Raw genomic sequence first — 57,671 nt, 5'->3', positions numbered from 1 at the left:
CTTTTTATAAAAATTTAACCTTTGCTTTTGCCCAAAAGGATACGAACTCCATCGTAAAACTTTCCGCAGAATTAGGGCATTATGTGGCTGATGCGCATGTTCCCTTGCATACAACATCGAATTATGATGGCCAACAAACCAACCAGGTAGGTATACATAGCTTTTGGGAATCGAAAATTCCTGAGTTACTGCAAGATGAATTAGATGATTGGATTGGGCCTGCTACTTATATCAAAGAGCCCTTAAAGGCTTGTTGGGATTGGATTCTAGAATCCCACCAAATGCTTCCACAGTTATTCGAGGAAGAAAAGCAATTATCCGCATCGACACCCGATTCAAAGAAATACGTACATAAACAACGGGGCATGTTGCTAGAGAAAACGTATACGTCTAAATACATAGCAGACTACCACAAACGCCTTGATAATCAGGTAGAAAAACGATACCGAGCCTCCATCAAACATGTGGCAGATTTATGGTATTCCGCTTGGTTAGAGGCTGGTGAGCCTGAATTCCAATAAATTTATGCAATTTTACAGCATGAATGCAGCGAAATTTGTCCAATTAAAGCACGGGAAAGATGCCCCGGTCAAACGTTTTCACCCTTGGGTTTTCTCAGGAGCGATCATTAAACAAAGCCCCAATCTACAAGATGGCGATTGGGTGAATGTATATAGCAGTCGGGAAGAATTCCTAGGCACCGGCCATTTCCACCATGGAAGTATCGCTGTCAAAATCATTTCATTCGAAAACATCGAATCCAAATCAGCCTTTTGGGAAAAACGCATACAAAATGCTTGGGATTTACGTAGCCTACTTCCCTTAAAAGACACGAATGCTTTTCGCTTGATACATGGCGAAGGTGACGGATGTCCAGGATTGATTATGGATCTCTACAAAGATGTTATCGTATTTCAAGCGCATACGATTGGAATGCACCGCGACAGAGATGAGATCGTCGAGGCCATCAAAAATGTACTTGGCAAAAAAGTCAAAGCCATCTACGATAAAAGTAAGGAGACCCTGCCAACAGACTATGCCCAAGGTGTAACGAATTCATTTGTGTTTGGCGAGGTCAAAGTTCCTTATACCGTCAAAGAGAACGGGATTTCCTTCTCAATTAACTGGATTACCGGACAGAAAACGGGATTCTTTATCGACCAGCGCGAAAACAGAGCCCTATTGGCCCAATACGCTCCTGGCAAATCCGTCTTAAATACCTTCTGTTATTCCGGTGGCTTCTCACTTTACGCACTTAAAGTGGGTGCAGCATCTGTGATTTCATTGGATGCATCCGCCAAAGCGATCGATTTGGTAAACGCCAATATCGAATTAAATAAAATGCAGGATTTAAACCATCAAGCGCTTGTTGGGGAGACACTTCCCTATTTAAAAGCCAATGAGGATGAATTTGACATCATCGTGTTAGATCCTCCCGCATTCGCCAAATCGATGAACGCCAAACATAAAGCCTTACAGGGCTATCAAAAGATTAACGAATTGGCTCTGAAAAAGATTAAGAAAAACGGCTTGTTGTTCACCTATTCCTGTTCGCAGGTGATTACGCGTGACTTATTCTACAACATGCTCGTCGCAGCAGGTATCGCAGTGGGTCGAGAGATACAAGTCATTCATCAAATGACACAATCGCCAGATCATCCGATCAACTTATTTCATCCGGAAAGTAATTACCTCAAAGGTTTTGTACTAAAAGTCTTATAACAAAAAAGGCGCTGAATCGATCAGCGCCTTTTTATTTAGTCAACGAATCGGAAAACTCGAGACCAGCGAATTTTATTCCATGAAAAGAGCGACTTATTGGGGTCAATTGACATCCAAACAAAGACTGCTTTCCCTACGATATGATCCGCTGGAACGAATCCCCAAAAGCGCGAATCCGCTGAATTGTGACGATTATCACCCATCATGAAGTAATAATCTTGTTTGAAAGTATAGCTCGTTAATACCTTGCCATCTTTCAATAACTTATCTCCCACATAGGTAAATCCCGTATTGCCCTCATAATTGACAATAGCTTCCTGATAAAGTTTGCTATTTTTACGATCTAACATAACCGTCCAACCTTTTGCTGGAATCTTTATTGGACCATAAAAATCACGATTCCATTTAAAATCAACGGTATCATGCGGAAACATATCGATGAAGGTAAGGCCTTTCGGGTCCTTAAATGCATCTAAATCGAATGATTTTGACCATGGCAGGGACTTTATCTCGTTAATATGTTTTAGCGATGTGTTCAACTTGTAACCTGCCAACTGATTTGTCGAATCAGCTAAGGGCAACCAATCTGCTGAATCATAGCTCGCATCCGGTGAATTACGAATTCCATACTCCTCAAAAAACTTCTCATCCAAATTTTCCTTCGTTTTCATGAAGACTGGATGCTGCATACGCTCTGGATTTTCCATGACCTTGTTATTGACAATGACCTGTTGGTCTCTAACCTCCAACACATCGCCGGGCAAGGCCACACAACGCTTGACATAAAAGGTACGTAAATCGACCGGAGCATCCCCATCCTCCGTAAAGTTAGGCACATTAAATACGACCGCATCCCCTTGTTTAACCGATGAAAAACCCGGTAAACGATAAATAGGCAATTGTAGCCACGATAAATACGAAGGTAAATTAGTAAACCAAATTTTTTGATGCGTCAATGGTAATTGCAAAGGTGTCTTGGGTGTTCTAACCCCGTAATGCATTTTACTCACGAATAAGAAATCACCAACCATCAAGGAACTTTCCATCGAAGGTGTCGGAATCGTATAGGCTTCAAATAGGAAAAACCGAATTAGTGTGGCAGCCACGACCGCGAATACGACGGAATCAAGCCATTCTCTAAATGCTGATTTCTGTTTTGGCTTAGGGCTTTCTGTTTGTTTCATGAATTCTTATGTAAGTATTTATCAATTAATTCTTGTGAAGGCTTATAGATATATGGATGCGGGAAACCATTCTCAATAAACGCAGGATCCTGCATGTTCGTATAACGGAAATGACAAGACCAACGAATCTCATTGTTCGTTATCTTTCCCGACTCATGCACTAATAAGGTCGAAAAAATGGCTACATCCCCCAGTTTCATCGCTTTTTGAACACGGGGATAAGATGATCGATCAAAATCAACTTCCGCAAATCCGTTTTCGATGCGATCGGTCAAAGGACCAAGTTTATGTGAACCCGGATAAAATACAACCGGTCCATGTTCAATTTCCAAATCCATCAAGGGTAACCATACGACAACGGAGTCATCGGATGCCAACATCGATGTCCAATCTTGATGCAAAGGCGTTTTATAAAAATGTTCCGACTTGGCAAGTGAAGGGTGATTGAAAAACAAAACCGGTCGAGTACACATCAGTGGATGCTCAAGACCTAAATCCTTTAACAACTCAATCAATTTCGGATTGACGGCCAATTGGTATAACTCAATCAATCCACTTTGAATCATTTTGCCACAGGAAATGAATTCCTCCAAATGATTCTCAAAAAGTGACTGCATTTGAGTCAAATAGTCCCCTTCTATATGAAAACGTTTGAATTGTATATCAAAGATAGACTTAGCGGCCTCTTGGATTTGACGAATCAAATCCGGATCAAAAAGACCAGGCAGGATAATTAAGCCTTCTTCTTTCAGTTGATTTTTTAATGCTAAACGGTCCATAAATTTTAATTTAATAGATCATCCATACCTAAAACACCTTTTTTATCCTTCACCCATTCAGCAGCAATGACTGCTCCAAGTGCGAAGCCCTCCCGACTAAACGCCTCGTGCGTAATTTCTATCTGATCAACCTTGGAAATATACTTGACCGTATGAGTTCCCGGAATAATTGACTCACGCTGAGACCAAATAGCCACCTCATTCGCAGCCGGAATTTCATTATTTACCCATTTCGTTTTCGAAGGATATGCATCGATAATTCCCTCGGCAATAGTAATCGCTGTACCGGACGGGGAATCCTTCTTTTCCAAATGATGAATCTCATTTGTATAAATATCATATTCAGGATGCCCAGCCATGAGTGCGGCCAATGTCTTATTCAATTTAAAAAATAAATTTACGCCAATGGAGTAGTTGGAGGCGTAGAAGAATGTCGACTGATGTTTTTGCGTGGCTGCTTCTACCTCAGCTTTTTTCTCCAACCAACCCGTCGTTCCGCATACCACAGGGATTTGCTTTTCGATGCAAGTCATTATGTTAGCGTATGCCGAAGCTGGATTCGAGAACTCAATCGCCACATCGACGTCTTGATTAGATAGTTTGGCTAAATCCGATTGATTATCCACATCGATACGCGCAACGATTTGATGCCCACGACCCGTCGCAAGACGCTCAATTTCCTTACCCATTTTTCCATACCCAATCAATACAATTTTCATCTCACTCATTTTTTAAAATTAAACGATAAAGTTAAACCGGACACCAAACCTTGTGACAAAGGGTCGAAATCCATGATTGGTTTCACTCGCATACTTAAATCATCTGAGACATCGAATGTCTTCAAATGGGCGCTCACATTGGCATCCACAATATTCAATGCCCAAGCCAAAACCATCCCAATGTACGTAAAATCGCGATTCCGTCGAAACCCGTCATTAATTCGTTTTAATTGATTTACATCTAAATCCCGAGTAACGCCATCCTCATAAGGCACCGCAACGGTTGTTGGCGGTTTATAGGTGGGATCATCCGGATGCGGAGATACCACATAATAGTACGCGCGATATTTCTTGTAACGAACCTGATTGTAATTGGCAATCATGCCCAACGTAACAAAAGCTCCCGCCACCAGTGGTAACTTCCAATATTGTCGGTTATACACCTGACCCCAACCGGGAATCATCAAAGATTTCAAAGTCGCTTGACGAGGGATAATTTTATACGTTTTTTTTACTGGGAGAGCTGAATCCTGCTTTACCTGAACCAATGAGTCAAGACTATTTGACATCAGATTTCCTGAGGTCAGCAATAAAAACAGCAAAAAAGTAATTAGACGCATAAATTAGGACTGAATGGCAGCTAATACCTTCAATAATTCTTCTTTGGATTTAAAGACAATTTTCATCTCCCCTTTTCCTGCTTCATTCATCTTTAAGGAAACTGGCGCCTTGAAAAATTGAGTCAATTGACCTTGCCATTGACGTAAATCATTTGCGTCTACCGAGCTTTTTCCACCCTCAGGTTGATCTGTGGCTGGCGTAGCAGATTGACGCACGGCATCCTCTAATCGTCTCACCGACCATTCTTCAGAAATCGTCTTTAAGAACAATTGCTGCTGAATTTCCGCATTTTCCACCGAAATCAAACAACGCGCATGCCCCATCGAAATTTTATTATCACGTATTGCAACCTGAATATGCGGTGGCAATTTTAATAAACGCATGTAATTCGTTACCGTCGAACGATTCTTACCCACACGAGCCCCTAAATCCTCTTGACGTAAGTCGCATTCTTCCATTAAACGCTTGTAAGAAAGGGCAATCTCGATGGCATTCAAGTTTTCACGTTGAATGTTTTCAATCAAGGCCATCTCAATCATCTGTTGGTCATCAGCCGTCCGTACATACGCCGGAATTCTTACCAATCCGGCAATCTTGGAGGCCTGTAAACGACGTTCACCCGAGATCAACTGAAACTTCCGAGGAGCAACCTTACGAACGGTAATTGGCTGGATAATTCCTTGAACACGAATCGATTCCGCTAAATCTTGTAATGCCTCCTGCTCGAAATACTCGCGTGGCTGGTATGGATTCGTCTCAATAAACTCCAAAGGAATCTCTTCCATCAGGTTTACCCCATCCAAGCCACCGAGTGAATCGGCACCTTGACGGGCAGAACTTTGAAGGTTCTCGGAATCCTCCAATAAAGCTCCCAAACCTCTTCCTAATCCAATACGCTTCTTATTTGCCTCCTGCTTGCTGCTCATCTAAATTTGATCAAATGGTTTGTAATAGGCCGTTTTTCTGGATAATCTCCTTGGCTAAATTCAAATAACTAATCGCTCCTTTACTATCTGCATCATGCAAAATCGCAGGAATTCCATAACTCGGGGACTCCGACAAACGAATATTTCGTGGAATGATGGTCTCAAAAACCATATTCTTAAAATGTGAATTTACTTCGTTAACAACCTGATTTGATAAGCGTAATCGCAAATCATACATGGTCAATAAAATCCCCTCAATGACTAACCCAGGATTCAATCTCGATTGAATAATCTTAATCGTATTCAACAACTTACCCAATCCTTCCAGGGCATAATACTCACATTGTACCGGAATAATCACGGAATCAGCAGCCGTAAGGCTATTAATGGTAATTAGACCTAACGATGGCGAGCAGTCCATAATGATAAAATCATATTGGTCTTTAATGCCCGACAAGGCCTCTTTCATCTTTCCTTCGCGATTCGTCAAATTGATCATTTCGATTTCCGCTCCCACTAAATCAATGTGCGATGGAATAATATCCAAAAAGGGCACTTCAGTTGCCAAAATACTTTCTGAAACTGTAGCAATGCCTACCATGCATTCATAAATACTCCGACTCACTTCTTTGGGATTAAACCCAAGACCCGAAGTCGAATTCGCCTGGGGATCAGCATCAATCAAAAGCGTCTTAAATTCCAATGCAGCCAAACTCGCAGCTAGATTAATAGCTGTCGTCGTCTTACCTACACCGCCCTTTTGATTTGCAATCGCGATAATCTTACCCATGAATGAATTGAATTAAATATTTGTTAACGACTTGAACCAACAATATTACGAAAAAGGTTTCACATCTTTTTTCAAATCTGAACATCAAACCATGAAATTTTATCAATCATATCATGCTTGATTTAAACAAAGATATTTTATCTTGCCGACCGATTATCAACAACCTATTATGTCACAAAACTCTACCGCTCACCCAAAAGGATTGTATGTACTTTATTCCACCGAGATGTGGGAGCGCTTCAATTTTTATGGTATGCGAGCCATTCTTTCGCTCTTTTTAGTAAATGCTTTGGCATTTAAACAAAACGAGGCGTCCATTCTTTATGGAGGATTTCTAGGCCTAAGCTATTTGATGCCCATGATCGGTGGATATGTATCTGATCGATACCTAGGAAATCGTAATTGCATCATATTGGGTGGATTGATCATGTCGATTGGTCAATTGTTCCTATTTGGTTCCGCAAGTACCTTTCAAACGAATTTCTCCATGGCCAGCCTGTTTATGTGGATTGGCTTGTTATTCCTTATTGTTGGAAATGGTTTTTTCAAACCTAACATCTCTTCGATGGTTGGCTCACTCTATCCTAAAGGAGATAGCAGACTTGATTCTGCCTTCACCATCTTTTACATGGGTATCAATACGGGCGCATTCCTCGGCATGTTGATTTGCCCGATGGTTGGCGACATTAAAGTAGACGGCGTCAGAAATGTTGAAGCCTTCAAATGGGGCTTCTTAGCGGCTGGTTCAGCTATGCTACTTGGAACCATTTTATTCCATTTCCTAAAAAACAAATACATCGTTGACCCCAATGGTCAAGCGGTAGGCCTAAAACCTGTTTTCAACAATCAAACAAAAACGGACGAAGAATCAGAGAAAGCAGAATTCTCGACAAAATCAATTCTAACGACCGTCGGCCTGTTCATCGCTCTTGTATTAGGCATTCATTTTTACATCGTCACTGAGGAAGCAAATCCAATCAAAGACTGGATCTATCCGATTATTTATGCCTCTGGAATTAGCTTGGCATTCTTGATTTTAACGGATAAAACGCTCACCAAAATTGAGCGTGACCGCATTTGGGTGATGTATATTATTGCTTTTTTTGTCATGTTTTTCTGGTCCGCCTTCGAACAAGCTGGATCGTCGTTAACCTTTATCGCCGACCAACAAACGGATTTGAATTTCTTTGGAATCGAATTACCCCCAAGCTCAGTCCAAAATGCGAATTCCATTTTTATCATTTTACTGGCGCTACCTTTTAGTTACCTATGGGTACGTTTGCAAAAAAGAGGTATTGAGCCGAATTCCCCCACAAAACAAGCGATTGGCTTACTTTTGTTGGCCATCGGTTATTTAATCATCGCCAACCAAGTAAAGGATTTGGGAACAGGTAAACTGGGTGTAGTATGGTTTTTTGTGATGTATTTATTTCACACGATGGGAGAAATTTGTTTATCACCGATCGGTCTATCGCTCGTATCCAAATTAGCACCCAAAAGATTCTCGTCATTATTAATGGGTGTTTGGTTTATTGCCAATGCGGCCGGTTATGCCTTAGCCGGGACCTTGGGAGCCTTATTACCTCCTACGAAAATTGAAGCTGGAGTAGCCCTACCCAGCTTTCTTGGATTTGAAATTCACAATTTATATGAGTTCTTCATGGTGTTTGTTATTTTGGCTGGATTAGCGTCCATCCTAATGTACATATTAGCTGTAGGACCCCTTAAACGAATGATGCACGGCATCAAATAATTAGACTATGCACGGACCTGATCATCATTTGCACGAAAAACATTTAAAAAGCTCCGACTTCATCACAGACATGGTCATTGGGATGTCGGACGGCTTAACCGTTCCATTTGCTTTAGCCGCTGGACTTTCCGGAGCCGTAGATGCAGCTTCGATTGTGACAACGGCCGGTATTGCGGAAATCGTGGCAGGTTCCATTGCGATGGGCTTGGGAGGCTATTTGGCTGGCCAAACGGAGCAAGAACACTATGAAGCGGAATTAAAGCGAGAATATGAGGAGGTGGAGCGTGTTCCCGATCGTGAAAAAGAAGAAATCAGAGAAGTATTCGAAGACTATGGTTTAAGCCCAGAAGCACAAGAAATCGTGGTTGAGGCCATAGCCAAAGACAAGGACAAATGGGTTGATTTCATGATGCGCTTCGAGTTGGGTCTGGAAAAACCCAACCCCAACCGGGCTAGAAATTCGGCTTTAACAATTGGAATATCATACATCGTTGGTGGATTCATTCCGCTCCTGCCCTATTTTTATGTGTCGCATCCCGTTGATGGCTTAAAATACTCGGCTGGAGTAACCATTTTGGCATTGCTCATCTTTGGTTATTTCAAAAGCAAGGTCACAGGTCAAAATCCAATCATCGGATCATTGAAAGTAACTTCCATTGGAGCGGCGGCCGCGACAGCTGCTTTTCTGGTGGCAAAGCTTTTTCAATAACCTAAAGCCGTATCGTCTCCCCGTGAGTCTGCCCCTCCCTGATATTTACCATTCGGGAGGATAAGGATTCCTTCCACGAGACCGATGCTACTGGTCGCATTCAATTCATAGCCTTTCGCTTTCAATCGGCCGAGCTGTACCTCATCAAATCGTTTTGCTTCATAGCGCGTCAAATCAGGCAACCATTGGTGATGAAAACGAGGATATTCCACAGCTTGTTGCATATTCATTCCAAAAACTAAGGAGTTTAACATCACTTGAAATACACTGGTGATGATGGTCGAACCACCTGGTGTACCTACGACCAATCGCAATTTATCACCTTCCGTAACAATTGTTGGGGTCATACTCGATAACATTCGTTTCCGTGGTTGAATTTCGTTGGCTTTCGTTCCAACTAAACCAAAGATATTGGGAACTCCAGGCTTAGCGCTAAAATCATCCATTTCGTCATTCAATAGAAATCCTGCCCCACCGACAAAAACCTTACTGCCATAAGAATTATTTAAGGTGGTCGTGATGGCAACAGCATTACCTTCCTTATCTACAATAGAATAATGCGTTGTTTCGGGACTTTCATAGCCCGGAAATTCTCCTGCTGAAATATCCGAACTCTTTGATGCCTTTTCAAATTGCATATTTTGCATACGTTGAGCTAGGTAATTGCTGTCCAACAATTCTTTGAGGGGTGCTTTAACAAAATCAGGATCACCAAGCCATTTGGCTCGATCTGCGTAAACCCGACGCTCCGCTTCGATCATTACTTGGATCGTGGAATCTGATTGAGCCCCCCAACGAGCAAATGGATAGGGCTTGATCATCGAAAATAATTGCCCGATTGCTACTCCTCCGCTGGATGGGGGCGGCATTCCAATAATAGAATATTGTTTGTATTGACTGATAAGTGGTTTCCGCCAAATAGCTTTATAGGATTTTAAATCACGATGTGAGATTATGCCTCCTTGACGCTCCATTTCTTTAACAAATAAATCAGCCGTTTCTCCTTGGTAAAAACCCTTCGATTTAAATTTTAAAATTCGTTCCAAGGTATTCGCTAAGTCGCTTTGGATAAATAATTCCCCTTCCGCCCACTGCGTGCTATCAGCCTTAACCATATAGGCCCTTCCTGGATTGTATTTCATGAAATCCGCCCGATTTCGATTTAATCCGCGAGCTTCCTTACCAGTTAAAACCACGCCGTTACGAGCAAGATCAATCGCGGGCTGAACCAATTCCTCCCAGGCTAATTTACCGAGACGTTTGTGCATGGCCTCCATCCCCGCGACAGCACCGGGAACACCTACGGAATGTATCCCCACAAAACTTTTCCCTGGAATAACTTGCCCTGAGGAATCGAGGTACATATCACGCGAAGCAGCAAGTGGCGCCATTTCACGGTAATCTAATGTATAGGCTTTCCCTTTTGCAGTTCGGTAAACCAAAAATCCACCACCACCAATATTCCCTGCTGCGGGATGACAAACGGCCAAGGCAAAATTGACAGCAACAGCAGCATCAATCGCATTACCACCTTTTCTCAAGATATCAAGCCCAATTTGACTTGCAGCAGGGTGGGTTGTCACAACCATGCCATTCGAGGCTTCAATGAGTGGTTTTTGTGTCGCTTGTCCAAATAAAATACTTGGTAAAAGAAAACCTATTAAGATACATATACGATACATAGTAAAATTGGATTTTGGATGAACCTGCTTTTCTGAAAAGCTAAAGCGAATTAAAGTAATTATTTCATCAAAACCTCAATTCATTAACATTGTGATAATAAAAATTTAAAATTACCTTTGTCTTACGTATTTAGTATTTAGAAACCAAAACGCAATTTAAAGTGGATATTTTCGAGAAAGTTGTCAAAAATATGGGACCCATTGGAGCCCATGCGCATTATTCCCACCATTATTTCTCATTTCCTAAGTTGACCGGCGAATTAGGTCCCCGCATGACATTCATGGGGAAGGAAATGTTAAACTGGTCCTTGAACAACTACCTTGGCTTGGCTAACCACCCGGAAGTACGCAAAGCTGATGCAGATGCAACTTCTAAATATGGTTTAGCCTATCCGATGGGGGCTCGAATGATGTCGGGAAATACCGATGAGCACGAAGAATTCGAAAGACAATTAGCTGAGTTCGTGGGCAAAGAGGATGCATTCCTTTTAAACTATGGTTACCAAGGTGTCATGTCAATTATTGAATGTATGGTCGACCACCGCGATATCATCGTATATGATGCTGAGTCACATGCATGTTTAATTGATGGTATCCGATTGCACAAAGCAAAAATGGGCGACTATTATAAGTTCAATCACAATGACATGGATTCATTGCGTAAGAACTTAGAACGTGCCACAAAAAAGACACAAGAAACTGGAGGAGGAATTTTAGTGATTACGGAGGGAGTATTTGGTATGTCGGGGAAAGTAGGTTCATTGGATAAGATCGTTGAAATGAAGAAAGACTTCAATTTCAGACTCTTAGTAGATGATGCCCATGGATTCGGAACGATGGGAGCCAATGGACGTGGTGTCGGCGAACATTTAAATTGTACGGAAGGAATTGATTTGTATTTCTCAACATTCGCAAAATCGATGGCAGCTATTGGAGCATTTGTTGCTGCGCCAAAAGACATCATCATGTATTTGAAATATAACATGCGTTCGCAGACCTATGCGAAGGCCTTACCGATGCCATTTGTGATTGGCGGGATGAAGCGCTTAGAATTGATTAAGAAACACCCAGAACTACGCGAGAAGCTTTGGGAGAATGTTCGTGCACTCCAAAAGGGACTTCAAGAGAAGGGATTTGATATCGGAGAAACGACCTCACCGGTTACTCCAGTATTCTTACATGGGGAATACGATATTAGTGCGGTAACTAAGCTTGTTCGTGACTTACGCGAAAACATGGGAATCTTCTGTAGTATCGTTGTTTACCCGGTTGTACCTAAGGGTCAAATCATGTTACGAATCATTCCCACATCGTCGCATACCTTGGAAGATATTGAGTATACGACAACCTGTTTTGCGGAAGTTCAAAAACGCTTAAAAGCGGGCTATTACAAGGCTTAACCATTAGTTAACGGTTAAATTTGATTTAATTTTAACTTTTTAAACTTTTTTTTGGCTTTTTTATGCAAATTAATTTGCGGGCTATTCAAATTTTACTAAATTTCGTCTTATAAGCGCTTCAAACAGCGAATAAAGACAATCTAATTTTTTTACAACCTAAAAATTCAAATTATTATGAGCAGATTTGCACAAGTAAAAGACCTAATTTTATCATTAGAAGGTGATTTCGAAAAATTCTACGAGAAGGGTAACCAAGCAGCTGGTACTCGCGTTAGAGGAGGTCTTCAACAATTGAAAACTTTGGCTCAAGAAATCCGTACTGAAGTTCAAAACAAGAAGAACGCAGCAAAATAATTGCCCGATTTCTAAGCAATAAAAAAAGCCCGATTTGATCGGGCTTTTTTTATGTTCATTCGTTTTAAAACAAATCGTTGTGCATCACACTCGCCGTTCCGTCTACCATTAATTTGCCTCGTTCCATTTCAAATACCTGTGTTTTAATTTCAGCGGTATGCTTAATCTCATTAACACTTTCCACTTCAAACTTCGCTTGGTAGGTTTGACCCACATATAATGGACGCTTAAATTCAGAAACCTGTTTCAAGTAAACACTTCCGGAACCAGGGAATTCCATACCCATCACGCGCGAAAAAACGCTGGCAATTAAAGCACCATGAATAATCGGCTTTTTAAAGGGAGTTGATGCAGCAAAAGCTTCATCCCAATGTAAGGGGTTAAAATCCCCCGATATTTTACAAAAATCATTTACTTGTTCCTGCGTAAATGAAAATTCAATTTCGTAGCTATCCCCTACTTTCATCATATTTATAGAAATTATTTGCTAAAATGAAGGTAAATTGCGCAAAAATACCCCAATGGTCTATTTCATTTACAATCCCAACGCTGGAAACAAAAGTAATAGATATCGACAAGAGTTGATAAATAGAATCCAAAAGATTCCTAATTCCACGCTTGTACTAACCGAGCGACCCAACCATGCTCAAGAAATCATTCAAAACTTAATTCTAACGAAACCGGATAAAGTAATTGCTATTGGCGGTGATGGTACGGTTAATGAAATCGGTCATGCATTGTTAGGCACAAATATACCTATGGGCATCATTCCACTAGGTTCTGGAAACGGCTTAGCGCGTCATTTAGGAATTCCCATGTCCCTTGAGAAAGCAATACAAAAAGCACTTGAAGGAAATGAAATTGAAATCGATGCGGTGAGCTGGAACGATCGTCCCTTCTTTTGTACGGCAGGCATTGGTTTTGATGCTGAGGTAGCCGCCCATTTCCATAAAGGAAAAAGACGCGGCCTTTTCAATTACATTAAAGCAAGTATCAAGGCACTTCGTATTTATAAAGAAACCGAACTCGCCTTCGAAAGTCAAGGGAAAGAAACCTATTTTTCATTGACCGTCGCGAACGCGAATCAATTTGGAAATAATGCATTTATCTCGCCAACATCCAATCTTCAAGATGCTCTTTTTGAAATAGTTAAGATAAAAAAGGGGAATTTATATCAAATCACCCAACTTGGAATTAGTCTATTTTTGAAAAAGATAAATAAGCACACACTCGTTGAGATTCAGCAAGCCAATTCGATTGAAATTCAAGCTCTTAAAGGCACTTATTATCATATCGATGGCGAAAGTCTTCAAATGGACTCCGAAAAAATTATTATTAAAATATTGTCGGCAAAACTTAAAGTCGTCTGCTAGTAAAACTTTCATATGTTAGTACATATAATAAACTGAAAATCAATTAATTACATTAAATTTTACTGTTTTCTGCCAATAATTAATTATTTTAAATACGAAATTTATTCAAAAAAAATTCGATTTTTTTTATTTCATTTTTTCAAGTGAATTGTGCTTTCAAAGGCTCTATTGTTGAACAATTTTTAGGTCCAAATTTTTTACTTACTTTTTTAACGAAAATAAAAAATATTGAATTTGGAACGCCCCTGAATTTTACTATTTTTGTCTCCCCGCTAAACAAAAACATTTGGTTTTTGTCAGTACCCAACCATTGAAATTTAAATTTATAAAAACGAGTAGCCATTCTCATTTAAGGAATAGCTACAAAAGGAATTGTTGACCCCAAAAAAATATTTAGAGTACAAATTACATGCATAACGAGGTTAAAGAATTGTGGAACAAATGTTTAGATATTATCCGGGGGGATATATCTGAACAGCAGTTTTCTACCTGGTTTAGCCCAATTGTTCCTCTTCGTTTTGTCAATAACACCCTAACAATTCAAGTACCGTCCCAATTCTTTTATGAATGGTTAGAAGAAAACTACGTAAGTACGCTTCGTAAAGCCATCGATCAGACCATTGGAAAACGCGGTATGCTTGAATATTCGATTGTGGTGGATAAGGGTGATCGCAAAAATCCTCCTTTGACATTTAACCTACCTACTGTTAATCAGCAATCGGCGAACAATCAGTCTAATAAACAAAACGTTCCTCAGAATACTGTTCAAAGCAATCCTTTTCAATTCAAGGATTTGGATTCATTGGAGTTGGATTCCTATTTGATTCCTAAATATACCTTCGACAAATTCATCGAAGGAGATTGCAATCGATTGGGGCGGGCAGCGGGAATGGCCGTAGCCAACAAACCTGGCTTGACATCCTTTAATCCATTAATGATTTATGGGGGTGTGGGACTCGGAAAGACCCACCTTATTCAAGCAATCGGTAATGAAATCAAGAATCAGTTTCCTGATAAGTTTGTCCTATATGTATCAACGGAGAAATTTACGAACCAATTTGTAAACGCAATTCGTAATAATTCGATTGAAACATTTACCAATTTCTATTTGCAGGTAGATGTTCTAATCATTGATGACGTTCAATTCTTGTCGGGCAAAGAAAAAACACAGGAGACATTCTTTAATATTTTCAACCATTTACATCAATCGGGCAAGCAAATCATTCTATCGTCCGATCGCGCACCACGTGATTTAGCTGGCATGGAAGATCGCTTGTTGAGCCGATTTAAATGGGGCTTGACGGCCGACTTGCAGCAACCTGATTTTGAGACACGTATAGCCATCATTCAGAAGAAATTGCAAGACGATGGTATTCAAATCAATTTTGACGTACTCGAATACCTTGCTCATTCGATTCAAACCAATGTTCGTGAATTAGAGGGTGTGATTATTTCTCTGATGGCACAAGCCTCATTAACGCGCAAAGAGATTGATTTGGAATTAGCTAAATCAACCTTAAAAAGCATTGTTAATGACCAAGAGAAAGAATTAAGTGTTGATAATATCTTAGACGCTATCACGTCACACTTCGATGTCGATCTGGAATTATTGACTGGAAAATGCCGCAAGAAAGAGACTGTATTCCCGCGTCAGGTGGCTATGTATATGTTGAAGGAATTAACGAATCTACCACTGAAATCCATTGGCTACCATTTTGGCGGTCGGGATCACAGTACCGTAATTCATGCCGTACAATCGATTTCCGAAGCGATGGAATCAGACAAGTCGGTCGAAAAAACAGTCCGCAAACTTTTCAACCGATTTAATATCGAACTAAACTAAAAAAGAGGCCTAAGCCTCTTTTTTAGTTATAAATAAATCTACAATTATTCAGCAGCTATCGCTTCCTTGTCCAATAAAGCTGAATCATCGCCCTTTACCTTTTCCTTGATCTTCGCTTCAATCTCCTCCATGAGCTCAGGATTATCCTTAATCAAATCCTTCACCGCATCACGGCCTTGACCCAAACGATTTCCATTGTAAGAGAACCATGAGCCCGACTTGTCAATTACACCTAAGTCGACTCCTAAATCCAAGACCTCACCAGCCTTCGAAATACCCTCTCCATACATGATATCAAACTCGACAACTTTGAAAGGTGGCGCTAATTTATTTTTTACCACTTTCACACGTGTTCGGTTACCTGTGATCGAATCCGCGGATTCCTTAATTTGACCGGCCCGACGGATATCTAAACGAACCGAGGCATAAAATTTCAACGCATTACCACCAGTTGTTGTCTCCGGACTTCCAAACATCACACCAATTTTATCACGCAACTGGTTGATAAAAATACAGCAACATCCTGTTTTATTAATTGTACCGGTCAACTTACGAAGTGCTTGAGACATCAAACGAGCCTGCAATCCCATTTTAGAATCACCCATCTCCCCTTCAATCTCAGCCTTTGGCACCAAAGCAGCCACGGAGTCAATAACAATAATGTCAATTGCACCTGAGCTAATTAAATGCTCTGCAATTTCCAATGCCTGCTCGCCATTATCTGGCTGTGAAATCAACAAATTCTCCGTATCGATACCCAATTTCTCTGCATAAGAACGATCAAAGGCATGCTCCGCATCCACGAACGCCGCAATACCCCCAGCCTTTTGTGCTTCAGCGATGCAGTGCATCGTCAAAGTCGTTTTACCAGAAGATTCCGGTCCATAAATCTCAACCACACGTCCACGAGGAACACCACCGATTCCCAAAGCCAAATCCAATCCCAGTGAACCCGTCGATATAACCGGCACATCCATCACTTTACTATCCGATAAACGCATAACGGTACCTTTCCCATATGCCTTATCTAATTTTTCCAAAGTTGTCTGAAGAGCCTTTAATTTCTCAGCTGCTAAGCCCGAAGCTCCCTCCGATTGTTTTGCCATGTTATATTTATTGATAAATTTGAATAATCGTATTTCGTTGAAATTTACCCATTGATAAATCCTAACAAAAATAGCTAATTGACATTAAACTTTAATCAAATTAGTTGATAATCTATTGGAACTTTTGACAGTGAAATTTCTTTTTATTTTTAAATAACTGCCAATAAATTAGCCCTTTGAAAACAATTAAAGTATTCTGCAAAAAACTTCCTCTCATTTTCCTATTTTTTTTGTCAGTAAACTTGACATCAAACGCACAGGAGCATGCCGTATTTCAAGGTGGAGAACAACTAAATTATCGTATTCATCTGGGGTTTATTGAAGCAGCCACGGCAACTGTAAAAAGTAATCAAACGATTCAGTCGATTAATAATCATCCTTGTCGGAAAGTTGAAATAATCGGTAAAACCGTTTCTTGGTTAAAATTCTTTTCACCGGTGGAGGACTATTGGTCGGCCTACCTCGACGTAAACACACTGATGCCCATTAAGACCGAAATGCGAAAACGAGAAGGGCGTTATCGTAAGGAAGAACAGGTGATTTTCAACCAAGAAACGAACCTCGCTAAAATTCATTCCCCGCAAAATACGCCTATTGACCGAAATCTTTCCATTACTCCAAGCACCTTAGATTTAATAGGCGGTTATTTCTATTTGCGCGACAAACCACTGAACAATATGTCCATCGGTCAAAAACTAAGTGCGAAAGTACTTGTCGATGGTACAATCTATGAAATATGGTTTGTTGTAAAAGGATTTGAAACCGTAAAAAGTGATTTCGGGAACGTAAAATGTATCCGAACATCACTTGTTTTACCTAAAAATAATCTTTTCAAAGATGAGGATGCGATCCGTCTGTGGATCTCACAGGACAAATACCAAATTCCATTTAAAATGGAGGTGAACCTAAAAATAGGATTTCTCTCCATCGATTTGACTGACTACAAAATCCAGGGAAGAAATATTTACTGACGATCCAAGGCCTTTTTATAGGCGGCAAGCACGCGAACCCGAGCCTGTTCATGGTTAACGATGGGCTGGGGATAACTTAATTCCTGAAACTCAGGAACCCATTTACGAATATACTTAAGCTCCTTATCAAATTTTTGCGTCTGCAAGGTGGGGTTGAACACCCGGAAATAGGGCGCGGCATCGCAACCACTACCTGCGGCCCATTGCCAACCGCCATTATTGGCCGCAAAATCAAAGTCCAACAACTTTTCGGCAAAATAGGCTTCGCCCCAGCGCCAATCAATCAATAAATGCTTCACTAAAAAACTTGCGACAATCATCCGAACCCGGTTGTGCATGAAACCTGTTGCATTGAGTTCACGCATACCTGCATCCACAATGGGATACCCTGTTTGACCTTGACACCAAGCCTCAAATTCAGTTGGATCGTTACGCCACTCCATACGATCATACTCTTTACGAAAGGCAGAACCTGAGGAAACATGCGGAAAATGATGTAAAATATTGAAATAAAAATCTCGCCAAATCAATTCATTTAACCAGGTTTCAGACACTCCTAAGGCTTTTTGAACTAAACTGCGAATCGAAATGGTGCCGAAGCGAAGGTGGACCGACAGCCTCGATGTCGCATCCAAACTTGGAAAATCTCTTTGTGCTTGATAACCTTGAATGAGTTGTTGGGTCACCTCCTGCCCCGGAAAAGGAAGGCCAGAAGGTTGAAAACCCAAAGATGAAAGACTGGGCAATTCAAAAATTCCACGATAATAATTTGTTTCCTTTTCTGATGGATAATTCACGATGGGATTACCCACCAAACGCTCCTTCCACTTACGGGAATAAGGTGTAAAAACCGTATAAGGTGTCCCCTGCCCACTCAAGACCTCATCTTTTTCAAAAACAACTTGATCCTTGAAAGTCGTAAATTCGATGGACTGGCTTGCGGCCCATTCCCCAATCGCGCTATCCCGCTTTTGCGCATAACCCTCGTAATCGTGATTGGTGTAAATGGCCTGTATATCGAATTCGTTGGCTAAATCCTGGTATGCCACAAGCGGAGTTGCATGTTTGACTAAGAGGCATGAACCCAAAGTCTTAAGCGAACTTTGAATTTTTTCGAGTGCATGCAAAATAAATTCCACCCGGGCGTCCGACTTATTCGACAACTTATCTAAAATATGAGGATCAAATATAAAAATGGGCAAAACAGGCCATGGACCTTTCAATGCTTGATATAAACCATGATTGTCTTCGATTCTTAAATCGCGACGAAACCAGAAAATAGAAACTTTATTCTTCACTAGAGTAATTTTAAGGATTCAACCTTGAAACAAACTTAATTGTTTTAAGAATAGGACTTGACAAGCCCCCCTTGAAAAGTGTATATTTGTATCTTGCTTAATTTATCATAAACCCATCCGAATGAAATTATCTGAATTCAGATTTGATTTACCCCAAAGCCTTGTCGCTTTAAACCCAACCGAAAACCGCGAAGATGCGCGTATGATGGTTGTGAATCGCAAAGAAAAGACCATTGAACATAAAAAATTTACGGACATCGTAGATTATTTCGGCGAAGGCGATGTTTTGGTAACCAACAATACCAAGGTTTTCCCGGCGCGTCTCTATGGAAATAAGGAAAAAACAGGGGCTCAAATTGAAGTTTTCTTATTACGTGAATTGAATCGCGAGCACCGCCTTTGGGATGTGTTGGTTGATCCAGCTCGTAAAATTCGTGTTGGGAATAAATTATATTTTGGAGATTCTGACTTAGTAGCCGAGGTTATCGACAACACGACATCGCGTGGAAGAACGATTCGTTTCTTATACGATGGTGATCATGATGCCCTAATGCAGGCAATTCATGAATTAGGTGAAACTCCCCTACCTGACGAAATTCGTTTTAAGCGTGCCGCGACAGAAGAAGATCGGGAGCGTTTTCAAACAATTTATGCTGAGCATGTGGGTGCTGTGGCGGCGCCAACAGCGGGTTTACACTTCTCTAAAATCGTCATGAGACGCATGGAGTTGAGTGGAGTTCAGTTTACGCCAATTACTTTGCACGTAGGTCTAGGTACTTTCCGTCAAGTTGACGTAGAGGATCTAACAAAACATAAGACTGACTCAGAGCACTTCATGATCAACGAATCTACTTGCGAGTTTGTCAATCAAGCCATCGATAATAAAAAGCAAGTTTTAGCCATTGGAACGACGGTCATGAAGGCCTTAGAATCTTCGGTATCAGCAAGCGGTCATTTAAAACCTATTAATAGTTGGACAGATAAGTTTATCTTCCCGCCGTACGAGTTTAAAATCCCGACAGCATTATTGACCAATTTCCATTTGCCTGAATCCATCTTGTTAATGATGACTTCTGCATTTGGAGGATATGAGTTGATTCAAGAAGCATACAAACAAGCCATTAAAGAGAAATACCGTTTCTTCAGTTATGGCGATGTCATGTTGATCATCTAATTTTTAACCGGTTTGTTTTGAAGAAAATTGCCATCATTGTAGCGGGAGGTTCTGGTCAGCGAATGAACAGCGCCGTCGCAAAACAGTTTTTGCTGCTTCAAAACAAACCGATTTTATTTCACACACTAACTGCCTTCAAAAAAGCAGATCCAAGCATTGAGCTAATCGTCGTATTACCCAATAATCAAATCGATTATTGGCACGAGTTGTGTGTAAAATACCCAGAAATTCTTGATTTAACCCCGCATCGAATTGTCGAGGGAGGAGAAACACGCTTTCATTCCAGTAAAAATGCCATCGAAAGTATCCAAACAAGCGAGGATGTTCTAGTGGCAATTCATGATGGCGTTCGTCCACTCATTGAACCTCATACGATTAATAAAGCTTTCCAATGCGCAAATGATTTAGGGAATTGTGTCGTTGCTGTTTCTAGCAAAGATTCCATTCGAATCTGGAATGAATCAAAAAAAGCATTTAAATCGGTGTTACGAGATGATGTAAAAATCATTCAAACCCCACAAATATTCTCATTACAAACACTCAAAAAGGCTTTCGACCAAGATTATTCGCCGGGATTTACCGACGATGCTAGTGTGGTAGAGGCTTACGGTGAAGTCATACATTTGACGGAGGGAGAATATACCAATATTAAAATTACCACCCCCGAGGACCTTTTGGTGGCGGAGAATATACGACAACCTAAGTAATCATGAATAAGACCTGGAATTGGATTGCCAACCAAATTTTAGCCTACAAAATAGGGATACTTATCATCTTAAGTATTCTTACGGTCGGATTTGTCTATAAAGCAAGCCAAATTCAGTTGAGCTATGAATTAGCCAAAATCCTACCTAAATCCGATGAAAGATTCCAATTGTATGAATCCTTCAAAAAGAAATATGGGGAAGACGGTAACATCATGGTAATCGGTATTGAAAATCCCAATTTATTCAGTCCAAAAGAATTTGATGCTTGGAACAAACTTTACAAAGATATCAAAAAGCAAGCTGGCATCAAATCCATCATTGCATTACCTAATTTACCAATCCTATACCTAGATAGCGCAGCGAAACAATTTAAATCGAAAACTGCCTACCAAGGCAATGATCAGAGCACACAAGCCGATTTAGATTCATTAAAGGAGCGATTAAATCAATTACCCATCTACCGAAATTTCCTCTTTACAGAGGATTTATATGTACATATGATGTTGATTTCGTTGGATCAAAAAACAATCAATAATAAAAATAGAATTACGTTAGTTAAGAATATCAAACGAATTGGTGATGCCTATTCAAAAGAAAATAAGCATGTTCTGCATTATTCAGGTATGCCTTTCATTCGAACTGAATTAACAGCTCAGGTAACCAATGAACTAGTCTTGTTTCTGGGATTAGCCATATTGGTCACCTCCCTCATTCTTTTGTATTTCTTCCGTTCCATTAAGGTCGTTTTCTTTGCCTTAATTGTCATTCTGATTGGCATCGTGGCATCGTTGGCTACAATCGTCTTGTTTGGCTTCAAAATTACACTCCTATCAGGTTTGATACCTCCACTCATCGTGGTCATTGGAGTTCCAAACACCATCTTCCTGTTGAATAAATACCATGAAACCTATTTAATTACGCAAAATAAGGAAGCCTCGCTAATCGAAAGCGCGAGCACAGTAGGTAGAACCTTATTTTTAGCCAATTTAACAACGTCCATTGGATTTGGCGTTTTTGCATTCACGGGGTCGGGGTTACTAGTTGAATTTGGTGTCGTAGCCGCACTGAATGTGATGTTGACCTTCCTAATTTCACTTTTATTAATACCTATCTTTTTCAGTTATTTAAAAGCTCCACAAGCCAAAGATTTAGCTCATTTTGAATCCAAACGGGTTAATAAAGTATTAACCTACGTTGAAAATTGGGTATTCAGTCATCGAAAATACATCTATAGTTTCATTGGAATTATTTTGTGCATCTCCATCTATGGTTTGAGTAAGATTGAAGCAATTGGCTATATCGTAGATGATCTACCCCAAGACAATGCAATTTACACGGATCTAAAATTCATCGAAAAACATTTCAAAGGAGTTATGCCATTTGAGGTTTCCATCGATGCCCACGAACAAGGTCGAGCCTTAAGTCCCGAAATTTTAGCCAAAATGAAGCGTACGGAGAAGCTGATGGCGAAGTATCCGGAATTTACTCAAGGACTCTCTTTACTAACAGCCACGAAATACCTTTATCAAGTCTACCGGGGAGGTGATCCCAAGTATTTCGTTCTTCCGGGAATCGACGAGCTTTCTAAACTAAAGGAGTTCAACAGCAGCCTAAATGGAAAAAACAACCTGTTTAATGGCTTCCTCGACTCCAAAAAACAATTCACCCGAATCAGTTTTCAAATGGCTGATGCCGGCACCGTTCGAACCAAACAATTATTCGATGAAATTCAGCCGAAAATTGATTCCATTTATCGGACGGATGTGGAAACGGGTGAGTTATTGCCTGCTTCCGACAAACGGGTGTATGACGCGAAAGTGACGGGAAATGCTGTCATCTATGCCTTTCAAACAGAATACCTCCAAAAAAATCTGATTGAGAGTACCTTAACAGCCATTTTCTTGATTTGTATTCTCATGGCGCTATTGTTTAGAAGTTGGCGCATGGTAATCATCTCCACCCTACCGAGCCTAATCCCTTTAATCATCACTGCCGGCTTAATGGGCTTCTTCCACATTGCTCTAAAACCAAGTACAATCCTAATCTTTTCAATAGCCTTTGGCATTTCGAGTGACGGGACCATCTACTTCCTCACGCGATATAAAGATGAGTGGCTAAAGAATGGGAAAAATGTCAAAATTGCGGTTCAAATAACGATTCAAAAAACGGGCGTTTCCATGTTCTACACGGCGATGATCTTATTTTTTGGATTCTTTATTTTCACGGCCTCTACATTCAAGGGGACACAGGCATTGGGAGTGTTAGTTTCCATCACCCTACTCATGGCGATGATTTGCAATCTCGTGCTATTACCCGCTTTTCTCATGGGGATGAATAAAAAGGATGTCGAGGAATTAATTGAAGAAGTATAATGGAGGAAACAAAATCCATCTATACGCTCCAATTCTGGCTATTATGCTTGAGTAACTTTCTCTTCTCGGCTAGCTTCTCCATGATTATCCCTGAACTTCCGGATTATTTGGCGAGTATGGGTGGAAAGGCGTACATTGGCTATACCATTGCCCTTTTTACGCTGACCGCAGGCTTAAGTAGACCCTTCTCAGGCAAATTAACAGATCACATCGGGCGTGTTCCTGTCATGGCCTTTGGATCACTAGTTTGTTTTCTATGTGGCGGATTATATCCAATTATCCATACAGTACAAGGATTCCTATTTCTTCGATTCCTGCATGGTATGTCGACCGGCACCAAACCTACGGCTACCGCAGCCTATGTGGCCGATATTATTCCGGAGACCCGACGGGGCGAGGCACAAGGGGGCCTTGGTATTTTCACCGCCACAGGAATGTCAATGGGGCCAGCCATCGGGAGCTATTTAGCGAGCGAAATCGGATTGCAAGAAATGTTCTGGATTTCGTCGCTATTCGCCCTCCTATCCATTGCGATATTAATGCGCATGAAGGAAACGCTTCCTCCCGCGATGAAATCCAAATTTTCCTGGAAGCTATTTAAAATCAATTGGGACGATGTTTTTGAACCCAATATTTTACCTGTATTCTGGATTATGTTATTTGTTTCATTTTCATCCGGGGTCATTGTTACTTTACTCCCCGACATATCCAAACTGATTGGTTGGCATAACAAAGGACTATACTTCACGATTTATACGATTGCCTCCATTGTGGTACGCATATTCTTTTCCAAATCCTCAGATAAATATGGCCGAATGCCCGTATTACTTATTTCTACGCTGATTCTTACCGCCTCGATGGTCGTCATGCTCATTGAAATGAATACCTATACGGTTGTTAGCTCTGCGATCTTATTCGGCTTTGCATGGGGTTTCAATACACCTACCTTAGCGGCCTGGACCACCGATTTAGCCAATAAAAACCACATGGGTCGTGCCATGGCTACCATGTACATCGCACTCGAATTGGGGATTGGATTAGGTGCTTTCTTTTCGGGGTGGATCTATGAAGGCATGCAAGAACGAATCCCTATCCCTTTCTTAATTTCAGGTGTGCTTGCCTTGTTATCTTTTTTCTTACTTTTGAATTATCACAAAAACTGGCAAAAAAATGGAATTTAACGATTTTCTAATCAGTAAAAATATTGCTCCTGACATCTTTAAGGAATCAGAAGCGAGTCTATTTTTTACCTGGGAGAAAGCTTTTATTCAGATGCATCCAAACAGTTTTACGGAACAGTACAAGTTTCAAATCAATAAAATCCGCCGCAAATACCCACTAAAAACAGAATTTTAAGCGTTTAAATTTTATACTTTTTTTATTTAACGCAGTATTATTCAAATAATTAGTACATTGCTTTATTCGAAAGATGCAAATCCGTGAAATTTGCAATCAGAAATTATTTAACAAAACATATGCAAGCGAGTGATTTAGAAAATCTGTTCCCCAAAGCAACGGATATCCCCAAAGAATTTGATTTGACGCAACCCATTGAACAAAGAGAATACCTTGTCAATGGAGAAATGCGTAAATGGACTGGCAAGACCCAAGATGTTTGGTCACCTATCTATGTTAAAACGAACAACGGATTTGAGCAAAAGCGTATCGGATCTTACCCGATTACGGATGCCACAGATGCGATGGAAGTTTTATATGCCGGCGTAAAGGCTTATTCAAACGGTCGTGGCGAATGGCCATCGATGTCGGTAAGCCAACGAATCGAATGCGTGGAAAAATTCACTCAAAAGATGATTCAAAAGCGTGATGAAGTCGTAAAACTTCTCATGTGGGAAATTGGTAAATCCTTAGGGGATTCTCAAAAAGAATTTGACCGTACGGTTCAATATATCTACGATACCATCGGTGCCTTAAAAGATATCGATCGTACCTCATCCACGTTCTTGATCGAAGAAGGAATTATTGGGCAGGTACGTCGCTCTCCTTTAGGGGTGGTACTATGTATGGGGCCCTTCAACTACCCGTTAAACGAAACCTTTACTACCTTGATCCCCGCTTTAATCATGGGAAATACGGTACTTTTCAAACCACCGAAACACGGTACCTTATTGCACTATCCCTTATTGGAGGCATTCAAGGATTCTTTCCCGGCTGGTGTGATTAACACATTGTACGGTCGTGGAAATTCAATTATCCCTCAATTGATGGAGTCGGGTAAAATTGATGTATTGACTTTGATTGGTTCATCCAAAGTGGCCGACAAACTAAAGAAAATGCACCCAAAGGTGAACCGTTTACGTGCCATTTTAGGTCTTGATGCCAAGAATGCAGCCATCGTAACCGAAAGTGCCCAATTGGATGTAGCAATCAATGAATGTTTATTGGGATCGCTATCGTTCAATGGCCAACGTTGTACGGCGGTAAAGATTATCTTCGTTCACAAGTCTTTAGCTGAAGCCTTTAACAAAGGTTTAGCCGAGAAAATCGAAGCCTTGAAAATCGGTATGATGTGGGAGCCGGGTATTCAGATCACTCCTCTCCCGGAGCCTAACAAGCCGGCGTACTTGAAAGAATTGATTGAAGATGCCAAATTACACGGCGCTAAAGTAATTAATAAGCACGGTGGAGAAAACTTCAAGTCATTATTCTTCCCAGCGATGCTTTTCCCTGTAACTAACAAGATGAAGGTTTGGCATGAAGAACAATTCGGACCTGTGGTTCCTGTCGTTCCTTTTGAAGATATTTCGACTCCGATTGAATACATCCATGAATCATCGCACGGACAACAGGTTGCGATCTTTGGTACGGATGTAAACCAGATTTCAGCGTTAATCGATGAGACGGTTAATCAAGTTTCGCGTGTGAATATTAATGCGCAATGCCAACGTGGACCGGATTCATTCCCATTCACAGGTCGTAAGGATTCCGCAGAAGGAACTTTATCGGTAACAGCCGCATTGCGTTCATTCTCAATCCGAACTGTGGTAGCGACGAAAGCGAATCAATTGAATAAGGATTTGGTGAACCAAATTGTGGAGAACCAACAGTCAAACTTCCTTTCGACACGATTCATTTTGTAATCAAACGATTAAAAACAAAAAAGCCTCGATGAAAATCGAGGCTTTTTTATGCTCTTTGGGTCTTATAAACTCGCACGTTGCGCTTTTACCGTTGGATCCGTAATGTATTCATCGTAAGTCATCAACTTATCTAAATGCGATTTCGAACCTAATTCAATGACACGATTCGCTACGGTATCCGTTAGTTGGTGATCATGGCAGGTAAATAAAATCGTCCCTGTAAATTCGACCATCCCGTTGTTCAAAGCGGTAATGGATTCCAAATCCAAGTGATTCGTCGGCTCATCAAAGATGCACACATTCGCACCTGACAACATCATACGTGAGAACATACAGCGCTGTTTCTCCCCTCCTGAAATCACTGTACATTTCTTCAAGGCCTCTTCACCCGAGAACAACATACGGCCCAAGAATCCACGAATGAAGCTTTCGTCTTTCTCTACGGAATATTGACGCAACCAGTCCACCAAATTCATGGAATCATCCTTAAAATAAGACGCATTGTCATTGGGCAAATAGGTTTGTGTGGTCGTTACCCCCCATTTGAATTCACCTGAAGTGGGTTTTGCCTCCCCCATCAAAATATCAAACAAGGCTGTAATCGCCAATGAATCTTTGGCAAGAAATGCTACTTTATCACCCTTATTGATCGTAAAAGACACATTCGTGAATAATGGAACTCCATCTTCTGTGCTTGCCGATAGGTTTTCAACCGATAACAATTGGTCTCCCGCTTCGCGCTCTGGCTTGAAATTGATGAATGGGTATTTACGAGAAGAAGGCTTAATGTCATCCACTTGCAACTTATCCAACATCTTTTGACGCGAGGTCGCTTGCTTCGACTTCGCTACGTTGGCAGAGAATCTACGAATAAATTCCTCCAATTCTTTCCGTTTCTCCTCGGTCTTTTTGTTTTGATCTTGACGCTGACGTGCTGCTAATTGAGACGATTCATACCAAAAAGTATAGGTACCCCCATACAATTGAATTTTACCAAAGTCTAAATCGGCAATGTGTGTACACACATTATCCAAGAAGTGACGGTCGTGAGAAACGACAATTACCGTGTTCTTAAAGTTTTGCAAGAAACCTTCTAACCATAAGATTGAATCAATATCCAAGTTGTTGGTCGGCTCATCTAACAACAAAATATCCGGATTACCGAAAAGCGCTTGAGCTAAGAGTACCTTTACTTTTTCCGAACCATTTAAATCACGTAATAAGGTATAATGTAAATCCTCTTTAATCCCTAAGCCACTCAAAAGCGTTGCTGCCTCGGATTCTGCCTCCCAACCGTTTAATTCGGCAAATTCGGCTTCTAAATCCGCGGCCTTATTGCCATCTTCCTCCGTAAAATCCTCCTTCATGTAAATCGCATCCTTCTCCTGCATAATATCGTAAAGACGCTTATTACCCATGATAACGGTTTGCAAGACAGGATACTCTTCGTATTCAAAGTGATTCTGTTTCAAGATGGACATACGTTCACCTGGATTCATCGAAACACTACCTGTTTGAGACTCAATTTCTCCCGACAAAATCTTCAAGAAAGTGGATTTACCTGCCCCATTAGCCCCAATAAGGCCATAGCAGTTGCCCTCCGTAAACTTGATATTTACTTCTTCAAATAAGACTCTTTTCCCAAAGCGAAGGGAAACGTTCGATACAGATAACATACGAATTGGATTAAATAAGGCGCAAAATTAGGCATTTTGAGGCTAGAAAAAAATTCTATTTTTTATCTATTGTCCTATTTTTTTTGCAATTTCGGGCACTTTGAATGGAATTAACCTTGCAAACAGCTTCACATACGAATCCGGTAGAACCTAGCGCTGACCTAACTTTACAGGTTAGTGAGCAGGGAATCCGTTTTCCTGGCGAAGAAATAGTACTTTGGAAAAAGGCAAATCAAGCGATTAAATCCCGACTTGATTTCTTTGCCATGGCTCAGTCGGTGCATCAAGAGGTTTCAATTGAAGTAATCCATCCTGCATTCCTACTCCTTCCTAATGAATATCACGATCCCTTATATCGTGTGGCATTCTTAGAGAAAGCCTTAGGAGAACATTGTATGAATGAACAAGAATTACATGAGCAGCCTTGCCCTTTGGTTGATTCTACCTTGTTGTTTTTAATCCCAAGTGCTTGGAAAGATCAATTGGCAAGCTTATTTCCTTTGGCCCAAATAAAGTACAATCACCTAATTGGAAATAATACAAATAATTCCAAATTATATATCCATCCTCGAATTCATGTTTACTTACAGGAAAACAAGGCCTATGTAACTTATTTCCAACATGGTCAACTGCAATTAGCGAATGTATTTCCTTTTGAACATGAATTAGCCTTAGCCTATTATTTACATTCTATTCGTGATACTTTTGATATACAATGGAATCAAGAAAGTATTCGTATGGAAGGACCCGATTCCACAAACAAGCAACTGATCGATAATTTAATTCGATTGAACATACCTCTTTCATGAAAAGAACTGCATTTTTTCCAGGCTCATTTGATCCATTTACCAAAGGGCACGAGGACATTGTTTTACGGGCATTGACCTTATTTGACGAAATCGTGATCGGTGTCGGCCAAAACTCCAATAAGAATCGTTATTTCAATTTGGAAAAAATGAAAGGCTACATCGAAAGCACTTTTGCAGGAAAACCTGTTCGTGTAGTTACTTACCAAAACCTAACGGCCAATGTCGCCAAAGAAGTTGGCGCGAAATTCATCATCAGAGGATTACGAAACACAACCGATTTTGAGTATGAAAACTCGATTTCACAAGTAAACCGTCACATCAACGAAGAATTGGAAACGGTCTTTTTGATTACCTCACCGCATTTAGCACCGATTAGCTCAACGATTATTCGGGATTTGCATCGTTATGGAAGCAAAATCGACCAATATTTACCTTATACCTTGGATGGTATTTGAGCTTCTTGAAATTTAATCATCACATATCGAATGGATGAATAGGTGTCTGAAACTGCCTTATTCATCGCTAAAGGAGATAACCATTCCACTTTCTCAATATTCTCTTCTACTTGAGGAATCAATTTTGCCGTATGCTTGCTGCGCATCGAATACCATTTGGTTTTCTTTAAAATGCGTTGATTCTTATGCGAATAGGTATGATACGTTGTACAAATCTTATCGACTAAGGTTGCCTTAACATTACATTCCTCCTCTACTTCCCTCACAGCGGCCTTCTTGAATTTCTCATTCTTCTCCAATTTACCTTTGGGCAAATCCCACTTTCCGAGTCGATAAATCCACAGAACCTCATCCGCTTCATTTTGTACCACACCACCTGCAGCTTCGATAACTGAATAAAGCGAACAAATCTTCGTCTTTAAAGCCTCCTTAATGTTCGTTAGAATATAGAGGGAATGAAAATCAAATGGCTTTTTCCCATGTAAGTCCTCAATGATTTTTTCCATTTGATCAACGCTCACGTTTAATAAACACGTGTGTCCTTTGAAATCCGCAATTTTAATCGGCTTTAAGCGAGCATCGATAATCACATCGAAATCCTCCATCGGAGGATAAGAATGCTTTTTCTTGCGATTAATTAATTTGATCGGACGATCGTCAATAAAAATGACCATTAGGGAAATTTAATTTTGGCAAAAATAGAATTAAATAATGATAAGATAAGCCGAAAAAACTATTTTTGTAATTAAATAAAAGAAACGATATCGCATGTCTAATTTGACCATTTCACAAGAAGTAGCCCAGCATTTATTACGCATTAAAGCCATTCAATTACGTCCAGACCAACCCTTCACATGGGCATCAGGCTGGAAATCACCCATTTACTGTGATAATCGAATTTCTTTATCAGATCCAGAAGCAAGAACTTACATTAAAAATAGCCTTTCCGCTGTTGTAAAAGGATACTTTAAAGATGTAGACGCCATTGCCGGTGTCGCTACTGCGGGTATTGCTCAAGGCGCTTTGGTGGCCGACTTCCTTGATCTACCTTTTTGCTACGTCCGTCCTGAGCCGAAAAAACATGGTATGGGAAATCAAATCGAAGGTTCGGTGAAACCGGGTCAAAAAGTAGTTTTAATTGAAGACTTGATATCTACGGGTGGAAGTTCATTGAAGGCGGCAGAAGCGCTCCAACAAGCGGGTGTGGAAGTGTTGGGAATGGTCGCCATCTTTACCTATGGTTTTGAAATTGCTGATCAGAATTTCCAAAACGCAGGTTTTCCATTGGTAACCCTCAGTAATTACGATGTATTAGTTGAAGAGGCCATCAAATTAGATTACATCTCAGATACGCAATTGGTAACCTTACAAGATTGGCGTGTAAACCCAAGCACCTGGGGTGTTTAGTTCTTTAAGCGATAAACATAACCAGGCAAGGATTTAATCAGGCCCTGGAATTCCAAATTCAAGAGAGTGACCGCCAAGTCGGTCACTTTTTTTTGTAGTTTCCACGCCAAGGTATCCAATTTCGTCTCCCCATTTTGGGCCAAGAAAGCGATAATCTCACTTTCCTCCTCGGTCAACCTCGACCATTGTAGATTCTTATTCGATTTGATTGTTTGCTCCGGATGTATCCAATTCATCTGCTGACACAATGCTTGAAAATCCGTATAAATCACCGCTTTGTTCTTTTGAATAAGTCGATTACAACCTTCTGAGAAAACCTTATCCAAATTGCCGGGTATCGCAAAAACCTCTCGGTGATAATTATTCGCATAATCGGCCGTAATGAGTGCCCCACCCTTCTCAGCGGCTTCCACGACCACAGTCGCATCGGTCATACCTGCAATAATTCGATTTCGTAATGGAAAAAAACGCGGGTCAGGCTTTTGATGTAGCGGATGTTCCGAGAGTATCCCTCCATTCGAGACGAGGTCTTGCAAATATTTTCGATGTTTCGCGGGATAAATATGTTCGAAACCACCCGCCAAAACAGCGATATTAGGAATACCCAATTGAAGGCAATGTTTATGGACTTCGATATCAATTCCATAGGCGAGTCCGGAAACAAAGGTTATCTGAGTTCCTAGCGATTGCTCGACCAGGGAATGGGTAGTTCGACGACCATAATCTGTCGCCTTCCGTGTACCGACGACGGCCAAAAACCGTTCCTGATTTAAATCCACATTTCCAGAATAATATAGCTGAATAGGAGCATCATACATATGCTTCATTCGATCTGGAAAATTAGCATCCGTATAAAACAAGGTTTGAATTTTTGCTTTTTCGCAGGCATTTAAGATTTTCTCAGCATCTTCCAATAAACCCTGTTGAGCAACTGAATGAGCCAATACGGGTCCAATGTGAGGTATTCGTTGCAAGTCGCTGGAAGAGGATTTGAAAATCGCTTCTGCAGATTTCGTGTAGGCAATTAAACGACGGGCATTAACCACACCGATTTGCGGGATACGAGATAGGGCAATTTGATAGACTTTTTCGGGATACATGTTGGCTTCCATTACGAAACCAAACTAAAGCAAGATTTAGGCTAAATCATCCGAAATAACTTGTAAAAATTGTCGAATATCTAGTAATTGGTCAATGACCGCTTGATTCGGATTCTTCGGTGAACCATTTTTCTTGATGGCTAATTTCGCTCCTTCAATCGTCAAACCTTGTTTATCGATGAGATCCACCAAAACTGAAATCTTCTCAATGTCCACCGGCGTATATTTCCGAATACCTTTTCCGGTTCTTTTGGGAAGTAAATGTGGGAACTGCGTTTCCCAATAGCGTAATTTAGACGGATTGACCTTGAATAATTCGGCAACTTCCTTAATCGAATAATATTGCTTGTCTAAATTCATAAAAGCCCTTATTTGGTTCAAAAATTCAACAAAAAAAACTAATTTTGTGATTCTTGTTTAAACAAAAATAAACAAGCGAGCCAATTAAACCAACCCATTCCCAAAATAAGCGAAAATGACTTCTACGGAGATCCGCCAACAGTTTTTAGATTTCTTCCAATCCAAAGGTCACTTGATTGTACCATCAGCACCTTTGGTTGCGAAAAATGACCCTACCCTTTTATTCAATAACTCGGGGATGGCGCAGTTTAAGGACTTTTTCTTAGGAAACGGAACGCCTCCTTCGAAACGTATTGCGGATACTCAAAAATGTCTTCGCGTATCTGGAAAGCATAATGACTTGGAGGATGTAGGATTTGATACCTACCATCACACAATGTTTGAGATGTTGGGCAACTGGTCTTTTGGCGATTATTTCAAACAAGAAGCATTAACCTGGTCTTGGGAATTATTAACCGAAGTATTCAAATTACCGAAGGAACGTATTTATGTGTCTGTTTTCCAAGGCGATGAAAAAGATGGTGTTCCGTTTGATCAGGAGGCCTTTGATATCTGGAAAGCGATTGTTGGCGAAGATCGAATCATCTACGGCAATAAGAAAGACAATTTCTGGGAAATGGGTGAAACGGGGCCTTGTGGACCTTGTTCAGAAATTCACATCGACTTACGTGATGCGGAGGAAGTGGCCAAGGTTTCCGGTAAATCTTTGGTCAATGCAGATCATCCGCAGGTCGTAGAAATTTGGAATAACGTATTCATGCAATTTGAGCGCATGGCAGATGGATCTTTGGTTCCCCTGCCAAACAAGCACGTGGATACCGGAATGGGATTTGAACGTCTTTGCATGGCGATTCAAGGCAAACAATCGAATTACGATACCGATGTGTTCCAAGGAACCATTCAATATTTAGCTCAAAAGGCTGGGAAACATTACGGTCAGGAACAATGGGCAGATATCGCGATGCGTGTCATTGCCGATCACATTCGTGCGATTGCCTTCTGTATAGCGGATGGCCAATTGCCATCCAATGCGAAAGCTGGTTATGTGATTCGACGTATTTTACGTCGTGCTGTTCGCTATGGTTATACCTACTTAGGATTCAAAGAACCGTTTATGCATGAATTAGTGCCTTTATTGGCCAAACAATTCACAGGCGTATTCGATGAATTGATCGCTCAGGAGGCATTCGTGGCGAAAGTGATTTATGAGGAGGAGGTATCGTTCTTACGTACTCTATCCACAGGCTTAATTCGTTTGGATAAATTGATGGAAGATTGCCAAGGCAAGGTGCTTTCCGGAGATGATGTATTTGAATTGAATGACACCTATGGATTCCCGATTGATTTGACGGCTTTGATTGCCCGTGAAAAGGGATTGGAAATTGATGAACCTGGGTTCAACAAGGCTTTGCAAGCGCAAAAAGAGCGCTCACGCAAAGATGCGGGGGCCAGCGCGGAAGATTGGGTGATTGTTCGTGAAGGGGATGAAGTTTCCTTTGTGGGCTATGATGAGACCCAAACAAATACCCAAATCCTTAAATATCAAAAGATTCAAAACAAAGGTGGCGTTCAATACAAAGTAGTTTTAGAAACGACCCCTTTCTACGCTGAATCAGGTGGACAAGTGGGTGATACGGGCCAATTAACGTTTAAAAATTCGGGTATCAGCCTTCAGGTAGTAGATACTAAAAAAGAGAATGATTTGATCGTGCACTTTTTAAGCGATGCGCGAATCGAAACAGTAGCAAGCGATCAAGAGGTTATCGCAACGATAGACGTAAACCGCCGCCGCACGATTACGCAAAACCATAGTGCGACACACTTATTGCAAGCAGCTTTGCAAGAAGTATTGGGTAAGCACGTTGCGCAAAAAGGTTCATTGGTGAATGAATCGCTTTTACGTTTCGACTTCTCCCATTTCCAAAAGGTAACAGACGAAGAAATCATTCAAATTGAGCAATTGGTGAATGCCAAAATTGCCGAAAATATTCCTTTGCTTGAGGAGCGCAATGTACCAATCGCCCAAGCAAAAGAAAAAGGCGCGATGGCCTTGTTCGGCGAGAAATACGGGGATTTTGTTCGCGTAATTACATTTGATAAGAATTATTCGGTGGAATTATGTGGGGGTACGCACGTGCCGGCTACGGGTGAAATCGGATTGTGTAAGATTATTACGGAAACCTCGGTGGCTACAGGGGTTCGTCGGATTGAGGCGATTACGTCCCAACAAGCTTATGCGCTCTTAAGCGAACAAGAGGCAATTCTCTCGGAACTTAACAATTTATTGAAGGCACCAAAGGATTTAGTGAAAGCGGTTAGCCAATTAATCGAACAAAGCAATAGCCTCCAGAAAACGGTTCAGGCTTATCAAGCGAAGGAAATTTCGGGATTGAAGACGGAATTGTTGAAGCAAATCAGCACGAAGGGAGATGTTTCAGCCATTATCCAACAAGTTTCGGTTCCCAATGCAGATGCCTTAAAGAATTTAGCATTTGATTTACAAACAGAAGCAGGAAGCTTGTTCTGTTTGTTAGTTGCCGAGATTGAGGGGAAAGCAAGTTTAGCATTGGCCATCTCCAAAGATTTAGTTGAGGCCAAATCGTTCAACGCCGGAACCATTGTTCGTGAATTAGCGAAAGAAGTTCAAGGTGGTGGCGGTGGTCAGGCCTTTTTAGCAACGGCTGGAGGTCAAAATCCTGCCGGTTTAAGTAAGGTTATCGAATTAGCTCAAAACTATTTATAGAATGCTCGACATTCCCTATGTATCCTTTACAGAAGTATCTAAACAATTGGATGCATGGGGAATTTCAGGCACCCCCTTTGTCTTTTATGTCAACTACGACCAAAGCCAAGCTTGGGCAGGTTCGCGCGAAGATGCCGAACGCTTAGGAATTCAATTCGAAATTCGAAAAGAGAAACAATCTCCCCAGCAATCATTTTCTTTTGACAAGAAACCTATTTCTTACGATTCCTATCTTTCAAAATTTGAAATCGTTCAGAAAGGTTTGCGGTATGGAGACAGTTTTTTGGCGAATCTTACGGCTGAGACACTGATTGATACGGATGCCAATTTAAGGGATATTTTTGCCTATGCGCAAGCAGCCTATAAATTGCATGTTGAGAATCGGTTTGTTGTCTTTTCGCCAGAGTGTTTTATTCAAATACGGGATAATCAGATTTATTCATTTCCGATGAAAGGTACATCCTCTGCTGCAGATGGTCCTGAGGCCTTACGAAATAATCCCAAAGAACAAGCGGAGCATGCGACCATTGTGGATTTGATTCGGAATGATTTAAGTCAAGTTGCGTTTCCCATCCGCGTGGAGAAATACAAATACATTGATGAAGTAAAAACCCACGAGGGAAATCTTTGGCAAATGTCCTCTGTCATCTCGGGCGCGTTGCTACCCCATTTACAAGGTCGCTACGGTCAAATTTTACAGGCCCTGCTTCCTGCAGGTTCGATTACTGGGGCACCCAAACCAGCGACGATGAAGATTATCCAAGAGGCAGAAAATTACGAGCGAGGATTTTACACGGGGATCATGGGCGAATTCGATGGAAAAAACCTCGATACTGGCGTCATGATACGCTTCATTGAGCAAAGAAATGATCAAAAAGTATTTAAAAGCGGCGGCGGAATTACGGTCTATTCCGAACCGCACAAAGAATACAAGGAATTAATGCAAAAAGTATACCTACCCTTTTAACTATGTTTTCATTTTTAGAAACGATTTGCATCGCTGACGGAAAAGCCCAACACTTGGACTTTCATCAATTACGCGTCAATGAAACATTTGATGCCTTTTTTCCGGTGTGGGAGCCCTTTGACTTAGCAGACGAAATCGCAAAAATCGAATTACCTAGCCAAGGAATACACCGCTTACGAATCACCTACACAGAGGATCCACAGACCATTGAAGTCTTACCCTATGTGGCGAAAAATGTTCAAAAGTTTAAATTGGTTGATGCGGGCGAAATCGATTATGGTTTCAAATGGGCAGAGAGAGGTTTTTTCCAAAGCATTTTGGAGCACCATCCTGAGGCAGATGAGGTAATTTTCCACAAGGATGGAATCATCCAAGATTGTACCATCGCGAATTTAGCCTTTTTAAAGGATGGGATTTGGTATACGCCGGAAGCACCAATGCATTGGGGAACGACAAGAGCGCGCTTATTAGTAGAAGATCAAATAGAAGAAACTGATATTTTAGTTTCAGAAATTGATCAATATGAACGAATTTGCCTGATTAATGTATTCCGTCCTTTATCCCTAGAAAACTCGATTGCCATCACGGATGCAATTGTGTAATTTCACCTTATGAGTAGCACTAAGAGTCCCGCTTTTTTATTGCATCAAAAATTCCCCTTTGAACCTACCCCTTCACAGGCGGAATTATTCAATAAATTAAGCACCTTCATCCTCAATGAAGACGAATGGGCTCCGCTTACCTTCATCATCCGAGGATATGCCGGAACGGGTAAAACCACTGTGATTTCCACCCTAATCAAGATTTTAGGTAGTTTTTCTTACAAGACCCAATTATTAGCACCCACCGGTCGGGCAGCCAAGGTCATGGCCAATTACTCCAAAAAGAAGGCCTCGACGATTCATAAAAAGATTTACCGACAAGTCTCTAATCCGAATTCAGGTGCTTTGGTGTTCCAACGCATGAATAACTATGCCACGAATACCGTTTTCATTGTGGATGAGGCATCCATGATTACGGATGAGTCTGAGTTTGGACAGAACAGTCTTTTAACCGACCTAATCGAATATGTTTTCACGAATCCTGAAAATGGACACACGGGAAATAAACTAATCTTTGTGGGTGACACGGCGCAATTACCGCCCGTTGGGAAGAGTTCCTCTCCCGCTCTCTCCAAAGATTACATATCCCAGGAGTTTCACATGGATGTCATGGACCACGAATTAGTCGATGTGATGCGCCAAGACATCCATTCTGGAATTCTTTACAATGCAACAAATTTGCGGGGATTATTGGCCAATCAATCCACTGCCATTCAATTCAACACGGCTTCATTTAAGGATTTTTTTCGAATGACGGGGGAAAAATTGGAGGACGGAATGCATTATGCTTATCGGAAGTTTGGCAAGGAAGAGTCTATCGTGCTCACTCGCTCCAATAAGAGCGCCGTTCAGTTTAATGAATTTATCCGGAGAACCATTTTATATCAAGAAGATGAGATTTCATCGGGCGATTTGTTGATGATTGTCCGCAATAATTATCATTGGTTAGACGAGGATTCTCCGGCGGGCTTCTTGGCGAATGGTGATTTCGTGGAGGTGCTTAAGATCAAAAAGGAGGAGGAAATGCATGGTTTGCGTTTCATGAATGTCATACTCAGGCTATGTGATTACGAGGAGCACCCTGAAGTTGAAGCAAAAATCTTATTGGATACGCTTCATTCGGCAGAATCAGCCTTAGGTAAGGAGGCCAACAAAAAACTCTATGATTCCGTTTGCGAAGACTATGCCCACATCACCAAGAAAAAGGAACGAATGGAGGCCATCCGAAAAGATCCGTATTTGAATGCCTTGCAGGTAAAATTTGCCTATGCGTTGACGACCCATAAATCACAAGGTGGCCAATGGAAAGCCGTATTTGTCGATCAAGGATTTTTAAAAGAAGAGCAAGTGGATGCGGAATACATCCGCTGGCTTTATACGGCCATTACGAGAGCTACCCATGAATTGTTTCTCGTCAACTTTCATGAACGATTTTTTCCATAAAAAAAAGGCGAAACAAACTGCTCGCCTTTTCCATTATTCAATCCAATTATAAATTAAACTGTGCAGCTAGCGTCGCATCCAATAATTTACCTTCCACAATCGTGAGGCCTTTCTTAAGGGCCTCATTTTTTTGACAGGCAGCCTCCCAACCTTCATTGGCTATCAGTAAACCATAAGGCAAGGTAGCTTGCGTCAATGCTTGCGTAGATGTTTGCGGTACGGCACCTGGCATATTCGCGACACAATAATGTTGAATTCCATCGACGATGTAAACTGGATTCTCGTGGGTAGTTGGCTTACAGGTTTCAATGCACCCCCCTTGATCCACCGCGACATCTACTAAAACGGTACCCGGCTGCATTCGAGCTAAATCCTCTTTTTTAATTAAATGCGGTGCCTTCGCTCCATGAAGAAGTACTGCTCCAATCACCAAATCTACCTCAGGCAGATGTTCTTGTATGGCAAATTCCGTGGAATATTGTGTGACAACATTCCCTGGCAAAATATCATTCAAATAACGTAAACGAGCTAAACTCGTATCCATGATGGTTACCTGAGCGCCTAAACCCGCAGCCATCTTAGCTGCCTGCGTACCCACAACCCCACCACCCAGTACAAGAACATTGGCAGGTTTAACACCGGGAACACCGCCCAACATCTTTCCTTTTCCGCCTTGCGGTTTACCGAGGAAATAGGCCCCAACTTGAACTGCCATACGACCGGCAACTTCCGACATGGGTGTTAAAAGAGGTAAACTGCGGTCGGGAAGCTCAACGGTCTCATAGGCAATGCAAATCGCTTTAGATCGAATCATTGCCTCCGTTAAGGATTTAGAGGCTGCAAAGTGAAAATAAGTAAATAGTATCTGCCCAGGTTTGATCAAAGCAAACTCGGCCTCCAAGGGTTCCTTCACTTTAATTATCATATCTCCCACTGCATAAATTTCAGATGCCGACGAAAGTATAGTAGCCCCCACTTGTTCGTATGAGGTATCTGCAAAACCAGATCCAACACCCGCCTGGGTTTCCACGAAAACAGGATGACCAGCTTTGATAAAGCTTTGAGCTCCAGCGGGCGTTAAACCAACCCGAAACTCTTGATTTTTAATTTCTTTGGGAATAGCGATTTTCATATGTACGTGGTTAAAAAAAGAACGGCCAACGAAAAATTCGCTGGCCGTTACCTTTGATGAAGTATAATACATTGCAAATATAGCACTCGCCATAAATATTTTGGACACAAACCAATAAATAAGAAATATTTACTTCATACTAATTATATTGCAAAAAAATATACCAAAACGACACCATTTATTACAAGAAAACCGAAAAGTTTATGGCAGCAAAATCCCAATTAGACCCAATAGATATTAAAATATTAAAAATTATTCAGGAAAACAGTCAAAAAACGTTGAAGGAAATCGCAGAACAGGTAAATCTTTCCTTAAGCCCAACGCACGACCGGATGAAGCGTTTAGAATCCGATGGCTATATCAAGGGATATGTAGGCTTGTTGGATCGAAAAATGTTGAATTTGGGTTTATTGGTCCATTGTCAAGTTACGTTAGAAAAACAAAATCGAAAGAATTTCTCAGCATTTGAAACGGCCATTAAAGCATTTCCCGAAGTGATTTCATGTCATTTGGTATCTGGGAACTTTGATTACTATTTAAAGGTTTTAAGTACGGATGTGGAGAGTTATAACCGATTTTACCAGGAGAAATTAGCGGTTTTACCCTCGGTAGCGCACATCAGTAGTTTATTTGTCATGGATGAAATTAAGTCAACAACTGCCTTACCCTTGATTTAATTTGTATCTTTGTGACTTAATGGGATCGACCGGTTTTGACAGCTTAAGCAGATCGGTTGTAAGCACGTCGGGAGTTGGAGGCATTTCCTGTATAAAAAACCTTCGAATTATAGCTGGCAATACTTCGTATGCCATGGCTGCTTAGTCTGATAGACTAACCAATTGCCATCGTTCCACCCCGGCCAAACTCTGCCGCTAGGGAATCTGGAGCGTCGACCATGCAGAGTCGATGAATGCAATTTCGCTAAGCGTTCATTAGTATCCAGCGGATAAGTGTTCAATAAGGTCTGATCTGAACCTGTTGGGCATCGAAAATTGATCAAATCTAAACGTGTAGAAAGCATCAGGTTTCTAGGTTTGGACGAGGGTTCGAATCCCTCCGATTCCACAAGGAAAATTAATTTTCCAACAATTAAGCAAATGGCTCGGAACAGTTCCGAGCCATTTTTATTTCCTGCTATTATTTCAAAACCAAATGAAAAATATTTCGTTTAGTGTGAAGCAAAAAAGTACAAACAAATCCTTCCAATTGTATATTTGCTACCGACAAACTAAATAACATATGAAAAAACTACTTACGCTCATTTGGGGTCTTAGCAGCATGATCGCTCATGCCCAAAGCGATACCACAGAAACGTTTGATTACAGCAGTTTTGGTGACGCGGATGGTGTTAAACGCTATTGTACCGTTAAAGTACTCAATCAAACTCCCCAACGAATCATTAGTCTTGGATTTGAAAATTATGGACACTTTGCGATGCCAGGTGTACAATTTAATAGCAAAGAACTACCCAGTACCATCCATGTGGACCAAGTAAATGCCTTGCGTGCTCAGGTAAACATTCCAGTTGTTTCAACCAACAAAATCATTTGGCAAATGGGACTAAACTATTGGGGCAGTAATTTCTCGGTAGCCAATCCAAGTGTAAACGCATTAGCAAACTCGCTTTCTTCCAACGCGTTAATCACGGCAGGAATGAACACAACCATCTTCAAGCCCCTAAATGAGCGTAATTTTATGATTATTCAAGCAAGTTCGGACCTGAATGGACTATTTGCGAGCTCAAAGGATATATCATCGAAGGCGGTTACCAACAGTGCGACGGTCATCTATGGCTGGAAGACGTCTGAAAATAACATGATCGGTACGGGTCTCGCTAGAACCTATCGTGCCGGTAAACTAATCCATGTTCCCGTTTTATTTTGGAACAAAACCTTCAATGACCGTTGGGGAATGGAACTTTTATTACCAGCAAGAGGCTATATACGCTACAACTTCTCGACATCCAATATGCTACAAGCCGGCTTTGAGTTGGAAGGAAATCAATATTGGGCAAATGTTCCTGGCGCAGAAAACGCCTACATCCAACGCGGAGAAATCAAACCACGAATCATGTGGGATAAAAAAATAAACGGATTTCTTTGGTTAAATCTTCAAGCCGGTGTTCGTGTTAACTACCGATTTGATGTTGCCAATGCGTATGATGCCAAAAATGAGAATCAAACGTATTTTTCGAGTAACCTAGGAAATCCGTTTTTCGTAAATGTTAGCTTAAATTTTGTATCCCCTTAGGTCTACTTAGCTTGTTGTCTCGTCCAATTGTCTGTACGTCCGATTAAAGATACACCAATGTATCCGCGAACTTCCAGAGAATTGGGCGAGGTTAATTTCATCGTACAAGAGTAGGTATTCCCATTTTTAGGGTCGTAAATATTACCTTCTTCCCAGGTATTATTATCCTTGTAGACAAAGCCCCAAACGTTAATTAAACCAAGTATCGCTCTTTTTTGAGAAGCTGCATCCGGGTGATTTTTATCTAACTTAGGTTTCCCCGTTTCTGGATCATTGGGTTCTTTTAGCCAAACAACCTTCCCTTGGTATTTGTCCCCATTTTTGTAGATACGAACCATGGCAGTTCCCTCCCCTGTTTTCCATACGCCAACCAAGGCATCCGGATTATTGGCAAAAGTACTTAAAGCTGAAAAAACGAAGGAAATAAGTAATAGATAAAGAAATGTCTTTTTCATAGGAATAAAGTTTGATGATAAGATATGTTGGGGACAAATATATTATACAAACCTATTACCCACCCCATATTCATTAAAAATATTTATCTCCAATAATTTTCGAGTTAACTGCGTTTTGTCATCCAATAGCCTAACCAAAGTCCACAAAGTCCCCAAGAAGCCAAGGCATCAATCAGAGATGCCCGTATATCAAATACGGGATACCAAATATGTTCCGTATAGGCCACATTGGTGAACGCAATGAAACCTACCACTAAACTTAAGCGTAAAATCAAGCCTTTTGTTGGCACCTTTAACTGCTGAATAATCCAGATTAATAGCATAGCCAAAAGAATATTCACGATTAATCCTCGGATCATATTTGAGCTCATATTCGTATCATTCGAAGGATAATAACGTACAATGGCCCAAGGCTTACCTTGTATCGATTTCGTAAATTTTTCCATTTCCTCCATGGATAACATCTCCTTCATGCGAGGTAACATGTAGCCTCCAGGCTGTTTGAGATGTTTCGACAAGGCGATCAAGACAGAGTCCTGCCCCGGACTATATTTCTGACTTGGTTCGTGTAAATTAAAGGCCATCTGAGAAAAAGCCTGCCAAAAAAAGATAATTAAACCTCCTACAATACCACCGATTAATGTCTTTTTCATTTGAAATAAGTTTAGTAATCGGCGAATATACTAAATAAATTAAAAAACTACTTGAAAATATCCTATTCCAAAGAAAAGTCCTCGACCCTGACATCCCAACCCGAAGGAAATCCACTAAAGTAAGCATTACCCATCTTACCTTTCGCCATCCAAGCTAAAAAGGTCAATAAACCGCCATTTCCAGGCAAGTATAATCGCAAACGCTTGTCTTGATAATTATGTCCATTAATTAGATATCGATTCTTTTCTTGAGGCATCAACAATAAATTAATTGCCAAATCTGATTCTTTCAATCGAGCCGCTGTCATTGCCATTAAGGGATAATCCCAACCCCAAGTTGAGGACCAATTCCAAGTACTCAATACCTTTTGCAAGGTATTCTTCATTTTTGTAGAATCTGTCGATGATAAAGGGGCCAACATACCCATAGCACCTAAAACTGCCGGGTGATCCGAAACAAATCGCGGATTTTGATATCCATCCCCGATTCCAGCTGCTGCTTGATAAATCCCATTATATTCGGGTAAACCCGGAAAATGTGCAAGAACATGCGTCCATTTTTCCTCAGGCTTCAACCCTAAACGTAATCTCCAATCCTGTGCCTTCTTCAAACCTTGATACCATGCTGCCAATTCCAGTGGCGCATTGTAGGTCGAGGCATAAGGTAAAGATTCCTGCGCCGGAATGAAGCCAGGTCCTAATCGGTAAGTTTTCGTTGAATCATCCCAAGACATCAAGGAATACATCCCCTCCGCCGTTTCTTGAACTATTTTTGCAAAACGCTTACGAAAAGAAATTGGCTTCGATTGCGCAATTAGATCCAACATCTCAATGATGTGTGGCTGTTGCCATAATAAAAAAGAACCGACCGATGATGGGGACTCCCCACCTGATGGATCCGTCATTTTTTGCCAACGAACTCCCGTAAAGCCTTGTCGGTCGGCCAATTTCCGCGCCTCCCCCAAGTTTTTCTCATACCATTTCAACGCCGGCTCCATCAATTCCGACCGTCCCCAATAGCCAAAATGCATCAGATGCCACCAAGTCATTTCAAGATGCGGCCGACCGTACCAAGAATTATACGTTAAACCCGTCTCTTGGGGTGGTTCATTTCCTACCGACTGAATTCGTGTCAAATACAAGGATAAAATCATTCGCCTTTCGAGTTCCAGGGCCCTCGGGTCCTTAACTCTCGAAAAATCAATCATTCCCCCAGATTTCCAGAAATGTTCGAAAACTCGACGATTGAAAACATGGGCTTCCTTCAGTCCGAGAACAGGTTTATGACCATAGGAAACGGAAAATTGAATCTCAGCACAACTATTCGGACTTAATTCATAGGTATGATTAGCCTCTCTTTTAAAACGAAAAGCCACCGAGCCGTGAACATATGTTTGATAATTCAAACTATCCATGACATGATGAATTTGGACCTGATTCGTAGCTAAGCGTTTGATATTAGTGGAGTGACCTCCTACTTGATAATTGACTCCCTCGTCCACAAAAGCCTGACTCGGAAACGGATAATCGACAAAAAAACGCAACTGACCCGTTTTCAACAAAGCCGAATTTACCTTTACCTGAACTCCATCGACCTGATGCAAAGCAAACGTAATCACATCGACTGGAATACCCTCCACCTCAAAATGCGAATGAATCTCACCCGTATATGGATTTAAACGTTGAGCGATCGATTTCAAATCAGGTAACCCCAGAAGCTTTCCTGTTTTTGAATAAATACGGAATCCCCAATGTCCTAAATGGATGCGATGCGGATTTTGTCGGTAATACTCCGTGGCTGAATCTTTTCGCGCATTCTGATGTCCTTGCAAGGCATAAGACACCTTTCTACCCGCATAAAGTGCATCTCGATACGTCTCCAAACGCTGAAATTTTGAGATATTCGGAAAGGCATGCCACCCCCAATCGGCTTGCGTACCTAAGGGAATCCCCTTTGAATATTCCATCGGGAAAGATTGTAGCCCCGTCACATCGACCGTGAAAGCGAAATGGCCATTTCCGACCGACAAGGCCCCCACCGTATCTACTTGATTCAGCTTCACGATATGACGCTCCACCACAGCTCTCCGGTCAATCTTTTGCGCAAGACCCACAAACGATATCAGCAGAAGCGCCCAAATTCGCATGCTATTTAGCCTTTAGTAGTTCGGAACCGGCCAACAAGAAACAACCCAATCCGAAATCCTCAAAATTAGGTACATGGTCAAAGGTCACAGGTTGAGAATCCTTAGGCTCCTTTCCTGTTCCTTGAACATAGCCTAGAAATCCATTGGGATGCACACAGGCCGACATGCCCTTCCAGGCTTTATCAACAATCGCATTGTACTTTTTGGCTGGCAAGATCCCATTTCTTACTCCCCAGGCCATTCCGTAAACAAACAATGAAGTTCCCGTCAACTCTGGTCCTCCAAAATTAGAAGGATCTTTTAAACTCACATTCCAAAAACCATCTTCTCGTTGTAAAGCAGGTAAAACCTCCGACATCGCCACAAAGTCGGCCAAATATTCCGCACGATGTGGATCATTTTCAGGCAACAAATCCAAGGTTCTCACCAAGGCGGCGTATACCCAAGCACTTCCCCTTGACCAATAGCAATTCGCACCATTGGGCTCCTTATACGGTGGAACAAAATCCTTATCCCGCCACCAAAGCTTTTCAGATGGATTGTACAATCCATTCCCGCCATGTTTGTATTTGGTATATGCATACAAATCATACATCTTTTGGAAATACTTGGGATCTTTGTAAATAACACCCAAGCGGGTGTAAACCGGCATACTCATCTGCAAGCAATCAATCCAGGACCAATCATCCGCCTTTTCTGTAGCGACCATGTTATCAATATTCTCCTTGATCAGCTTAATGCGCGAAGAATCTCCTTGCATTAAAAACAAATCGATATAAACCTGCCCACAGGCCTGATCATCTGCATTTCGTGTCTTCAAACCGTTCCGTAAAGACCAACGATGGAAATTACCCCAATCAACCATGTACTTCAAATCCGCTTCCTTGGGACTCAATTTATACAACTCCAATAATCCCTCATAATAAACTGAACGAGTCCATATATTGGAAGGTCGAGTCTTATCTGGACTCACGATAACTTGGCCAACATCAGGCCATTTTTGTTGGAAATACTGATTTGCCAATTGCATTTTAGCCAATACTTCAGCTTTATTCGGTTTTGAAACCGCTAGATATGAAAGAGCCAGAAGCCCGAAAAGAATCTTTTTCATCGAATTATGCTAAATAAAATACGGACGGAATATTGACCGCCACCGGAGAATTATCGGGATTGGCCTGCATGATATCACCCATGTAGGCCCACCAGCGTTGCATGACAGCATGCGCTGGCAAAGAATCCAATTGCTGTAAATCAGGTGCTTCTAAATAAGCAAACAAGGTCAGCGTCTCCTCGTCTAGGAATATGGAATAGTTCTGTATGCCCACTTCGTGTAATAAATCCACTAATTCGGGCCAAATCTCATCGTGACGTCGTTTGTACTCGGCCTCAAAACCGGGCAATAGAAACATCTTAAATGCCTTGCGCTGCATAGAAATAGGTTTATTTTAAAAGCGCAAAAAACTGAAATTTTACTGATTAATTTGTCGCTCAAATGCCGCCAATGCCAAATCATCAAAGTTCAAATGTGTCACGAATCGAATATACTGAGGACCAAAGGGCGCACAACGTATACCTTTCGCCTTCAGGGCCGTTACTTGTTCATGAGCTTTGATGCCTTCCTTCAATCGAACAATCACAATATTAGTGACCACTGGTAAAATATGATCTACCCAAGGCAATTTGGCACAAATCGCGGCAATCGATCCTGCACGTGCATGATCTTCTGTTAAGCGTTCCACCTGATGATTCAAAGCATATATACCTGCTGCAGCTAATAAACCCGCTTGTCGCCAACCCCCTCCTAGACGCTTACGAACCCGACGCGCCTTCTTGATAAATTCAGCCGAACCGATTAACACCGAACCAATCGGAGCACCTAAACCCTTCGACAAACAAATCGAAATCGTATCAAACCAAGCACCAAATTGTTGGGGCGTTTGACCCGTCACCGTCATCGCATTGAAAATACGCGCTCCGTCAAGGTGAAGTGGGATTTGTACTTGCCGACAAAAATCCGAGATCTCTTTTAAGCTTTCCGAGCTATATACACTACCTCCGCCTTTATTCACCGTATTTTCCAAACTAACCAATCGGCTCTCACAGGCATGAATATCATCTGGAGAGATCGCAGCCTCAATTTGATCACGCGTCAAACGGCCTAAATCACCCTTCAATAATTTCACCGAGGCACCCGAATTTGCCATGATTCCACCACCTTCATAGAGATAAATATGGGACAACTCATCACAAATTACTTCTTGACCTTTACTAATATGTACCGAAATTGCTATTTGATTACTTTGGGTACCCGAAACGCAAAACAATGCCGCTTCCTTCCCAAACATGTTAGCTACTTTCTGCTCCAAGGCATTAACCGTAGGATCCTCTCCAAACACATCATCTCCTAGGGGTGCTTGAAACATCGCCTCCCGCATGCCAGGAGTAGGTAAGGTAAATGTATCACTGCGTAATTCGATTTCCATCTTAAAATTGTTTTAGGTAAGACAATTTAGCTAATATACTTTGTTGCTTTTGTTGGGTACCATCCGTTCCTTGAAAATTCAATGTATTGAATACCAAATAAACATAAGATAAAGGTTGATACTCCCATGCCAAACGCATGTTGAGTGATTTCAAATTGTCACTTGTATTCATTTGATAAAAACCGATCAATTGCAAGCGTGGATTTAATGCCATGCGTGATTCTAAAATCAATAAATTCACTTCTTTCGTCTCCTTCGCCACACCCATATTCTCAAATTTACTCCAACTCCATGAAAGTCCCATATTTACATGAGGAATGGGAGCTAAACGAAATTTGGAATCGAATGTCTGTAAAGTTCCATTAAAGAATCCACCCCAACCATATTCCGTTGAGCCCGAATATTTGGCACTCGGATCACTGGCTAATAAAAACCCCTTTCGGAAATAGGAATAACTACCCGGGGCAATATCAATCCCGACAGGACTAAAGGTCTCTTCCAGATTTTGATTACTCGCTTCAATGTATCCACCCAGAATACCACCATTTTGAAGATCAAACCAAAGGGGTCCAGAAAGTGCACGTTGCTCAATTATTCGTCCTGTTTTTAAACTATGATACACCTCGGTATAGATACCCGGTCCCCAACTGCGAATAAAAGATGGTAACCACTTGCCACGTACGTTAAAGTCAAAACCTTGAGAATTAGATAAAATACCACGACGAGAGACAAAACCCATGGCTGGATTGTATTTATCTGAAACAAGGGTTTGTGTCCAATATCCTCTAAAAAAATTCCCATTATATATAAACTGCGTATACTCAGCCAATCCCTGGTCACCCGTTCGACTATCTTGCGTAATCGTTCCCATGCTACTAAATGAAAACCTATCATTGAATCGAACAAAGGCATCGACTGCTCCAGTAGATTGAACAGCAGAAGGGGAAGATTTTGTCGTGGCAATTGCCCCAATTCTATTTTGTTTACCAAAATTCTCGGAATATCGCCCGACGAAGAAATTAGTGAATGGGTCACCATCCCCCTCACCCTGACGCATAAAAATACCTCCCACATTTCGTTGTTCTGAACGATACACGAACCTTGATCCGGCTGTAATGGCTATGGGATTAACATTTTGATCTAATCCGATTGTCCGGCTAAAAAAAGGCTGAATATACATCGACCCACCGATTACTTCATCAACAGGAGCTAAACCCGATGAAAAAAGAGAGGCGTTTTCCAAGAAAAACTGTCGGCGTTCTGGAAAAAAGACCGAGAAACGTGAAATATTGTTCACCTGACGATCGACGTCTGCCTGTGCAAAATCTGTATTAAACGTGAAATCCATCACGGATGTAGGACTGATGACCCATTTGATTTCCCCGCCTAACTTGAAATCACTTGTCGACGAATTCCCTATTTCGGTACCATCCGATTTATTCGAAACCTGCAACATATACGGAATAAAGCGAATATTGGTAGATGTAAGAGGTGGTGGAATTATCCCCACTAATTTCCCAGCATAATCCATTCGCAATGGACTCATAGAACGCGGATGCGGTGACCAGACACTTAATTCATTACTTGAACGTCTTACCCGAAAAAAATTAATTCCCCAATCCTGTGCTTGGCCTTCCTTCATTTTAGGATATCGTAGGGTCTGCCAAGGAATCGCAAATTCAGCTACCCAAGAAGTGTCAGAGCGTTGCGTTCTAACCCGAAATAAACCATCCCAATCTATATCAAATTGCCGGTCATCAAAAGCCAACAAATCTCGCTGGGCACCATAAGCGTTCGATTGCAACACGAGCGCATTCCGTCGATCATTAAATCCATCAATTGCGATTCCAAACAAATCATTCTCAACAAATTGATAATCCCTCTTCAAATTTGGCGCGCGGAATCCGTTTCGACCTATGGTATCGTGTAAGATGGCACTGACATACAGAAATTTATGATTATAAACGACACGAACCTCCGATTTAAAACTAGCTTTATTCCCTTGAAAAGGCTCAACTTGATAGTCTAAATAAAGAGGCTTGGTATTTTTCCAAATAGGTTCATCCAATATACCATCTGCTTTGATGGTTTCATCCACATGAATCGGCTGATATTGCACCGGTTTCTCAGCAGGCGAAAAAACACTTTGACTATAAATAGGCGCACTGATGAACAGCGCGATGATAAGCTTTTTAAGCATTAGATGAAGAATAAACCGCAAAGATATAAAATGCCGAGAAAAGGCTCTATCCGTTAATCACCGACTTCGACCGATAAGCCAAAGCCAAGGTGCGAATGCAGATTGGTAACAAAGGAAATACCAAGGTCCAAGATTCGGTTAAACACCAAATAAATCCAACGATGGCCAATACCGCCATAATCAGATTATATCGCTTCCAGGCTCCTTTCTTCGCAAACCAAAAGACCAAAGGAAATTGAAACGGAAACAAGACTAAAGAAGCTGGATTCCAACCCATCACCACATGATCCGTACCTACTGCTAAAAAAAATAAGAAAAGACCTAATAAACCATAAATGGAATATAAAACCCCATCAAAACGATATTGCAAACGATCGGATTGAAAGGAAACAACAAGTGCTAATAAGGCCAATAAGCTCAACCAAGTAAATGGCCCAAACCAATCAAACCCTTTCGGCATTTCCTCAGGAGCCTGATAAAGTGCCATGGGATCATCGGCCATTTTTTGACCAGACCGCAAGGCCAATTTAGTAGCCAAAAAGAAATTATCCGGCAAGTAACAAGACTGTGACGGAGATGCCTTTTCGTTCGCAGGAACGCCCAAGGCTAAATTCATCCCAATGGCCGCCCAAGAATTTGCTTCCAAATAATTATTCATCCAATCCCGGTAAGACTTATTTTTCAATCCTTGATACGAATCCCACGTATAGGATTTTCTGGAAACCTCCTCGACACGATCCCGTATGCGGGTCGCACAATTGTCATAAAAAAACTTATACGAATACTCCCGATTCTCCGGTAATAAATTCGTTTCCAAAGCGTTAAAAATCGCATTTTTCTCCGTGGCTGAAAGTCGTAATACCTGCATGTTCACCGTGCGATGTTCTACCTGACCATAATAATCGAGTATTGTCGGCATGCTATTCACCGAAATCGTGTAGGGCAAAGTGCCCTTCAAAAACTTCCAATAAAAAAACTCGGTATCGAAATCGAAGGTCCCATAACTATATACCCGATCGATTCCATTTGAAGGATCCTGTACCCAAATAGACGAATGACCAAAAACAGAATACAGGTCCTTGCCCGGTGCGATCGTTATCAAAGAAACCCGAGCTTGTGGGCTTAATTGAGCTTTCAGACCAAAAGAAATCAAAAACAGAAGGAGTAGTTTCTTCATCTTATTTTCCAGCAATGACTATGACAATTTCTCCACGAACCTTATCAGGATGTGCAGTAAAATAGGCTAATACTTCTTCAGCCGTTCCTCGTACCATTTGCTCATGCATTTTGCTCAACTCACGAGCCACCATCACCGAACGATATGCCCCTACAAACTCCACCATTTGCTCTAAGGCCTTCACCAAACGATGCGGGGATTCATACAAAACCGTTGTCCGCTCTTCCTCCGCTATGGCTTTCCATCGGGTTTGTCGGCCCTTTTTATGAGGCAAAAATCCCTCAAACACAAAACGATCGATTGGGAATCCTGAATTCACTAAAGCTGGTATAACGGCCGTAGCTCCCGGGAGTGTTTCCACTTCAATCCCTTGCTCAACACAGGCCTTGACCAACAAAAATCCAGGGTCTGAAATACCCGGAGTCCCCGCATCCGAAATCAAGGCAAGCGATTTACCCTCCTTTAACAATTTGACTATACCCGCGACACCCGCATGCTCGTTGTGCGCATGGTGCGCATACAAGGGTTTGGAAATATTCAGGTGCTTCAACAAAGTTCCCGACGTACGCGTATCCTCCGCCAAAATGGCATCCACTTCCCCCAACACGCGAATCGCACGTAGGGTAATGTCTTCTAAATTGCCAATGGGCGTAGGAACCAGGTATAATTTCATATCCGAATTTAGCCAAAATTGCTAGAAACAAAAAAAGCGAAACTTTCGTTTCGCTTTCTGTAGAGAGTGAGGGATTCGAACCCCCGGACCTGTTACAGTCAACAGTTTTCAAGACTGCCGCAATCGACCACTCTGCCAACTCTCTGTCTCGTAATGAGATTGCAAAAGTAAGGTCTTTTCGTACATTTTGCAAAGATGTTCCTAAAAAAATGCGATTTTTTTTAACACAAAATCACGTTGTGCCTGAAAATCAAGCGAATCCGGAATCCAATGTATAGGCACCCCTGCTCGCTCCATCTTTCGAAAAAAGGTCATTTGACGCTTCGCAAACTGGTGAATCGCCACTTCTAGACCTTGTTCAAATCGTTCCCGACTCATCTCTCCTCCTAAATATTGAACCACCCATTTGTACTCCAAGCCCATCCACAGCAAGGCGTCTTCGCTGATTCCTTGGGCCAACAAACCCTCAACCTCTTCTACTAAACCTGCATGTAAACGCAATCGCAAACGATCCGTAATTCGTTGCCGTCGAAGCTCCAATCTAGGATTTAAGCCAAATACGTCGAATTCGAAATTATATTCCAAGGCCTCCGTCAAAAAATCCGGCTTCCGCGAAAATTGGTATTGTTGAATCAATGACTCGATATACAAACCCGTACCTCCACAAAGAATGGGCAATTTACCTCGTTGGGAAATTTTTTGGATCGCATCCACCGCCTCCGTCTGGAAATGCGCCACCGAATATGGATCCCCCACCTCATGATGATCAATCAAATGATAAGGAACATCTCCATATTCCCCCAAATCCTTCCCTGTTCCAATATCCAGTCCCCGATAAATTTGTCGGGAATCTGCCGAAACAATCTCCCCTTTCAGCTTCTTCGCCAATTCAACCGCTAAAGCCGTCTTCCCACTCGCCGTGGGGCCCAATAAAACCAATACCCTAGTTTTCATAGACATAGCGTAGTTTTAAATTCCCCGGACTGTATTGTTCCGCTTCCTCAAAGGACGATACAAGCATACGCTTGCCAGCATACATTTTAAACAACATGGGAGGCGTTTGACTGACTACATGAAATCCGGCCGACAAAAATCCCTTTCCTGAATTCGATCCCAAATCAATATACGTCATGACATGATGAACAGGTTCCATTTCGTGATAGGCTTGTAAGAATTTGGTTAGACCACCCACGAGTCGAATATCTGAAAGAGTCACCAATTTGATTAATTCGCCCGACAAGAGCCCTTCCATACCTTCCTCTTTCATGACCATCGGTTTTCCAAACACCGCTACGGCCAACAAAGGGCATCCCTCCCATTCGAATTCACTAGTGATCCCACGGAACTGTCGATGAGCAGGTACCACAGAAGCCAAATAAGTTTGTCCTTTGGAAAATCCCAAGACGTGATTTTTATCCAAGAAATGACGAGCCGCTTCGGCAGAAATCGGCACGATGCGTGTGTCTCGGGCAAACACAGATTTAGAGGAATGTAATCGCGCTAAAATCTGCTTTTGCCACAAATCCGGATTTTGAATCACATCCTCCTGCCAAATTTGCCAGGCTTTGGGAAATTTCCTTAACCAACTTTCCCAAGCATCTGAATCAAATTGCTTCATTCCTTTAGAAGAAAGCACTAAAATCGAAAGCCCAGAAGACGCATGCAGCCAATGCTTCGAGGAATCTACCTGCTGAACAAATTGATTTGCTTCTAAAAAAGATATGAAGTCGGGATCAAACATTTTACAATATTACGGATATAAATCAGTAGAAAGAGGGGTATTTTTACTTTGTGAACTAAAAAACAATTGTACTATGGATTATCGATTTGAGGCGAGTAGAAAGGAAGTATCAACATTTACGAATCAGGAAATACGGGATAATTTCTTAATTGAGCGCATATTTTCAGCCAATCACATCAATTTAACCTATACGATTTATGATCGTATAATTATCGGTGGGGCGATGCCTGTGATGAATACCTTGCATTTACCCAATCCCGAGAAATTACGCGCAGAGTATTTTTTGGAGCGTCGCGAATTAGGCATCATCAACGTGGGTGGTGAAGGTACCGTTCATGCCGATGGGCACTCGTTTACGATTGGAAAATTAGGGGCTGTTTATGTAGGAAAAGGGACTAAAGAAGTAAGTTTCAGCTCTACTTCAAGTGAAAACCCAGCTCAATTTTACCTGCTTTCCGCTCCGGCACATGCGATTTTCCCTTGTGCGAAATTAGATAAGGAACAAGTGCAAACAGTGGTTTTGGGAAGTTTAGAGACATCCAATCACCGCACCATTTATAAGTACATCCACAACGAAGGTATTCAATCTTGCCAGTTGGTGATGGGTCTGACCATTTTGGAACCGGGTTCTATTTGGAATACCATGCCAGCGCACGTTCATGACCGTCGGATGGAAGCATATTTATACTTTGATGTAGCACCGGAACATGCCGTGCTTCACTTAATGGGCGAAACGCATGAAACCAAGCACATTTGGGTACATAATCACCAAGCGATTATCTCACCACCTTGGTCGATTCATAGCGGCGCAGGCACCAAGAACTACTCGTTTATTTGGGGTATGGCCGGTGAAAACAAAGATTACATAGACATGGATTTTGCAGAAATTTCAGCTTTACGATAATATGAAAAAATCAATTTTCTCAATCCTCCTACTCGTAGGGGGATTTGTATTGAAAGGCCAAAACTATTCCGAAAAGATGTCGGCAAGCATCATGTACACCCATGCCGACTCCATTGCAGTCAAAGTGGGCAAACCCGCCGTTTGGGATTATGAGCAAGGTCTCATCCTGAAAGCCTTGGAAAAAATGTACCAAAGAACTGGGGATGCCAAGTATTTCAATTACATCAAGAAGAACATCGACAGCTTCGTGGATGATCAGGGCAATATTCGCACCTATCATTTCAATGAGTTCAACTCGGATAATATCACGACAGGTCGTATGCTCTTGTATTTATACCAAGAAATGGGCGATGTGAAATACAAAAAGGCGGCAGATAAATTGCGAGCACAAATTGCGGCCCAACCGCGCGATGCAGATGGTGGTTTTTGGCATAAGCAACGCTATCCGAATCAAATGTGGTTGGACGGCTTGTATATGCTAGAGCCTTTCTATGCCGAATATTCAACCATCACGGGCGAAGACAATTGGGCCGACATCCTGAAGCAATTCGAATTGATGTACAAAGGTTCTATAGATACGAAAACAGGCTTATTAATTCATGCCTATGACCAAGCGCGTGTACAACCCTGGGCAGATAAGAAAACGGGGCATTCACCTAATTTCTGGGGACGTTCGATGGGTTGGTATGAGATGGCCTTGGTTGATGTACTGGATTACATGCCAGCGAATCATCCGGGACGTAAAGTCTTGATCAAGCAATTGCAGGATCTATCCGCAGCCTTATTGAAGATTCAAGATCCAGCCTCTGGACTTTGGTATCAGGTGCCCAACTTCCCTGGAAGAAAAGGAAATTACCTGGAGGCATCCGCGAGCAATATGTTTATTTATGCCTTTGCCAAAGGCGTTCGCAAAGGATATTTGCCCGCTTCGTATTTGACAGCTGCGCAAAAAGCTTATTCTGGAGCCTTGAAGCATTTCATCACGACGGATGCCGCAGGTTATATCCATTTGGAGAAAACAGTGAGTGTGGGAGGATTAGGCGGAACACCCTACCGCGATGGTTCGTATGAATACTATTTGAGCGAGCCACTTCGCCAAGATGATTTGAAAGGCGTAGGACCATTCATCTTAGCTTCCTTGGAAATGGAAGTTGCCAAAGAACTACCCATCGGCAAAGGCAAAAAAGTAGTTTTGGATTATTTTTTCAATCACGAAACGAAGAATGGCCAACGTTTCCATTATACATGGGAAGATCGCAAGGATTCTGGATTTCATTTATGGGGAATTCAGTTTGAGCAATTAGGAGCCACCTTGGATACCTTAGGCGTATCTCCTACCCGAGAAAACCTAAAAGGAGCTTCGGTCTATATTATTGTAGATCCGGATTCCCCGAAAGAAACTGCGAAACCGAATTATATGAATGCCAAAGCGGCAGACGAAATTGAGGCTTGGGTGAAAGCGGGTGGAAACTTGATTTTATTGGCTAATGATACGACCAATTGTGAGATTCCAAATTTCAACATCTTGGCTCGTCGGTTCGGAATTGAATTCGTTGCACCCAACTTAAATTTTGTCCAAGGACGTAATTGGGAACAAGGAACGGTATTAATTGAACCGGGCAACTTGATTTTCGACCCAATTAAAAAGGTCTATATCAAGGAAATCACGACCTTGAAGTTATCAGGCCCTGCCAAATCAATCGCGACATTACAAGGCTATCCGGTAATGGCAGTTGCGAATGTGGGCAAGGGTAAGGTATTTGCCTTGGGAGATCCGTGGTTATACAATGAATACACGAATAACCGGAGAACACCGCTCGAATATGAGAACTTTTTGGCGGCCAAGAAACTCGCCGAATTTATGTTGAATAAGTAAAGAAAAAGCCCGAAACTTTCGGGCTTTTTTTATCAGTTTATTGAGCCTGATTGCGGCCATTCCGAACTACCTTTGGCAAACCTTTGAGGATTGCCAAAGGTCAGTTAAGGTAACTGAAATCCGGTCATTTTCTCTAACCTATCCTTTGAAACCAAGTAGGTCTTCCAGTTCTTATTCAATTCATGCTCGTTGGGAAAGAGCACATAAAAGGCATCATTTGGGGTATATACCGCCTTCCAACAAAATTTAGGGACCGGAACTCCCGAGGCCAAACGATCTGCGGCACCGATGCCCCCGCTGTAGATCAAGAGTTGTTGGCCTTTTTTTACGGCTAATTTCCGACAATAGGCTTCCAAAAACTTAAAGGGACCACGGTTTAACGTTGGGGTTTGAGGAATAATGTTCGACATCAAGAATGTTTCCTCGTTCAAATATTCTGATGCAGTGCGATCCTCTGAATTACATAAATGCCCACGATCATAACCTGAATGTGCATAATCGTCATCATCCACCCGTTTAAATCTACTCGGAAGATTATTGTCTTCTCGGAATCGATTCGAGCGTTCGACAGAGCCAACGTCAGATGCTTTTAAGGTCCAGCCTACCCAGTTGGCGCGTCCCTCTACCCCATTATACGACATCACATATCCTTTCTTTACAACCAAATAATTCGTCGTAGAAGCTGTCGAGGCACCCGAAATATTGGGCACCCCGGTAGGCAAATAGGATAATATGAAAAAGAGAAGATTTAAAATCATTTACGGTGACTGAACAACCAAGGCAATAAATCGGCTTGCTTGAAAGCGTTATCCCACGAATTGTGATTAACACCCGAATATTCCGAATACTTGATTTCAACGCCCAAATCTTGAACAGCTTTGACTAATTCACGGGAATGACGAACAGGGACTACGATATCTGCATCGCCATGGTGTACCCAAAGTGGCACACGTTTGGCATATTGATTAACATAGCTCAAATCCGCACCTCCACAAATCGGTGAAGCCGCAGCGAATAATTTAGGGAAGCGAGAAACCGCTTCCATCGTACCCATACCACCCATCGATAAACCCATGATGTAGGTATGCTTTTTATCACGCTTCATGGATTGCACTAAATCAACCACGGCTTGTAATGGCCAATTGATCGGCGCCGAATAATCGAATATGAAGGTTGTGGGCACTGTAGAGCGATTAATCTTCACAGATGACCAATAGGATTCCTTGGGGCATTGTGGAAAAATAACGATGGATTGAAAGTTAATCCGGTTTAACGAATCCAAAAAGACATTCTTGCCGTATTTCATTTGGGCCTCATTATCCGTACCACGCTCCCCGGCACCATGCAAGACAACAACTAAAGGATATTTCTTTCCAGGTTTATAATCCTTCGGCAAAAGGATTTGATAAGGCAATACATGGCCATCCTTTGTTTCAAAGGTCTTTTTCTCAAAGTTGCTTTGCGCATTGGCAGCAAAAGCAATTAGTAATAGTATGAGTATTTTCTTCATTATTATTTAGCACGATTAATCATATCTGAAACAGTTAAATCAAGAGTCCGTCCCATCGCTTTGTCGCCACGATAGGTTACGATCTTCATGACGGTTGCATCTTTAGGCACCAAAACAGGACCTGATGCCACCGGATAGAATTGATCTGGAAAGGAATGGTCAAAGCTGTAATGAATCGTTAAACCAGAAATTTCCGTGCTTAATTGCACCATTAATTCACCTACTTCATTCCGTTTCACCTCAATAATCGGCTCAAACATACTTGGGGCATATTTCTTTTGCGCGACGTCAAAACGAGCCATGTGCGCTTCCACACGGCCTACGAAA

54 protein-coding genes, 1 tRNA gene and 1 other RNA gene (2 of these 56 only partly in view) are annotated in these 57,671 nt (G+C 41.5%); 26 read left to right on the top strand and 30 right to left on the bottom strand.

Translation table 11 applies throughout. The features are described 5' to 3' along the window. Window positions 1–521 carry the 3' portion of a zinc dependent phospholipase C family protein gene (locus tag ACMH5P_RS01075; RefSeq protein ID WP_459492468.1) on the top strand. The gene continues 337 nt to the left of window position 1, outside the view, so 521 of the gene's 858 nt are visible here — the last part of the coding sequence; the start codon falls outside the window, past its left edge; its stop codon occupies window positions 519–521. A gap of 4 nt (window positions 522–525) precedes the next feature. After that, a complete protein-coding gene (locus ACMH5P_RS01070; protein ID WP_459492467.1) occupies window positions 526–1,722 on the top strand; it encodes a class I SAM-dependent rRNA methyltransferase in 1,197 nt (398 codons plus the stop codon). 35 nt (window positions 1,723–1,757) lie between these two features. Here the strand turns inward: ACMH5P_RS01070 and lepB are convergent, their stop codons facing one another. The 6 genes from lepB to ACMH5P_RS01040 are packed head-to-tail and all read right to left on the bottom strand — an operon-like array spanning window position 1,758 to window position 6,741. Continuing rightward, entirely contained in the window at window positions 1,758–2,906 is a 1,149-nt protein-coding gene (gene lepB / locus ACMH5P_RS01065) for a signal peptidase I (protein ID WP_459492466.1), read from the bottom strand. Then, window positions 2,903–3,685: a phytanoyl-CoA dioxygenase family protein gene (locus ACMH5P_RS01060; protein ID WP_459492465.1), complete on the bottom strand. Its 783-nt coding sequence runs from the start codon at window positions 3,683–3,685 to the stop codon at window positions 2,903–2,905. Before ACMH5P_RS01060 ends, lepB begins: the two co-directional genes overlap by 4 nt. 5 nt (window positions 3,686–3,690) lie before the next feature. Beyond that, a complete protein-coding gene (gene dapB, locus ACMH5P_RS01055; protein ID WP_459492464.1) occupies window positions 3,691–4,413 on the bottom strand; it encodes a 4-hydroxy-tetrahydrodipicolinate reductase in 723 nt (240 codons plus the stop codon). After that, window positions 4,410–4,973, bottom strand: a complete 564-nt coding sequence (locus ACMH5P_RS01050) for a DUF5683 domain-containing protein (RefSeq protein WP_459492463.1) — start codon at window positions 4,971–4,973, stop codon at window positions 4,410–4,412. Before ACMH5P_RS01050 ends, dapB begins: the two co-directional genes overlap by 4 nt. A gap of 54 nt (window positions 4,974–5,027) precedes the next feature. Beyond that, entirely contained in the window at window positions 5,028–5,951 is a 924-nt protein-coding gene (locus ACMH5P_RS01045; protein ID WP_459492462.1) for a ParB/RepB/Spo0J family partition protein, read from the bottom strand. Window positions 5,952–5,961: 10 nt separating this feature from the next. Beyond that, window positions 5,962–6,741 carry a ParA family protein gene (locus ACMH5P_RS01040; protein ID WP_459492461.1) on the bottom strand — a complete coding sequence of 260 codons (780 nt, stop codon included), beginning with the start codon at window positions 6,739–6,741 and terminating at the stop codon, window positions 5,962–5,964. A gap of 169 nt (window positions 6,742–6,910) precedes the next feature. Between ACMH5P_RS01040 and ACMH5P_RS01035 the strand changes: the two genes are divergently transcribed. Together ACMH5P_RS01035 and ACMH5P_RS01030 are read left to right on the top strand one after the other, a co-directional pair. Continuing rightward, window positions 6,911–8,494, top strand: a complete 1,584-nt coding sequence (locus ACMH5P_RS01035; protein ID WP_459492460.1) for a peptide MFS transporter — start codon at window positions 6,911–6,913, stop codon at window positions 8,492–8,494. Between the two features lie 7 nt (window positions 8,495–8,501). Further along, on the top strand, window positions 8,502–9,203 hold the full coding sequence (locus ACMH5P_RS01030) for a VIT1/CCC1 transporter family protein (protein WP_459492459.1): 702 nt from the start codon (window positions 8,502–8,504) through the stop codon (window positions 9,201–9,203). On the opposite strand, the gene ggt is transcribed toward ACMH5P_RS01030, so the two are convergent. Beyond that, a complete protein-coding gene (gene ggt, locus ACMH5P_RS01025; RefSeq protein WP_459492458.1) occupies window positions 9,197–10,885 on the bottom strand; it encodes a gamma-glutamyltransferase in 1,689 nt (562 codons plus the stop codon). The genes ACMH5P_RS01030 and ggt overlap by 7 nt on opposite strands. A 161-nt stretch (window positions 10,886–11,046) precedes the next feature. Here ggt and ACMH5P_RS01020 point away from each other — a divergent pair, with 161 nt between their 5' ends. Beyond that, complete coding sequence (locus ACMH5P_RS01020; protein ID WP_459492457.1) at window positions 11,047–12,285, top strand: aminotransferase class I/II-fold pyridoxal phosphate-dependent enzyme; 1,239 nt, start codon at window positions 11,047–11,049, stop codon at window positions 12,283–12,285. Between the two features lie 174 nt (window positions 12,286–12,459). Then, a complete protein-coding gene (locus ACMH5P_RS01015) occupies window positions 12,460–12,639 on the top strand; it encodes a histone H1 (protein ID WP_459492456.1) in 180 nt (59 codons plus the stop codon). Window positions 12,640–12,703: 64 nt separating this feature from the next. Here the strand turns inward: ACMH5P_RS01015 and ACMH5P_RS01010 are convergent, their stop codons facing one another. Further along, entirely contained in the window at window positions 12,704–13,108 is a 405-nt protein-coding gene (locus ACMH5P_RS01010; RefSeq protein ID WP_459492455.1) for a MaoC family dehydratase, read from the bottom strand. A gap of 34 nt (window positions 13,109–13,142) precedes the next feature. Between ACMH5P_RS01010 and ACMH5P_RS01005 the strand changes: the two genes are divergently transcribed. Together ACMH5P_RS01005 and dnaA are read left to right on the top strand one after the other, a co-directional pair. Next, complete coding sequence (locus ACMH5P_RS01005; protein ID WP_459492454.1) at window positions 13,143–14,012, top strand: diacylglycerol/lipid kinase family protein; 870 nt, start codon at window positions 13,143–13,145, stop codon at window positions 14,010–14,012. Window positions 14,013–14,421: 409 nt separating this feature from the next. Next, window positions 14,422–15,855, top strand: a complete 1,434-nt coding sequence (gene dnaA, locus ACMH5P_RS01000) for a chromosomal replication initiator protein DnaA (protein WP_459492453.1) — start codon at window positions 14,422–14,424, stop codon at window positions 15,853–15,855. A gap of 44 nt (window positions 15,856–15,899) precedes the next feature. Here the strand turns inward: dnaA and recA are convergent, their stop codons facing one another. Further along, on the bottom strand, window positions 15,900–16,961 hold the full coding sequence (gene recA, locus ACMH5P_RS00995) for a recombinase RecA (RefSeq protein WP_459492452.1): 1,062 nt from the start codon (window positions 16,959–16,961) through the stop codon (window positions 15,900–15,902). Between the two features lie 242 nt (window positions 16,962–17,203). Between recA and ACMH5P_RS00990 the strand changes: the two genes are divergently transcribed. Next, window positions 17,204–17,932, top strand: coding sequence for a DUF3108 domain-containing protein (locus tag ACMH5P_RS00990; protein WP_459492451.1), 729 nt, complete (start codon window positions 17,204–17,206; stop codon window positions 17,930–17,932). Here ACMH5P_RS00990 and ACMH5P_RS00985 read toward each other — a convergent pair. Continuing rightward, a complete protein-coding gene (locus ACMH5P_RS00985; RefSeq protein WP_459492450.1) occupies window positions 17,926–19,230 on the bottom strand; it encodes a cryptochrome/photolyase family protein in 1,305 nt (434 codons plus the stop codon). The two genes, ACMH5P_RS00990 and ACMH5P_RS00985, sit on opposite strands and share 7 nt — an antisense overlap. Before the next feature lie 121 nt (window positions 19,231–19,351). Between ACMH5P_RS00985 and queA the strand changes: the two genes are divergently transcribed. The 5 genes from queA (at window position 19,352) to ACMH5P_RS00960 (ending at window position 26,581) form a co-directional block, all read left to right on the top strand. After that, complete coding sequence (gene queA, locus ACMH5P_RS00980; RefSeq protein ID WP_459492449.1) at window positions 19,352–20,404, top strand: tRNA preQ1(34) S-adenosylmethionine ribosyltransferase-isomerase QueA; 1,053 nt, start codon at window positions 19,352–19,354, stop codon at window positions 20,402–20,404. A 17-nt stretch (window positions 20,405–20,421) separates the two neighbouring features. After that, window positions 20,422–21,111, top strand: coding sequence for a 2-C-methyl-D-erythritol 4-phosphate cytidylyltransferase (locus tag ACMH5P_RS00975; RefSeq protein ID WP_459492448.1), 690 nt, complete (start codon window positions 20,422–20,424; stop codon window positions 21,109–21,111). 2 nt (window positions 21,112–21,113) lie between these two features. After that, on the top strand, window positions 21,114–23,483 hold the full coding sequence (locus ACMH5P_RS00970) for an efflux RND transporter permease subunit (protein WP_459492447.1): 2,370 nt from the start codon (window positions 21,114–21,116) through the stop codon (window positions 23,481–23,483). Further along, on the top strand, window positions 23,483–24,664 hold the full coding sequence (locus tag ACMH5P_RS00965; protein ID WP_459492446.1) for an MFS transporter: 1,182 nt from the start codon (window positions 23,483–23,485) through the stop codon (window positions 24,662–24,664). Before ACMH5P_RS00970 ends, ACMH5P_RS00965 begins: the two co-directional genes overlap by 1 nt. A 294-nt stretch (window positions 24,665–24,958) precedes the next feature. Continuing rightward, complete coding sequence (locus tag ACMH5P_RS00960; protein ID WP_459492445.1) at window positions 24,959–26,581, top strand: NADP-dependent glyceraldehyde-3-phosphate dehydrogenase; 1,623 nt, start codon at window positions 24,959–24,961, stop codon at window positions 26,579–26,581. Window positions 26,582–26,643: 62 nt separating this feature from the next. Here the strand turns inward: ACMH5P_RS00960 and ACMH5P_RS00955 are convergent, their stop codons facing one another. Next, on the bottom strand, window positions 26,644–28,257 hold the full coding sequence (locus ACMH5P_RS00955; RefSeq protein ID WP_459492444.1) for an ABC-F family ATP-binding cassette domain-containing protein: 1,614 nt from the start codon (window positions 28,255–28,257) through the stop codon (window positions 26,644–26,646). A gap of 104 nt (window positions 28,258–28,361) precedes the next feature. On the opposite strand from ACMH5P_RS00955, the gene ACMH5P_RS00950 reads away from it, so the two are divergent. Together ACMH5P_RS00950 and coaD are read left to right on the top strand one after the other, a co-directional pair. After that, entirely contained in the window at window positions 28,362–29,066 is a 705-nt protein-coding gene (locus ACMH5P_RS00950; RefSeq protein WP_459492443.1) for a DUF3822 family protein, read from the top strand. Then, entirely contained in the window at window positions 29,063–29,521 is a 459-nt protein-coding gene (gene coaD, locus ACMH5P_RS00945) for a pantetheine-phosphate adenylyltransferase (RefSeq protein ID WP_459492442.1), read from the top strand. Before ACMH5P_RS00950 ends, coaD begins: the two co-directional genes overlap by 4 nt. Here the strand turns inward: coaD and ACMH5P_RS00940 are convergent. Beyond that, window positions 29,500–30,195, bottom strand: a complete 696-nt coding sequence (locus ACMH5P_RS00940; RefSeq protein ID WP_459492441.1) for an NUDIX hydrolase — start codon at window positions 30,193–30,195, stop codon at window positions 29,500–29,502. The two genes, coaD and ACMH5P_RS00940, sit on opposite strands and share 22 nt — an antisense overlap. A 94-nt stretch (window positions 30,196–30,289) precedes the next feature. On the opposite strand from ACMH5P_RS00940, the gene pyrE reads away from it, so the two are divergent. Then, window positions 30,290–30,928, top strand: a complete 639-nt coding sequence (gene pyrE / locus ACMH5P_RS00935; RefSeq protein WP_459492440.1) for an orotate phosphoribosyltransferase — start codon at window positions 30,290–30,292, stop codon at window positions 30,926–30,928. Here the strand turns inward: pyrE and dprA are convergent. Both dprA and ACMH5P_RS00925 read right to left on the bottom strand, forming a co-directional pair. After that, window positions 30,925–32,040 carry a DNA-processing protein DprA gene (gene dprA / locus ACMH5P_RS00930; protein WP_459492439.1) on the bottom strand — a complete coding sequence of 372 codons (1,116 nt, stop codon included), beginning with the start codon at window positions 32,038–32,040 and terminating at the stop codon, window positions 30,925–30,927. The two genes, pyrE and dprA, sit on opposite strands and share 4 nt — an antisense overlap. A gap of 24 nt (window positions 32,041–32,064) precedes the next feature. Beyond that, the gene (locus tag ACMH5P_RS00925) at window positions 32,065–32,388 is read right to left on the bottom strand and encodes a MerR family transcriptional regulator (protein ID WP_459492438.1); all 324 of its coding nucleotides are present in this window, start codon (window positions 32,386–32,388) and stop codon (window positions 32,065–32,067) included. Window positions 32,389–32,503: 115 nt separating this feature from the next. Here ACMH5P_RS00925 and alaS point away from each other — a divergent pair, with 115 nt between their 5' ends. From alaS to ACMH5P_RS00905, 4 genes are read left to right on the top strand one after another with little or no spacing between them, the layout of a single operon-like run. After that, entirely contained in the window at window positions 32,504–35,131 is a 2,628-nt protein-coding gene (gene alaS / locus ACMH5P_RS00920; RefSeq protein WP_459492437.1) for an alanine--tRNA ligase, read from the top strand. A gap of 1 nt (window position 35,132) precedes the next feature. After that, window positions 35,133–36,098 carry an aminodeoxychorismate synthase component I gene (locus ACMH5P_RS00915; protein WP_459492436.1) on the top strand — a complete coding sequence of 322 codons (966 nt, stop codon included), beginning with the start codon at window positions 35,133–35,135 and terminating at the stop codon, window positions 36,096–36,098. 2 nt (window positions 36,099–36,100) lie between these two features. After that, the gene (locus ACMH5P_RS00910; RefSeq protein WP_459492435.1) at window positions 36,101–36,700 is read left to right on the top strand and encodes an aminotransferase class IV; all 600 of its coding nucleotides are present in this window, start codon (window positions 36,101–36,103) and stop codon (window positions 36,698–36,700) included. Between the two features lie 9 nt (window positions 36,701–36,709). Beyond that, window positions 36,710–38,143: an ATP-dependent DNA helicase gene (locus tag ACMH5P_RS00905; RefSeq protein WP_459492434.1), complete on the top strand. Its 1,434-nt coding sequence runs from the start codon at window positions 36,710–36,712 to the stop codon at window positions 38,141–38,143. 46 nt (window positions 38,144–38,189) lie between these two features. Here the strand turns inward: ACMH5P_RS00905 and ald are convergent, their stop codons facing one another. Next, the gene (ald, locus tag ACMH5P_RS00900; RefSeq protein WP_459492433.1) at window positions 38,190–39,275 is read right to left on the bottom strand and encodes an alanine dehydrogenase; all 1,086 of its coding nucleotides are present in this window, start codon (window positions 39,273–39,275) and stop codon (window positions 38,190–38,192) included. Window positions 39,276–39,478: 203 nt separating this feature from the next. Here ald and ACMH5P_RS00895 point away from each other — a divergent pair, with 203 nt between their 5' ends. From ACMH5P_RS00895 to ACMH5P_RS00885, 3 genes are all read left to right on the top strand, one after another. Further along, the gene (locus ACMH5P_RS00895; protein WP_459492432.1) at window positions 39,479–39,952 is read left to right on the top strand and encodes an Lrp/AsnC family transcriptional regulator; all 474 of its coding nucleotides are present in this window, start codon (window positions 39,479–39,481) and stop codon (window positions 39,950–39,952) included. Window positions 39,953–39,973: 21 nt separating this feature from the next. Beyond that, window positions 39,974–40,343, top strand: a transfer-messenger RNA (tmRNA) gene (ssrA, locus tag ACMH5P_RS00890). A gap of 171 nt (window positions 40,344–40,514) precedes the next feature. Next, a complete protein-coding gene (locus ACMH5P_RS00885; protein ID WP_459492431.1) occupies window positions 40,515–41,525 on the top strand; it encodes a DUF6268 family outer membrane beta-barrel protein in 1,011 nt (336 codons plus the stop codon). A 2-nt stretch (window positions 41,526–41,527) separates the two neighbouring features. Here ACMH5P_RS00885 and ACMH5P_RS00880 read toward each other — a convergent pair whose 3' ends face one another. The 12 genes from ACMH5P_RS00880 to ACMH5P_RS00825 form a co-directional block, all read right to left on the bottom strand. Beyond that, on the bottom strand, window positions 41,528–41,980 hold the full coding sequence (locus ACMH5P_RS00880) for a DUF2147 domain-containing protein (protein WP_459492430.1): 453 nt from the start codon (window positions 41,978–41,980) through the stop codon (window positions 41,528–41,530). 104 nt (window positions 41,981–42,084) lie between these two features. Beyond that, a complete protein-coding gene (locus tag ACMH5P_RS00875; protein ID WP_459492429.1) occupies window positions 42,085–42,633 on the bottom strand; it encodes a hypothetical protein in 549 nt (182 codons plus the stop codon). 62 nt (window positions 42,634–42,695) lie between these two features. After that, window positions 42,696–44,780 carry a hypothetical protein gene (locus ACMH5P_RS00870; protein WP_459492428.1) on the bottom strand — a complete coding sequence of 695 codons (2,085 nt, stop codon included), beginning with the start codon at window positions 44,778–44,780 and terminating at the stop codon, window positions 42,696–42,698. Between the two features lies 1 nt (window position 44,781). Further along, window positions 44,782–45,891, bottom strand: a complete 1,110-nt coding sequence (locus ACMH5P_RS00865; protein WP_459492427.1) for a glycoside hydrolase family 88/105 protein — start codon at window positions 45,889–45,891, stop codon at window positions 44,782–44,784. Between the two features lie 4 nt (window positions 45,892–45,895). Further along, a complete protein-coding gene (gene rhaM, locus ACMH5P_RS00860; protein ID WP_459492426.1) occupies window positions 45,896–46,210 on the bottom strand; it encodes an L-rhamnose mutarotase in 315 nt (104 codons plus the stop codon). A 39-nt stretch (window positions 46,211–46,249) separates the two neighbouring features. Further along, entirely contained in the window at window positions 46,250–47,263 is a 1,014-nt protein-coding gene (locus ACMH5P_RS00855; protein WP_459492425.1) for a threonine aldolase family protein, read from the bottom strand. Window position 47,264: 1 nt separating this feature from the next. Further along, window positions 47,265–49,463 (bottom strand): carbohydrate binding family 9 domain-containing protein, encoded by a 2,199-nt coding sequence (locus tag ACMH5P_RS00850; RefSeq protein ID WP_459492424.1) that lies wholly within the window; start codon window positions 49,461–49,463, stop codon window positions 47,265–47,267. 46 nt (window positions 49,464–49,509) lie between these two features. Further along, window positions 49,510–50,640, bottom strand: a complete 1,131-nt coding sequence (locus ACMH5P_RS00845) for a lipoprotein N-acyltransferase Lnb domain-containing protein (RefSeq protein WP_459492423.1) — start codon at window positions 50,638–50,640, stop codon at window positions 49,510–49,512. Between the two features lies 1 nt (window position 50,641). Then, window positions 50,642–51,313, bottom strand: coding sequence for a 16S rRNA (cytidine(1402)-2'-O)-methyltransferase (gene rsmI, locus ACMH5P_RS00840; protein ID WP_459492422.1), 672 nt, complete (start codon window positions 51,311–51,313; stop codon window positions 50,642–50,644). A gap of 60 nt (window positions 51,314–51,373) precedes the next feature. After that, window positions 51,374–51,458: transfer RNA gene (locus ACMH5P_RS00835), tRNA-Ser, on the bottom strand. 56 nt (window positions 51,459–51,514) lie between these two features. Continuing rightward, entirely contained in the window at window positions 51,515–52,267 is a 753-nt protein-coding gene (locus ACMH5P_RS00830; protein WP_459492421.1) for a tRNA (adenosine(37)-N6)-dimethylallyltransferase, read from the bottom strand. After that, entirely contained in the window at window positions 52,257–53,054 is a 798-nt protein-coding gene (locus ACMH5P_RS00825; protein ID WP_459492420.1) for a hypothetical protein, read from the bottom strand. Before ACMH5P_RS00825 ends, ACMH5P_RS00830 begins: the two co-directional genes overlap by 11 nt. Window positions 53,055–53,127: 73 nt before the next feature. Here ACMH5P_RS00825 and kduI point away from each other — a divergent pair, with 73 nt between their 5' ends. Then, on the top strand, window positions 53,128–53,958 hold the full coding sequence (gene kduI / locus ACMH5P_RS00820) for a 5-dehydro-4-deoxy-D-glucuronate isomerase (protein ID WP_459492419.1): 831 nt from the start codon (window positions 53,128–53,130) through the stop codon (window positions 53,956–53,958). A 1-nt stretch (window position 53,959) separates the two neighbouring features. Beyond that, a complete protein-coding gene (locus tag ACMH5P_RS00815; RefSeq protein ID WP_459492418.1) occupies window positions 53,960–55,834 on the top strand; it encodes a glycoside hydrolase family 88 protein in 1,875 nt (624 codons plus the stop codon). A 104-nt stretch (window positions 55,835–55,938) separates the two neighbouring features. Here the strand turns inward: ACMH5P_RS00815 and ACMH5P_RS00810 are convergent, their stop codons facing one another. The 3 genes in view from ACMH5P_RS00810 to ACMH5P_RS00800 are tightly spaced (at most 2 nt apart) and all read right to left on the bottom strand, a layout consistent with a single transcriptional unit that may run on beyond the window. Continuing rightward, window positions 55,939–56,592 (bottom strand): DNA/RNA non-specific endonuclease, encoded by a 654-nt coding sequence (locus ACMH5P_RS00810; RefSeq protein ID WP_459492417.1) that lies wholly within the window; start codon window positions 56,590–56,592, stop codon window positions 55,939–55,941. Next, window positions 56,589–57,344 carry a carboxylesterase family protein gene (locus tag ACMH5P_RS00805; RefSeq protein ID WP_459492416.1) on the bottom strand — a complete coding sequence of 252 codons (756 nt, stop codon included), beginning with the start codon at window positions 57,342–57,344 and terminating at the stop codon, window positions 56,589–56,591. The genes ACMH5P_RS00810 and ACMH5P_RS00805 overlap by 4 nt, the downstream gene beginning before the upstream one ends. A 2-nt stretch (window positions 57,345–57,346) precedes the next feature. Continuing rightward, window positions 57,347–57,671: the end of a beta-N-acetylhexosaminidase gene (locus ACMH5P_RS00800; protein ID WP_459492415.1), read on the bottom strand. It continues 1,586 nt past the right edge of the window; only the last 325 of its 1,911 coding nucleotides appear in the window; its start codon lies beyond the right edge, outside the window; the stop codon is at window positions 57,347–57,349.

The sequence above is a fragment of the Aquirufa sp. 5-AUSEE-100C1 genome (genome assembly GCF_054558655.1).
The sequence above is the reverse complement of the archived record's forward strand: the minus strand, read 5'-3'. Positions and strand labels throughout refer to the sequence as shown.

Bases quoted from the DNA above. Each gene is read 5' to 3' on its own strand.
- ACMH5P_RS01010 (WP_459492455.1), bottom strand. From the start codon at position 13,108: ATGATGAAAGTAGGGGATAGCTACGAAATTGAATTTTCATTTACGCAG.
- ACMH5P_RS00825 (WP_459492420.1), bottom strand. From the start codon at position 53,054: ATGTTTGATCCCGACTTCATATCTTTTTTAGAAGCAAATCAATTTGTT.
- ACMH5P_RS00905 (WP_459492434.1), top strand. From the start codon at position 36,710: ATGAGTAGCACTAAGAGTCCCGCTTTTTTATTGCATCAAAAATTCCCC.
- ACMH5P_RS01015 (WP_459492456.1), top strand. From the start codon at position 12,460: ATGAGCAGATTTGCACAAGTAAAAGACCTAATTTTATCATTAGAAGGT.
- ACMH5P_RS00960 (WP_459492445.1), top strand. From the start codon at position 24,959: ATGCAAGCGAGTGATTTAGAAAATCTGTTCCCCAAAGCAACGGATATC.
- ACMH5P_RS01045 (WP_459492462.1), bottom strand. From the start codon at position 5,951: ATGAGCAGCAAGCAGGAGGCAAATAAGAAGCGTATTGGATTAGGAAGA.
- ACMH5P_RS00940 (WP_459492441.1), bottom strand. From the start codon at position 30,195: ATGGTCATTTTTATTGACGATCGTCCGATCAAATTAATTAATCGCAAG.
- ACMH5P_RS01050 (WP_459492463.1), bottom strand. From the start codon at position 4,973: ATGTCAAATAGTCTTGACTCATTGGTTCAGGTAAAGCAGGATTCAGCT.
- ACMH5P_RS01030 (WP_459492459.1), top strand. From the start codon at position 8,502: ATGCACGGACCTGATCATCATTTGCACGAAAAACATTTAAAAAGCTCC.
- ACMH5P_RS00870 (WP_459492428.1), bottom strand. From the start codon at position 44,780: ATGCGAATTTGGGCGCTTCTGCTGATATCGTTTGTGGGTCTTGCGCAA.
- pyrE (WP_459492440.1), top strand. From the start codon at position 30,290: ATGTCTAATTTGACCATTTCACAAGAAGTAGCCCAGCATTTATTACGC.
- ACMH5P_RS00875 (WP_459492429.1), bottom strand. From the start codon at position 42,633: ATGAAAAAGACATTAATCGGTGGTATTGTAGGAGGTTTAATTATCTTT.
- ACMH5P_RS00950 (WP_459492443.1), top strand. From the start codon at position 28,362: ATGGAATTAACCTTGCAAACAGCTTCACATACGAATCCGGTAGAACCT.
- ACMH5P_RS00855 (WP_459492425.1), bottom strand. From the start codon at position 47,263: ATGGAAATCGAATTACGCAGTGATACATTTACCTTACCTACTCCTGGC.
- ACMH5P_RS00865 (WP_459492427.1), bottom strand. From the start codon at position 45,891: ATGAAAAAGATTCTTTTCGGGCTTCTGGCTCTTTCATATCTAGCGGTT.
- ACMH5P_RS00880 (WP_459492430.1), bottom strand. From the start codon at position 41,980: ATGAAAAAGACATTTCTTTATCTATTACTTATTTCCTTCGTTTTTTCA.
- ACMH5P_RS00805 (WP_459492416.1), bottom strand. From the start codon at position 57,344: ATGAAGAAAATACTCATACTATTACTAATTGCTTTTGCTGCCAATGCG.
- ACMH5P_RS00830 (WP_459492421.1), bottom strand. From the start codon at position 52,267: ATGAAAACTAGGGTATTGGTTTTATTGGGCCCCACGGCGAGTGGGAAG.
- recA (WP_459492452.1), bottom strand. From the start codon at position 16,961: ATGGCAAAACAATCGGAGGGAGCTTCGGGCTTAGCAGCTGAGAAATTA.
- ACMH5P_RS01040 (WP_459492461.1), bottom strand. From the start codon at position 6,741: ATGGGTAAGATTATCGCGATTGCAAATCAAAAGGGCGGTGTAGGTAAG.
- ACMH5P_RS00910 (WP_459492435.1), top strand. From the start codon at position 36,101: ATGTTTTCATTTTTAGAAACGATTTGCATCGCTGACGGAAAAGCCCAA.
- alaS (WP_459492437.1), top strand. From the start codon at position 32,504: ATGACTTCTACGGAGATCCGCCAACAGTTTTTAGATTTCTTCCAATCC.
- ACMH5P_RS00815 (WP_459492418.1), top strand. From the start codon at position 53,960: ATGAAAAAATCAATTTTCTCAATCCTCCTACTCGTAGGGGGATTTGTA.
- kduI (WP_459492419.1), top strand. From the start codon at position 53,128: ATGGATTATCGATTTGAGGCGAGTAGAAAGGAAGTATCAACATTTACG.
- ACMH5P_RS01035 (WP_459492460.1), top strand. From the start codon at position 6,911: ATGTCACAAAACTCTACCGCTCACCCAAAAGGATTGTATGTACTTTAT.
- ald (WP_459492433.1), bottom strand. From the start codon at position 39,275: ATGAAAATCGCTATTCCCAAAGAAATTAAAAATCAAGAGTTTCGGGTT.
- ACMH5P_RS01060 (WP_459492465.1), bottom strand. From the start codon at position 3,685: ATGGACCGTTTAGCATTAAAAAATCAACTGAAAGAAGAAGGCTTAATT.
- dprA (WP_459492439.1), bottom strand. From the start codon at position 32,040: ATGGAAGCCAACATGTATCCCGAAAAAGTCTATCAAATTGCCCTATCT.
- rsmI (WP_459492422.1), bottom strand. From the start codon at position 51,313: ATGAAATTATACCTGGTTCCTACGCCCATTGGCAATTTAGAAGACATT.
- ACMH5P_RS00970 (WP_459492447.1), top strand. From the start codon at position 21,114: ATGAATAAGACCTGGAATTGGATTGCCAACCAAATTTTAGCCTACAAA.
- queA (WP_459492449.1), top strand. From the start codon at position 19,352: ATGAAATTATCTGAATTCAGATTTGATTTACCCCAAAGCCTTGTCGCT.
- ACMH5P_RS00965 (WP_459492446.1), top strand. From the start codon at position 23,483: ATGGAGGAAACAAAATCCATCTATACGCTCCAATTCTGGCTATTATGC.
- ACMH5P_RS00850 (WP_459492424.1), bottom strand. From the start codon at position 49,463: ATGCTTAAAAAGCTTATCATCGCGCTGTTCATCAGTGCGCCTATTTAT.
- ACMH5P_RS00885 (WP_459492431.1), top strand. From the start codon at position 40,515: ATGAAAAAACTACTTACGCTCATTTGGGGTCTTAGCAGCATGATCGCT.
- ACMH5P_RS00810 (WP_459492417.1), bottom strand. From the start codon at position 56,592: ATGATTTTAAATCTTCTCTTTTTCATATTATCCTATTTGCCTACCGGG.
- dnaA (WP_459492453.1), top strand. From the start codon at position 14,422: ATGCATAACGAGGTTAAAGAATTGTGGAACAAATGTTTAGATATTATC.
- ACMH5P_RS00915 (WP_459492436.1), top strand. From the start codon at position 35,133: ATGCTCGACATTCCCTATGTATCCTTTACAGAAGTATCTAAACAATTG.
- dapB (WP_459492464.1), bottom strand. From the start codon at position 4,413: ATGAGTGAGATGAAAATTGTATTGATTGGGTATGGAAAAATGGGTAAG.
- ACMH5P_RS00955 (WP_459492444.1), bottom strand. From the start codon at position 28,257: ATGTTATCTGTATCGAACGTTTCCCTTCGCTTTGGGAAAAGAGTCTTA.
- ACMH5P_RS01070 (WP_459492467.1), top strand. From the start codon at position 526: ATGCAATTTTACAGCATGAATGCAGCGAAATTTGTCCAATTAAAGCAC.
- lepB (WP_459492466.1), bottom strand. From the start codon at position 2,906: ATGAAACAAACAGAAAGCCCTAAGCCAAAACAGAAATCAGCATTTAGA.
- ACMH5P_RS00925 (WP_459492438.1), bottom strand. From the start codon at position 32,388: ATGAATTTAGACAAGCAATATTATTCGATTAAGGAAGTTGCCGAATTA.
- rhaM (WP_459492426.1), bottom strand. From the start codon at position 46,210: ATGCAGCGCAAGGCATTTAAGATGTTTCTATTGCCCGGTTTTGAGGCC.
- ACMH5P_RS00845 (WP_459492423.1), bottom strand. From the start codon at position 50,640: ATGAAGAAACTACTCCTTCTGTTTTTGATTTCTTTTGGTCTGAAAGCT.
- ggt (WP_459492458.1), bottom strand. From the start codon at position 10,885: ATGTATCGTATATGTATCTTAATAGGTTTTCTTTTACCAAGTATTTTA.
- ACMH5P_RS00895 (WP_459492432.1), top strand. From the start codon at position 39,479: ATGGCAGCAAAATCCCAATTAGACCCAATAGATATTAAAATATTAAAA.
- coaD (WP_459492442.1), top strand. From the start codon at position 29,063: ATGAAAAGAACTGCATTTTTTCCAGGCTCATTTGATCCATTTACCAAA.